The organism is Roseobacter sp. TSBP12 (assembly GCF_009129705.1).
GTDB classification, from domain to species: Bacteria; Pseudomonadota; Alphaproteobacteria; order Rhodobacterales; family Rhodobacteraceae; genus Celeribacter; species Celeribacter baekdonensis_A.
Genome location: NZ_PYIB01000060.1, coordinates 1 through 57,671 on the forward strand (window position 1 = coordinate 1; position 57,671 = coordinate 57,671).

Below are 57,671 nucleotides of genomic sequence, written 5' to 3' on the forward strand. Positions count from 1 at the left end.
TTGGTGCAGCCCCTTGCTGGGGCTGCACACCGGGCAGACGTCTTTCGCGGCTCGATCTGTGGACTTATACGATAGGGGCGACGCTGCCGCTGAGCTTTTCGCGTGATGCCAAAGCAGCTAAATCGTGTTTCTGTTCAGGGTGATATTCGCAATGGCCGCCGCGTTTCGTTCGAGTGCGGTCTTGCTCTGCGCCCAAGCCGTGGGTTCGATGGCAAACGTGCTCCTCAACCAGGCCAGCGTCAACCGGCACGTCGCCTCAAGCGCGTCGGGGACTTCGGCTTCGGTTTCGCGGGCGTCCCACCCTGCGATACCGCCAAGGCCATGGCCAACGCCATTGATCGTCAGCAGAGCATCGGCTCCGGGTGCATCGTGGAAGGGATCGGCGTGCCATTCCGGGCCACGGGGCGTGAAATGCGGGTCGTCTTCCGCTCCGCAGACCACGAGGGTCGGAATGTTGATGCCACTGAAATCCACGTCGAAAAAGGGAAAGCGCTCAGCATTTTCAGGCGTCAGATCGGCACCGCCCCGGCCCGGAGCCGCCAGCAGGATACCGGCACGGATGCGCGGATCGGTAAAATCCTCGCCTTGCAGACGCGCACCAAGCAGAAGGCCGCAGGTGAAGCCGCCAAAGGAATGCCCGGCCACGGCAATCCGGTCATGGTCCAGCCGCCCGGTCACGGAGGGGGCTTGCCGCTCGACCTCGGCCAGTTGGTCGAGGATGACACGTATTTCCTCCACCCTCTCGCGCCAGAAGAATGGCCCATTGGGCAGATCGGGGTCCAGCCCGCCGACACGGGAGCTGGCCTGGGTTGGCTGAATGACGGCCACCCCGCGTTCGGCCCAGAACTGGGCAAGCGGGGCGTAGCCGTCTTTGGATGGTATATAATTCGAGGGGCCGAAGCCATGCGACAGGATCACGATGGGCAGGTTGCCCCCAGTCGCCGGTGCGGTCAGGCGCAGCTCAAGCGGCTGGCGCCCCGGCATAGGCAGCCGGATTGGTGTATAGGCCACGGTGATGTCCGACTCTGGCGCCGGGAGAGCGCGGGACAGGTTGATCAGTCTGTTCATGGGAAAGTTTCCTTTTCTAGAGGATGAGCGCCGCATCTTCGCTGCGGCGCGTGGATCAGGACGGTGCAAGGCCTTCTTCGCGGACCTGCGCAATGTCCGCGATTTCCAATACGTTGAGCATGCCAAGGCCGGCGGTGTTCACCAGCGCGTCAATCTGGTCCAAGTGAGCAAGCGCGAGGGCGATGCTCTCGGGGTCGGTCACGTCCAAGAGCAGCACCTTCGGGCGGTCGGACTCGGGCAGTTCATCGGCAGAGGGGCGGCGCATCGAGGTGATGACCTCCCGCCCCTGATCGAGAAACTGCGCGACGATGGCCTGACCGAAACCGGTGGAACAACCGGCAATGAGGATGCGGGCATATCAGATCTCCCTGTCTTCAGTGACAGAGAGATAGACAACGGAGACCGTTCGTTCTATATACATTTGTCCACAATCATACATCAATCGTCCAAATCCATGCTCGACAGTGTCTCAGATCCCCTTTCCAGTGTCGTTACCTTGCTCAAACCGACGGTCTCCATCTCCAAGATGGTCGAGGCCGGTGGCCCGTGGCTGGTGGAGCGGCGCGACATGGCCAGCCCCTTTTATTGCGCGATGGTCGAAGGACGGAGTCAGTTAAAGGTGACCGGGCGCGATCCGGTCACGCTGACGGCTGGTGATTTCGTGCTGATCCCCCACCTGCAGGGCTTCACCATGTCCAGCGAAGTTCCTCCGCCCCTGCATACGCCGCACCTGCCGCTTGAAACCGGCCCAGGGCGTTTCCGGCTTGGCTCAAGCGACGCTTCGGTCGATGTTCGCGCCCTTGTCGGGCATTGCCGTTTTGACGCGCCGGCAAGTGATCTGCTCGTGTCGCTGCTGCCAGAGATGATTCATGTCTCAGGTCATTCCCGCCTGACCGCCCTGGTGCCCGTGATCCATGAGGAAACCCGCGCTGACCGGCCGGGGCGCGAGATGATCCTGGAGCGATTGCTGGAGGTCCTGCTGATCGAGGCTCTGCGTTCGGGCCCTGCAACGGCCCTGCCACCAGGTCTCTTGCGCGGCCTGTCAGACCCGCAATTGGCGAGTGCTTTGCGGCGTATCCACGCCGAGGCGGGCGGTGCCCTCTCCGTGTCAGACTTGGCCAAAGAGGCGGGTATGTCGCGGTCAACCTTCTTCGAACGGTTTCGAAAAGAGGTTGGCCGCGCGCCGCTGGAATATGTGACCGACTGGCGCATGGCCGTTGCCAAGACTTTGCTGCGGCAGGGCAGGTTGAACAATACCGAGATTGCACTCAGGGTCGGTTACGGGTCCGCCAGTGCATTCGGACTGGCTTTTGTCCGGCATGAGGGCTTGTCACCTGGCGCGTTTGCAAGCAAGCACGGGCGTTAGGGCGAGGGCCGCAAACGGATGCCGATGATCCTGATGTGAGCGTCACCAACCGTTAGACAAAGTCCGCATTTGGGTTTTGAGTCAGTTTGATACTGTCGCAAACTGTCTGGTTTCCCGGCACATGTGACTATGCCAGCGTCGCCATATGGGTGGCGGATGGACGAGACCTACATCAAAGTCAAAGACCGTGGGACCTACTTCTGCCGGACTGCAAGCCACTCCAATTCTACCGTGAAGTTTGCGGCAGAGCGAAGGCCTCTGCATTTATCTGACATCTCATTTGCCGATTACCCTGAAAAATGTAAGACTTGTCATGCATGAAGGCTGTTCTCGCTGTCCACCATGGGTGGTCAGTTTCCTTCATCCTGTACCGGCCTGAGATTGACCGGGGTTCTCGTGCGCAGGCGTTGATGTGCCGATGCGGGGAGATGACAAGCAATAAAGGAGAGACAATGTTTAAGAAAATAGTCGTGCCAATCGACATGTCCCATGTGGACAGATTGCAAAAAGCGCTTCGCGTGGCCGGAAATCTTGCACAAACGCATGATGCCAGCATTTGCTATGTCGGAGTGACAACGCCGATGCCGAGTTCTGTCGCGCACACGCCGAAAGAATTCGAAGCAAAACTTGCAGCATTCGCGGAGCAGGAGGCCGGAAAGTATAACATCAAAACCGAAAGTCATATGATCGTCAGTCAAGATCCGGCGGTTCAAAAGGATCGCGAGCTCGAAAAAGCGATCAGCACGCTTGGGGCCGATCTCGTGGTGATGGCCACACATGTTCCCAACGCAACAGACTATATCTGGTCCGGCCATGGTGCACATCTTGCAGCGCATAGCGACATTTCTGTCATGCTCGTGCGTGAATAAGCACCCATCAAAATAACCACCCATTCCAAAAGGAACGAAAGGAGGCCTCATGGCCGACCAATCACCTCAGGACCTTACACCAGAAGGTATCCCTTCCCCTGAAGGGGACGTTGAAATTATCGAGACAGACTACGAAATCGGACAAGATAACGTGGAAGGCTCTCTTGGACCTTTCGGGTTCGACATCCACAATCCGGTTTTCATGGTGTCCGGCCTCGCAATTGTAGCTTTCGTTTTCTATGCGCTGGCTCTGCCGGAACAGTCCGGGACCTTGTTCAGCTGGTTGTTCTCATCTGTCACCAAAGGCTTTGACTGGTTCTTCATCGGCGCCGCAAATATCTTTGTGCTCTTTTGTCTTCTTCTCATCATAACGCCTTGGGGCAATGTGCGCCTTGGCGGCACCGAAGCCGCCCCGGATTACAGTTACGTTGGATGGTTCGCGATGTTATTCGCCGCCGGTATGGGCATCGGGTTGATGTTCTACGGTGTGTCAGAGCCGATGAGCCATTTCTCATCCTCTTTGGGTGGGACGGTGATGGAAAACGGTGTGCGCACGGACTGGGCGCCGCTTGGTGCAGCGGCTGGAAACGAAGCGGATGCGGTGCGTCTTGGCATGGCTGCGACGATTTTCCACTGGGGTTTGCACCCTTGGGCGATTTATGCCGTCGTGGCTTTGGCTTTGGCCCTGTTCAGCTATAACAAGGGCCTGCCTCTCACCATCCGATCTGCGTTTTACCCGATTTTCGGGGACGCGGTTTGGGGCTGGGTCGGCCATATCATTGACACGCTGGCTGTGTTCGCAACGCTCTTTGGGTTGGCAACATCCCTTGGTTTCGGCGCGACGCAGGCCAATGCGGGTCTGAACGAATTGTTCGGTTTGCCCGTCGGACCAACCACTGAGGTGCTTTTGATTTCCGGCATCACGGCGATTGCACTTGTTTCCGTGCTTCGCGGTCTTGATGGCGGTGTCAAAATCCTGTCGGAAATCAATATGGGTCTGGCTTTCTTGCTGCTCGTTTTTGTTCTGTTGATTGGGCCGACGGCCTATCTCATCAAACTCTTCGGCAGCTCCCTGATGGCCTATATCGAATATCTTCCGGCGCTGTCGAACCCGATTGGCCGCGAAGATGTCAACTTTAGCCAAGGGTGGACGTCGTTCTATTGGGCGTGGTGGATCAGTTGGTCGCCTTTTGTCGGCATGTTCATTGCCCGTGTGAGCCGGGGTCGGACCGTCCGCGAATTCGTTGTCTGTGTGCTGTTGATTCCGTCTCTGGTCTGTGTGCTGTGGATGTCCGTTTTTGGCGGCACGGCTCTCTATCAGGTGATCAACGATGGGTACACGATGGCGCAGGACGCCTCTCTTGAACTCAAACTTTTCAAGATGTTGGATGTCTTGCCTCTCAGCGCGATCACCTCGCTCGTCGGGATCGTTCTGGTGGTGGTGTTCTTTGTGACGTCATCGGACTCGGGGTCGCTGGTCATTGATACGATCACGGCAGGCGGCAAAGTGGACGCACCGGTTCCACAGCGTGCCTTTTGGTGCATCTTTGAAGGGGCTGTTGCCATCGTCTTGTTGCTGAGTGCGGGCGGGCTGCAATCCCTGCAATCCATGGTCATCTCGACAGGTTTGCCGTTTACCGTCGTGTTGTTGCTGATGTGCTTCGCGGTGGCGCGAGGCCTTCAAGCGGAACGGGCTATAAAAGACTAATACAACTGGCTGGGGCTGCGCAGGCGGCCCCAGTGCCTCTTTCCTGACGCGTCAGGACGACGCGGCGATTCCCCACCCAAATGAAAAAGGGGCGCACTTGGCGCCCCTTTGATGTTTAGCCACGGCCCCGCGCCTTAGCTGCGCGGTTTGGTGTTTTCCGGGTCATAGAGCGGTGCGTAGCCGACACCTGCAACTTCAACCGGATAGGTCTCGTCAAGATAGGTGACGTTGAGCTCGCGCCCGACCTGACAATAGTCCCACGGCAGGTAGGCCAGCGCGATGTTCTTGCCCACAGTCGGACCGAACGCGACAGAAGAGGTAAAGGACCGACGCCCCAGCTCGTCGATCAGCACCTCGCCCGTTTCCGGGTCCATCACCGGCAGGGTGGTGTTCGGATAGCGCTTCACGCCGTTTGCGTCGGTGTGCTCTTTCATCACGAGGGTACAAAGCATCGCCGGTTGGTGGTCCCGCGCACGGTATTCGAGGTGTTTCTCTTTGCCGCGAAACTCCGCTTCTTTCACCTTCGGACGCGACAGATCAGCTTCGTAGAGGTTGTACATCGTGTTGAGATCGGCGTTTTGCAGGCGCAGGGATTTCTCCAGACGACGCGAGTTGGCATAGGTTTCAACCCCCACGGCCAGAACACCCTCAGCCCGCAGCGCGTCCCAGACGGCCAGACCGTCCTCGTAGCGCATGTGAAGTTCCCAGCCTTGCTCCCCGACATAGGAAATGCGGAAAGCGGAGACTTTTTTACCCGCAATCTCGATCGTCTTGATCGCAGCGAAGGGGAAGTTTTCCACGTCGAGCATATCGGGATCGGCGACAACCTTTTTGAGGTTCTCACGCGCGTTCGGACCCCAAATGCCAACCGTGGTGTAATCCTCGGTCACGTCCGTGATGGTGACGTCGAGACCGCGATCTTGGGCCATACGTTTCATGCACATCAGATCACGCGGACCGGCGTCAGCCCCGTTCACCAGACGGCAACGGTCTTCCATGCGGAACACCGTAAAGTCGGCGCGCACCATGCCTTCGTCATCAAGCATATGGGTGTAAATCCCCTTGCCGATCATGTTGTCACCGCCGATTTTGGCCGCACAGAGATATTCCATCAGCGCAACGTGATCGGGACCGGAGATGTCGGTCATGTGGAAGTGCGACAGGTTGATGATGCCACAATCCGCGCTCATCTCAAGCTGTTCGGCGTTGGACACGCGCCAGAAGTGACGGTTGTCCCACTCGGCTTCGCGCACCGGCACTTGATCAGCATATTTTTCGAGAAGATGCTCGTTGGCCGCATAGCCATGCGCCCGTTCCCAGCCGCCAAGCTCCATAAAATAGCCCCCCAGCTCGACTTCGCGCTCATAGAAAGGCGAGCGACGGATGCCACGGGCATTCGCGAAGGGTTCGCGCGGGTGGACCGGCGGGTTGTAGATTTTCGCGGCGGTTTCTTCGCACCGGCCCCAAATGTAGTCTTCGGTCAGTTGGTAGTCGTTGAAGCGCGCGTAATCGATGCCGTTGTGGTCGACATCCGTGCGGCCCTTGGTCATCCAGTCGGCAATGAGCTTGCCCATGCCAGGACCGTCTTTGACCCAGATCGCGACGGCGTACCACAGGCCCCGCAGCTTGCGGCTTTCGCCCATCGACGGACCGCCATCGGTGGTGGTTTGCAGAAGACCGTTGAAGGAGTGACCTTCGTTGAAACCAAGTTCGGCGAGGATCGGCGTCAGCTCCATGGCTTTTTCAAGCGGCTCGATCACGTCCTCCAGCACGAGGTCGCGCATGGACGGACCCATGCGGGCCTCTTCTTTTTCAAGAATGTCGCGCGGATGCACCATGCGCACGTCTTTCTCGTAATAGTAGCCCCATTCCATCTGGCCACCCTCGGTGGTCGCAGGGTCGCCGGTGTCACGCATATAGGCGGAGTTGCCCTGATCGCGCAGCAGAGGACGACCGATTTCGAGACCGGTGCCAGCGAATTCATCATAGGGCCCAAAGAAGGTCAGCGGGTGGTCGACCGGCATGACCGGGAGGTCTTCGCCCGCCATCTCAGCAATCAAACGACCCCAGAGGCCGGCACAGACCACAACGTAATCGGCCATGATCGTGCCACGGTGGGTTTTCACGCCGGTGACGCGGCCATTCTCGGTGATCAGTTCCAGCGCAGGGGTGTTGGCGAAGACTTTGAGCTTGCCGCTTTTCTCGGCGGCGTCGATCAATTCGCCTGCGACGGCTTGGGAGCGCGGCACCACGAGACCGGCGTCGGGGTCCCACATGGCGCATTCGATCTGGTCTTCTTCGAGAAGCGGGAATTTCTCTTTGGCCTCTGCGGCGGTGATCATGCGGACGTTGGAGCCAAAGGCACGACCACTGTCACAGCGGCGCTTGAGCTCAGTCAGGCGATCATCGTCTCCCTTGCGGCACACTTCGATCCCACCGATGCGGGAGTAACGGCCCATCTTCTCGTAGAAATCCATCGAGTACATGGTGCTCCACGTGCTCAAAAGATCGTGGCTCGTGGCGAAACAGAAGTCCGACGCGTGTCCGGTCGATCCGATGTCTGTGGGAACGGCGGATTTGTCGATGCCGACAATATCGTCCCAGCCGTTTTCAATGAGATGATGCGCGACGGAGGCGCCGACGATACCGCCGAGACCGACGATGACAACTTTGGCCCTGTTGGGGAACGAAGACATATCTCTCAATCCTTCTTTTCGAGGTGCTTGTCTGTGGATAGCGCGGGGAAACTGCGCCGGGATTCACGGGGGAAAACGTCGGCCCCGAAACCGACAAAAGCCGCGCGACGGGACACACCCGTCGCGCGGCCAGAATCTGTGCCGATCTTCATATCGTCGCAGGGCGTCATGCACCCAACTCCGGAACTGGATAATTCTTGCGCCGGTAAGCGGCGATCAGCGTGTTGTGCATCAGCGTCATGATGGTCATCGGACCAACGCCGCCCGGAACCGGCGTGATGGCGCGGGCTTTTTCAGACGCGGCGGCAAAGTCGACATCCCCCACGAGGTACTTTTGCCCATCGCGGATGACGCGGCTGGTGCCGACGTCGATCACGGTGGCGCCGTCTTTGATCCAGTCGCCTTTGATCATTTCGGCACGACCGACGGCGGCCACGACGATATCAGCCTTGCCGACTTTTTCCGCCAGATCAGCCGTGCGTGAATGCGCCATGGTCACGGTGCAGTTTTCCGCCAACAAAAGCTGAGCCATCGGTTTGCCGACGAGAATCGAGCGCCCGACGACAATCGCATCAAGTCCAGAGAGGGATCCAAGTTGATCTTTGAGCAGCATCAGACAGCCCAGTGGGGTGCAGGACACCAGACCGGGCAGACCGGAGGCGAGATACCCCGCGCTCAGCGGATGCAGCCCGTCGACATCCTTGGCCGGGTCAATCGCTTCGATCACCTGAAGGCTGTCGAGGTGGTCGGGCAGGGGGAGCTGAACAAGAATGCCGTCCACCGCCTCATTGGCGTTCAATTCCGCGATGAGCGCCATCAATGTGTCCTGCGTGGTCTCTGCGGGCAGGGTATGTTCGAAACTCTCCATGCCGAGCTTACGGGCCATCAGGCCCTTGCTGCGGACATAGATTTCACTGGCCGGGTCAGAGCCGACCAGCACAACCGCAAGACCGGGCGCGCGGCCCGTCCTGTCAGCAAACGCAGCAGCACCCTCGGCAATCCGATCCCCAAGACCTGCGGCAAATGCCTTTCCGTCGATGATATGTGCCGTCATGGACGCACCTCCTTGAAAAGTCAAAAAGGGACCGGCGTACCGGCCCCCTCCCGGACAGGGATTACGGAGTGAAAACGACGGTACGGTTGTCATTCAGCATGACACGACCTTCGAGGTGATATTTCACCGCACGGGCCAGAACGCGAGATTCGATGTCGCGACCTGTTGCGACGAAATCCTCGGCGGACATGGTGTGGGTGACGCGCTCGGTTTCCTGTTCGATGATCGGGCCCTCATCAAGATCAGGCGTCACATAATGCGCGGTCGCCCCGATGAGTTTGACACCACGGTCATAGGCCTGGTGATAGGGCTTCGCGCCTTTGAAGGACGGCAAGAAGGAATGGTGGATGTTGATGATCATACCAAAGAGCTGATTGGACAGCTCGTTGGAAATCACCTGCATGTAGCGTGCAAGGATCACCAGCTCGGCCCCGGTTTCCTGAACGAGGGCGGCCAGTTTATCTTCCTGTTCGGTCTTGTTCTCTTTGTTCACCGGCCAGCAATAGAAGGGAATGCCTTCCTGTTCGGCGACTTTGCGGGCGTCTTCGTGGTTGGACACGATGGCCGCCACTTCGGCGTCAAGCCAGCCGGTTTTGATCTGGTACAGAAGGTGCAGCATCGCGTGGTCGAATTTCGACACCATGATGATGATCTTCGGCTTGCGGGTCTCATCCTCGACCTTGAGTTTCAGGCTGAACCGGTCGACGGCAGGTTTCAAGGCCAGTTCGACACTGTCCTTGGTGACAGACTCGGGAAAAAGGCAGGACATACGCAGGAAGAATTTGTTCGTCTTGCGATCCCAGAACTGGTTGGATTCAGCGAGGTTTGCCCCGCGTGAGGACATGGCGGCGCTGATGGTGGCAACGATGCCCGGCTGGTCGTCACAGGCGACGCGCAGAATGTAGGAATTGGAGCTCATATGTCTGGTTCCGTTCATAAATGTCTGAGAGGCGCGCGTCAGAGTTGGCGCGCGAGCTCGGGCAGGATGTCGAAGAGATCGCCAACGATGCCATAATCCGCCACTTGGAAGATTGGGGCGTCTTCATCGGTATTGATCGCCACGATGATTTTCGAATCTTTCATCCCTGCGAGGTGCTGGATTGCACCAGAGATGCCGCAGGCAATGTAGAGATCGGGGGCGACAACCTTGCCGGTTTGACCTACCTGAAGATCGTTCGCCGCATAGCCCGCATCCACTGCGGCGCGGGACGCCCCCACAGCGGCACCGAGTTTGTCGGCCAGAGGCGTGATGACCTCGTTGAACTTGTCTTCAGACCCAAGAGCACGGCCCCCGGAGACGATGATCTTGGCGGAGTTCAGTTCCGGGCGGTCGCTTTCCGTTTGAATGTTCTTGATGAAAGAGGACAGATCGCTGCCGTTTGAGGGGGCATCGATGGGGCTGACCTCTGCGGAGCCGCCGTCCGTTGCGGCGGCAAAGCCCGCGGTGCGCACGGTCAGAACCTTGGTGGCATCCGTGGGTTGCACGACTTCGATGGCGTTGCCGGCATAGATCGGACGTTTGAACGTGTCGGCGGACACCACTTCGGTGACCTCTGACACCTGCATCACATCGAGCAGCGCCGCGACGCGCGGCAGTACGTTTTTGCCACTGGTCGTGGCTGGGGCCAGAATAGTGTCATACTCCGGCGCAAGCGAAACGATGAGCGCTGCGGCGGCTTCGGCCAGACGCTGTTCGAGCGCCTCGCTTTCGGCCAACAACACCTTGCGCACGCCACTTAGTTTTGCGGCGGCTTCGGCGGCGGCAGACGCACTTTTGCCCGCGATCAAAATATCGACGTCGCCACCGATTTGGGACGCGGCCGTCAGAGCCTTTGCGGTTTGCTCCGACAGGCTCGCATTGTCATGTTCTGCGAAAAGAAGAATAGCCATGTTGAAAGTTCCCTCTGGGTCAGATGACGCCGGCTTCGTTTTTGAGCTTGTCGATCAGCTCGGCGGCAGAGGACACTTTGATCCCCGCTTCGCGTTGAGACGGCTCTTCGACGCGCAACACGTTCAGGCGACGCTCGACAGTGACGCCATAATCGCCGGGTTCTTTTGTCTCGAGCGGCTTTTTCTTGGCCTTCATGATGTTCGGCAAAGAGGCGTAGCGCGGCTCATTGAGGCGCAGGTCGGCGGTCACGATGGCCGGGAGTTTGACCTCAATGGCCTGAAGACCGTCGTCGATCTCGCGGGTGACTTTTGCGGTGCCATCGCCCAGCTCGATTTCGGAGGCAAAGGTGGCCTGCGACCAGCCGAGAAGAGCGGAGAGCATCTGACCGGTTTGGTTGGCGTCATCGTCGATCGCCTGTTTGCCGAGGATTACCAGTTCGGGGGCCACGTCTGCGACAACACCTTTCAGGAGTTTCGCAACGGTGAGCGGCTCAACAGTGCCGTCGACGGTGATCAGAATGGCGCGATCTGCGCCCATGGCGAGCGCGGTGCGCAACACGTCTTGCGCTTGTGCCGGACCAACGGATACGGCGATGATCTCATCCGCCTTGCCCGCTTCTTTCAGACGCACGGCCTCTTCGACGGCGATCTCGTCAAAGGGGTTCATGGACATTTTGACATTGGCGAGGTCGACACCGGAATTGTCCGCCTTGACGCGGATTTTCACATTATAATCGACCACCCGTTTTACAGGAACGAGTACTTTCATGTTTCCCTCTTCTGTCGGCCCCGAAACGCAAAGTCTTCGGGGTGGCCCTCACCTATGGCGAGGCCTTTGAATTATTTCCAAGATTGGGGAGCAGGGTGCCGAAGCGATGCTCCCGGTGGCGTTCCCAGTCTGGCCGGGTTTGCCATGCCGATCACCAGGTCTTTGGCTATCTTTGGAGCGCAGGTGCAGCGGTGTTCGCAAACGTTCGGACGGACCGCCAGTGTCAGCGGTTGTTTGCGATCCTGTTGACCTACCCTCCCGACGTCACTTGTCGTTTTTCACCAAGAGAACCGGATTACGGCATCGTGAGGAGCAACCTGACGACTTTTTGCGTCGAAAAATAGAATGTTTGCGTCAAAGCGAGATTATCGCTACGACAAAGATATGGGGTTTCCTGTTTGGAGAGACAAAGATGACGACTCCGTCTTCACAAGAGTCAGTTTCGCAACCGCGCACGACAAACTTGCGTGCGCTGAAAGCGAGAGACGAGGGGCCGCGTCTCTCCGTCGGGTTTATCCTAGCGCGCCGCTTTACGCTCTGTGCCTTTGCGAATTTCGTCGATGTGTTGCGTCTTGCCGCCGACGATGGGGATCGCAGCCGTCCGATTCTCTGTGACTGGACTGTGCTGTCTGACACGATGGATCCTGTGCAGTCGAGCTGTGGCATCACAGTGCAGCCGAAGGAGCGATTGGGCGATCCGCGGCGGTTTGATTACATTGTTGTGGTGGGCGGGTTGATGGATGAAACTCCCAGTCTGGGGCAGGCCTATCACCGCTTTCTGCATCAGGCTGCGGATGCGGGCGTTCCCTTGGTTGGGGTTTGCACCGGTGCCTTTTTCCTGCACCAGGTTGGGTTGCTCAACGGGTATCGTTGTTGCGTGAGCTGGTTTCATCATTCTGATTTTTTAGAGCAATTCGAAGGTCTCAGCCCCGTCGCGGATCAGATTTTTGTGGTCGATCGTGACCGCCTGACTTGTTCGGGTGGGGTGAGTTCGGCGCATTTGGCCGCCTATTTGGTGGACAAACATGTTGGCCGCTCGCAGGCCAGCAAAAGCCTGCATATTATGATCATCGACGATGCGCTTCAGGCGGAAAAACCACAGCCGGGTCTGCCGCTTGATCTCAAGACGCAGGACCCGATTGTCCAGCGTGCGCTGTTATTGATGCAGCAAAACATCGACACGCCGATCTCGGTTCAGGACGTCGCGCTACGGATGGGCAACAGCAAACGTCAGATTGAGCGCCACTTCCGCCTCGCCTTGAACACGTCACCACAGGCGGCTTTTCTCGACATGCGATTGGACCTTGCCAAACACTTGATTGAGAAGACGCAAAAGTCTGTCGCTCAGATCGCCGTGGACTGCGGTTTCTGTGATTCTTCGCATTTGAGTCGCATGTTTCGGCGGCGTTACGGCGATACGCCCCAGTCTTTCCGACAATCATCCGTCGTGGAAAATTAAAAATTAGACGCGTTATTGACCTTGACGGCATTTAAAAGTGACGTATTTGCACAAAAATATGACGCTTTGCAAATTTGTTAGGCGGGATCTTCGTCTGATGTCGTGATAATACTGTTGTTTTGACGTATATTTACTCCCCGCGCACTTTTCATCTCCCAATACTCCTCCCAATCTTTGTCGGCGGGCCTCATTGGCTCCGCACGGCTCAACAATAAAAAAACTCGGGGAGAGTTTGGGTCATGGTTGCATCCAGCGACAATGCGTTCGTGTCTTTCGAACATGTACAGAAAAGCTACGATGGCGAGACCCTCGTGGTGAAAGACCTCAACCTGCAACTGGCCAAGGGTGAGTTCCTGACCATGCTTGGACCGTCAGGCAGTGGCAAAACCACCTGTCTGATGATGTTGGCCGGGTTTGAAACGGCAACCCATGGCGAGATCCGCCTCGATGGTCAACCGATCAACCAGGTGCCGCCGCACAAACGCGGCATCGGTATGGTGTTCCAGAACTACGCACTTTTCCCGCATATGACAGTGGGTGAGAACCTTGCTTTCCCGCTCGAAGTGCGCGGCATGGGCAAATCCGAGCGTGAAACAAAGGTCAAACGCGCCCTTGATATGGTGCAGATGGGGGCCTTTGCCAATCGTCGCCCGGCCCAGCTTTCGGGCGGACAGCAACAGCGGATCGCCTTGGCTCGCGCTTTGGTGTTTGACCCCAAGCTGGTGTTGATGGACGAACCGCTCGGTGCACTCGACAAGCAGCTGCGCGAACATATGCAATTCGAGATCAAACACCTGCACGAGAGCCTTGGCATCACCGTCGTCTATGTGACCCATGACCAAGGCGAGGCGCTAACCATGTCGGATCGCGTCGCCGTGTTCAACGATGGCCGCATTCAACAGCTCGCGCCACCTGCGGAACTTTATGAACGGCCGGACAACAGTTTCGTTGCGGGCTTCATTGGCGAGAATAACAAACTGCCCGGCGTGATCGAAGAGCTGAACGGCGACCGGGCCGTGGTGTGTCTTGAGAATGGCGAACGGATTCATGCGACGGCGGTGAATGTCCGCGCAAAAGGCGAAAAGACCTTGGTGTCCATTCGCCCGGAACGTGTTGAATTCAAACCCGAACTGATCCCTGAAGGGTCGCACACCATCGACGCGGAAGTGCTCGAAGTGATTTACATGGGGGACATTCTGCGCACCCGCATGAAGGTGGCGGGCCATGATGAGTTCGTCTTGAAATGTCGCAACACCATTGACCAGGTTCCCTTGTCCCCCGGCCAACGCATTCGCATTGGTTGGAACCCGCTTGATGCGCGTGCGCTGGACATGATCTGAGTTTTCTTCGCTTCGGTTCAACCGGGGCGAGGCAAGAGACGCGCGGCTTGAACCGCGCGAAAGTCCCGATCCAACATGGAGAGAAATATGAACAAGAAGACTCTTTTCGCCCTCACCACGGCGCTTGGTGGCCTTGCACTTCCGACGCTGGCCGATGACATCACCATCATGAGCTGGGGTGGGTCTTATTCCGCGGCTGAAACCGAAGCGTATTACAAGCCGTTCACCGCAGAAACTGGCATTGGTATCGTTTCTGTCGACGCCGACAACCCCGCCACTCCGGTTAAAGCCCAAGTGGATGCGGGCAACGTCACCACCGACGTCGCTCTGTTCCTGCTCTCCGATGCCGTGCGCCTGTGCGACGAAGGTCAATTGATGCCGATTGATGCCTCGATGCTGCCCGATGGGATCGATGGCACCCCGGCGATGGACGATTTCCTCGAAGGCACGCTGAGCGAATGCATGGTGCCGAACGACATCTATGCCACCGCCGTTGCGTTTGATGCGTCGAAATTCGCCGAAGGTGCGGCACCGTCCTCCGTCGCCGATTTCTTCGACACCGAGAAATTCCCGGGCAAACGCGGGGTTTTGAAGAGCCCGAAAGTGGTTCTGGAAATGGCGTTGATGGCCGATGGCGTTCCCGCAGCCGAGGTTTATGACGTGCTCGACACCGACGAAGGTGTGGATCGCGCTTTCGCGAAACTCGACACCATCAAGAATGACGCGATCTATTGGGAAGCTGGCGCACAGCCGCCGCAGCTTTTGGCCGATGGCGAAGTGGTCATGACCATGTCCTATAACGGTCGGATTTTCAACGCCGCCGTGAACGAAGGCAAACCCTTCGAAGTGCTCTGGGACGGTCAGGTGTTTGAGTGGGAAGGTTACGTGATCCCCGAAGGTGCTCCGAACGCAGAAGCTGCGATGGAGTACATCAAATTCGCGACCTCCAGCGCCTCCTCCGCCCGCTTCTCCGAGCGCATCTCCTACGGCACGCCGCGTAAATCCGCTGCACCGCTGGTGGGCAATGTCAACGGCACCGACATTCCGATGGCGCCGAACCTGCCGACCTATCCGGCGAATATGACCAACGCGTTGGCCTCTTCTGCGGATTTCTGGGTCGACCGTGAGACCGAGCTTGGCGAGCGTTTCAACGCGTGGCTCCTGTCCAACTGATCCGACATCGGATCGAAAGCTTGCCGGAGGACGTCCTTCCCCTCGTTCTCCGGCAAACTGGCGAAAGCGCGTTCTGAGCTCTTTCGCCGAACCGTGTTCTGACTCGGACGTCAACAAGTGGCCGCAGCATGGCGCGCCGCTTTGGCGCATAAAGCAAGATAGGAAAAAGGATGTCTGACGTCGCTTCTCAGTTGACCACCGCGGACGGGCGCCCACTCAAGGCCGCTTTGGCCACGGCACAGGCTCGTGCAAAACGCCGTGCCTTCTTTCTGGTCCTACCGTTGCTCGCATTCATTGTGATTACATTCGCCGTGCCCATCGGCCAGATGTTGCAGCGTTCGGTGTACAATGACGGCTTTTCCCAAACCGTTCCGGCACTGACGCAATGGTTCGAGGCGAACCCAAAGGGCACCGTGCCCGATGAGGCCGCCTATGCGGCGCTGGCCTCCGATCTCAACCTGATGAAAGAAACGCGTATGGCGGGGGATGCCGGCACCCGGATCAACTATGTTGTGTCTGGCACGCGCTCGCTCTTTACCAAGTCCGCGCGCAAGGCTGCGGATCTTGAGCCGCCTTATATGGCCGCGCTGCTCGATATTGATGAGGATTGGCAGGACCCGCGTGTCTGGAATGCGATGCGGACGGCCTCCAGCCCTTGGACGTTGGATTTTTATACCATCGCCTTTGACCGTGAACGGGATGCGGACGGCAAACTCGTCAAGGTGGATGAGAACCAGCGCATCTATTTCAAACTTTATATCAAAACCTTTGTTGTTGCTGCAGTCATCACGGCGATTTGCTTGCTTTTGGCTTTCCCGGTCGCGCATTTGCTTGCGACCCTGCCGATGGCCAAGGCCAACCTGTTGATGATCCTTGTGCTGTTGCCGTTCTGGACCTCGCTTCTGGTGCGAACGACAAGTTGGATTGTGCTGTTGCAAGGCCAAGGCGTCATCAACAGCATTCTCGTGGCGCTTGGCATCATCGGTGACGATGGCCGTATTCAGATGATCTACAACCAGACCGGCACGATTATTGCCATGGTGCATATCCTGTTGCCCTTCATGGTGTTGCCGCTCTATTCCGTAATGCGTGTGATCCCGCCGAGTTACACCCGCGCGGCCCGTAGCCTTGGCGCGACGAGCTGGACGACCTTCCGCCGTATTTACCTGCCGCAGACGATCCCCGGCATTGGGGCTGGCGTGCTCTTGGTCTTTATCCTTGCGGTTGGTTACTACATCACCCCGGCGTTGGTCGGCGGTGCGGATGGTCAGCTTTTCTCGAACATGGTGCAGTTCCACATGACCAAGGCGAATTGGTCCATGGCGGCGGCTCTGGCAACCATGCTTCTGGTCGGGGTTCTGGTGCTGTACTGGCTCTATGATCGCCTGATCGGCATCGACAAATTGAAACTCGGTTAAGGAGAGAGACTGATGGCCCTTCCGACCTATGCCTCCCCACTCGAACGTGCTTGGCATGCCACCTATCTGGTGATCTGCGTTCTGGTGTTCGTCTTCCTGATTTCGCCGATCCTTGTCATCGTCCCGTTGTCCTTCAATGCGGAGCCGTATTTCACCTACACGGAGAAAATGCTGAGCTTTGATGCCGAGGGCTATAGCATGCGCTGGTATGACTCGCTTTTGACCTCGGGGATGCAGGCCTCCGAAGCGGTGCGTGATGGGGCGTGGTGGTCCGATCTGTGGCACAATGCGGATTGGGTGAAAGCGGCGAAGAACTCCGTGATCATCGGCTTTTGGGCGACGATCCTGTCAACGGTTCTGGGGACATTGGCCGCACTTGGCCTGTCACGCCCGGAAATGCCATGGCGGCGGACGATCATGGCGATCCTGATCAGCCCGATGATCGTGCCGATCATCATCGTCGCCACAGGGATGTTCTTTTTCTATTCGAACCCCTGCGCCATTTTCGGCTTTGAATGCGGTCGGTTGACCTCGACCTACACCGGCGTCGTTTTGGCCCATGCCGCTCTTGGCATTCCGTTTGTGATCATCACTGTAACGGCGACGCTTTCGGGTTTTGACCAGTCCCTGATCCGGGCTGCGGCAAGCCTTGGTGCCAATCCGCGCCGCACCTTTTTCAAAGTGGTGATGCCGTTGATCCTGCCGGGTGTGATTTCGGGCGGTCTCTTTGCCTTCGTCACCTCCTTTGACGAAGTGGTCGCGGTGCTGTTCATCGCGGGGCCCGATCAGCAAACCATCCCGCGTGAAATGTGGAGCGGCATTCGCGAACAGATCAGCCCTGCGATCCTTGCTGTGGCGACGATCCTTGTGGTGATCTCGATTGCGCTTTTGACCGTCGTGGAAATTTTGCGCCGCCGGTCTGAACGGCTCCGGGGGGTTGCAGCGCATTAAGGCGCATGTAGCAGCGGTTTCCTGCCAAAGACATCTGTCCTGATTGCGCGCCTTTCCGCTGGGAAGGGCGCGTTTTTACATCTGGCGCAAATGTCCTGCGCGTTTGCCTCATCTCTCCGCGCCTCGACCCGGCCTGACACTGTCTGCTGAACGGACGCGCGTGCGGCCAGTCCGCAACGTGCAAGGGGTTGGCCCGCTCCGGGAGGACGGAGCGTTCGATCCCTGAACATGTGCAAGTAAGAGGGCGGCCTAGCGCGCCCGTAATGGGAGGATATATCATGAGTTCCAACAGAGGTGTCGTCTACATGGGCCCCGGCAAGGTCGAGGTTCAGGACATTGCAGACCCGACCATGGCCGCGCCGGATGGGCGCAAGCTCGGTCACGCCGTGATCCTGAAAGTGGTGTCCACCAACATCTGTGGCTCCGACCAGCACATGGTGCGTGGCCGCACCACCGCGCCCGAGGGCCTTGTCCTCGGTCACGAGATCACCGGCGAAGTGATCGAAAAAGGCTCTGACGTCGAGATGCTTGAGATCGGCGACATCGTCTCCGTGCCGTTTAACGTCGCTTGTGGCCGGTGCCGGTGCTGTAAAGAACAGGACACGGGCGTCTGTCTCACCGTGAACCCCGAACGTGCAGGCGGGGCCTATGGCTATGTCGATATGGGCGGCTGGGTCGGCGGTCAGGCGCGCTATGTCATGGTGCCTTACGCCGACTTCAACCTTCTGAAGTTCCCGGATCGTGATCAAGCCCTCGACAAGATCACCGATCTGACCATGCTGTCCGACATTCTTCCGACCGGGTTTCACGGTGCGGTTCAGGCGGGTGTGGGCGTCGGCTCCATCGTCTATGTCGCAGGCGCGGGTCCTGTTGGTCTGGCTGCGGCGGCTTCCGCTCAGGTTCTCGGGGCGGCTGTGGTTCTGATCGGTGATTTCAACAAAGAGCGCCTCGATCACGCCGCCAAGATGGGGTTTGTCCCGGTCGATTTGAACAAGGGCGATCGCCTTGGCGAGATGATCGCCGAAATCACTGGTAGCCCCGAAGTGGATGCCGCCATTGACGCTGTGGGCTTTGAAGCCCGCGGTCACACCGGCGGCGAACAGCCCGCCATCGTGCTCAACCAGATGATGGAAATCACCCGTGTTGCAGGTTCCATCGGCATCCCCGGCCTCTACGTGACCGAAGATCCGGGCGCTGTGGACGAAGCCGCCAAAGTTGGTAGCCTATCGCTGCGCTTCGGTCAGGGTTGGGCGAAAGCTCAGAGCTTTCACACCGGTCAGACGCCGGTGCTGAAATACAACCGTCAGCTCATGCAGGCGATCCTGCATGGTCGTTTGCCGATTGCGAAAATCGTGAATGCCCAGATCATCTCTCTCGAAGACGCCGCGGCGGGCTACGATGCCTTCGATCACGGGGCCGCGAAGAAATTCGTCCTCGACCCGCATGGGATGCTGAAAGCAAGCTGACCCGTTTGCGAGATGACACGGACAGGGCGGCCCCATGGGTCGCCCTTTTTCGTGCGCGTTGGGCGAAGAACCAACACAGAAAAACGCGCGAAGCCAAAGCTGCGCGCGTTTTGAGGCCTGTCACACGGGGAAGATCAGCACTCCGGCAAATTGACCGCGATGCCACCCGTGGACGTCTCTTTGTATTTGAGGTTCATGTCGCGCCCGGTTTCCAACATCACTTGAATACAGTTGTCGAGCGGCATGAAATGCGTGCCGTCGCCGCGCAGGGACAGAGATGCCGCCGACACCGCCTTGATCGCGCCAAGCGCGTTGCGTTCGATGCATGGCACCTGAACAAGCCCGGCCGCGGGATCACAGGTCATGCCGAGGTGATGTTCCAGAGCGATTTCAGCGGCGTTCTCCACCTGCGCATTGGTGCCGCCCAGCACGGCGCACAGCGCGCCCGCCGCCATTGCCGCCGCAGATCCCACTTCGCCTTGGCACCCGACTTCCGCACCAGAGATTGAGGCGTTGTGTTTGATCAGCCCGCCAATGGCCGCTGCGACCAACAAAAAGTCGCGCAGTTTCGCGTCGCTCGCGCCGACACAATGATGGCGATAATAGCGCATCACCGCCGGGACAACACCTGCCGCCCCGTTGGTGGGGGAGGTCACGACCCGGCCCCCGGCGGCGTTTTCCTCGTTCACCGCCATGGCGTAGACGCTCATCCAGTCGTTGGCGACATGCGGTGCGGTGATGTTGAGACCTTGTTCGGCCTTCAGAGATTCATGGATGCCCTTGGCCCGGCGTTTGACGTTCAGCCCACCGGGGAGGATGCCGTCTTGTGCAAGTCCACGGTCGATACACTCGTTCATGGTCTCGATGATCCGGTCAAGTTTCGGTTCCAGATCGGCACCATAGACTTTGCGCTCATTGGCACGTTTCATCTCGGCAATGGTTTTGCCGGACGTGATGCCCATATCGAGCATCTCCTTGGCAGAGCCAAAGGGGTAGGGAAAAGCCCGTGCCGCTTTTTCGTTGTGCAGGCTCTGGGTGTCGTTTTTCTGCGCGGCCAACTCTTCGGCGGTGACAACAAAGCCGCCACCAATGGAATAGAAGGTGCGCGTTTGATAGGCGTTACCGGCTTTGTCGAAGGCTTTCAGGATCAGCCCGTTGGCATGGCCTTCAAGCGGTGGGCCCCAGTCGAAAACGAGATCCACGTCAGGATCGAAAGCAAGCGCGCCCAGACCCTCCAGGTGCACAACCTTTTCGCGCCGGACCCGGTCTTCGATCTCGTCGATTGCGTTGGGATCAAGGGTCTCCGGCGTATAGCCGCAAAACCCAAGAAGGACAGCACGATCGGTGGCGTGGCCCTTGCCGGTAAAGGCCAGGGAACCGTGAAGGCTGGCGCCGAGACGATGAAGTTTGCCGGCGCCGGGAATATTGAAGTTCCGGTCGTGGAGTTCTTCGATGAACCGCGCGGCGGCGACCATCGGCCCCATCGTGTGTGATGAAGAGGGCCCGATGCCGATTTTAAAAACGTCGAAGACAGACAGGAACATGGGAAGCCTTCCGCAAATGGGGGCCTGCGTGATCTACGACAGGCCCCGGAGGTATATCGAGCGATCAATCAGGCGATCAATCCAAGATCAACATGTGTTCGGGCCGCGCGGCACCCCCCGGCGGGATGCCGCGTCTGGATTATGCGCCGTAGATCGGGAAATCGGCGCAAAGTTTGCGCACGTCTGCGAGAACCTCGGCTTCGACCGCGGCGTCCCCCTCGGGATTGTCCGACAAGGCGTTGAGCACGCGCAGGATCAGCGAGCCAATCTGTTCGAACTCGGCCTCTTTGAACCCACGTGTGGTGCCCGCAGAGGTGCCCAGACGCACGCCGGAGGTCACGAAAGGCTTCTCCGGGTCGTTCGGGATCGAGTTCTTGTTACAGGTCAGACCAGCCCGTTCCAAAGCGATCTCGGCCACTTTGCCGGTCACGCCTTTTGGGCGCAGATCGACGAGAACCATGTGACAATCGGAGCCGCCAGAAACGATGCCCAGACCGCCGACTTTGAGAACGTCCGCCAGAGCTTTCGCGTTCTCGATCACCTGACCGGCGTAGTCCGCGAAGGACGGCTGAAGCGCCTCGCCAAACGCCACGGCTTTCGCTGCGATGACGTGCATCAGCGGGCCGCCCTGATTGCCCGGGAAGACGGCGGAGTTCAGTTTTTTCGCAATCGCTTCGTCGTTCGACAAGATCACGCCACCACGCGGACCGCGCAGGGTCTTGTGGGTGGTGGAGGTGGTCACATGCGCGTGCGGCACCGGGTTCGGGTATTTGCCGCCCGCGATCAGACCGGCATAGTGCGCCATGTCGACCATCAGGTAGGCGCCCACTTCGTCGGCGATCTTGCGGAAGCCTTCGAAGTCGATGACGCGCGGGTAGGCAGAGGCGCCGGCCACGATCAGCTTCGGCTTGGTTTCGAGCGCTTTCTCACGCACCTTTTCCATGTCGATCAGGTGGGTTTCAGGGTCGACCTCATAGGAGACGACATCGAACCATTTACCGGACATGGTCACAGGAGACCCGTGGGTCAGGTGACCGCCGTGGGCCAGCGAAAGACCCATGATACGGTCGCCCGGTTGCAGAAGGGCGAGGAACACAGCCTGATTGGCCTGTGCGCCGGAGTGCGGCTGCACGTTGGCGTATTCGGCACCGAACAATTTCTTCAGGCGCTCAATGGCCAAAACTTCAACCTTGTCGACAAACTCACAGCCACCGTAGTAGCGCTTGCCAGCATAGCCTTCGGCGTATTTGTTGGTCAGCACAGAACCTTGCGCGGCCATCACGTCCGGGGACACGATGTTCTCGGAAGCGATCAGTTCGATCTGGGTTTGTTGACGGTCGAGTTCCTCACCAATCGCGGAAGCAACATCGGCATCGGCGATCTCGGGTCTTTGCAGGCGGTCAAACATGCGGAAAATCCTTCGGGGTCAAGCGAGTTCGGCGGCGAGTTCTTTCGCACCGGTCTCAAGGGTTGAGGCAAGGAAAGGGGCGAAGCTGTTCCAGACATCCATGCGGAAACTGGTCTCGGCATCGCGCCAGAGAACGACGGTGGCACCGTCAAAAAGCGTGCGGCGCGCCTGACCCACCTTGATGGTGGAAATGTCGCGCGGACAGCCAATGCTCATCAGGTCAGCGGCGTGCGGGCCTTCGATCTGAAAGGTGATCTCGCGTCCGGTGATTTCGGTCATCGAGTGCGGCAACGACGGGGCGAGGGTCGCCAAAGCGCCTTGCACCTTTTCGATCTGATCGAGCGGCACAAGCAGGGTCCACTCATCAGGGCCGAGGCACACAACCTCAATCCCGTCAGTTTTGGCGCAGATGCCAATTTGGGTCGGCAAGCTGACGCCAATGGCCTTGCCGATCGCCGCCAGATCGCCGCGCGCGCGCAGCGAAATCCGTCCGGTCATTGGCGTGACGGCCACATGGGCAGCCGCGGTATCCACCACGACCGATGGAGCCAGAGAAGAGATATGCTTGGACATGTCTGACCTCCAATCAGATTTTCAAACGAGCGTTTTCAGGATCGACAAAGACGGTCCCGGTGACTTTCGCGGCAATGGTCCGGTCGGGCATCGGGATATAAACCGTCTCGCCCATTTTCGAATGGCCACCTTCGACCAACGCCAATGCGATCGGGTGATCCGTTGTGCCCTGATGATAAGACGAGGTCACGTGACCGACCATTTTCATCGGGATGGGCTGGTTCGGATCCAAGACGATCTGGGCCCCTTCTTCGAGACAGGACTGGTCCTCGGTCACCAGACCGACAAGCTGTTTGCGGTTCTTCGCGACGAGATCGGGCCGCTTCAGCCCGCGCATCCCAACAAAGTCGGCTTTCTTGGTGCCAACCGCCCAACCCATGCCCGCGTCATAGGGGGTCACCGTACCGTCAGTGTCCTGACCGACGATGATGTAGCCCTTTTCAGCGCGCAGCACGTGCATGGTTTCTGTCCCGTAGGCGGTGATGTCATATGCCTGACCCGCGTCCCACAGGGTTTCCCAAAGTGCGCGACCGTAAGGGGCGGGCACGTTGATCTCGAAGCCGATCTCGCCGGTGAAGCTTACGCGCCACAGACGCGCGGGATAGCCCGCAACCTCAACTTCGACGCAGGACATGTGCGGGAAATTGTCTTCGGTCAGGGCGAAATCCTTGACGAAGGGCTGAAGCAGTTTCGCGGCATTCGGTCCGTTCACCGCAACGGTGGACCATTGCTCTGTGGTCGAGGTGAGCCAGACATTCAGGTCGGGCCACTCGGTTTGGAGGTAGTCTTCCATCATCGTCAGCACCCGCGCAGCCCCACCGGTGGTGGTGGTCACGTGGAACCGTTCGTCGGAAATGCGTGCGATCACACCGTCGTCGCGAATATATCCGTCATCGCCCAAAAGAAGACCGTAACGGCACTTGCCCGGTGCAAGTTTCATGAACGGGTTGGTGTACATGCGGTTGACGAATTCGGCCGCATCCGGCCCGACCACTTCGATCTTGCCCAGAGTGGAGGCATCAAAGATGCCCACGGAAGCCCGCGTCGCTGCACATTCGCGCGCCACGGCTTGATCCATGGTCTCACCCGCTTTCGGGAAGTACCGCGCCCGGCGCCACTGGCCCACGGGTTCAAACACGGCTGCGTTTTCTTCGGCCCAACCGTCGATCTGGGTCTTGCGGACCACTTCGAAATGATCGCCGCGGTGATAGCCCGCGAAGGCCCCAAAGGTGGTCGGCGTGTAGGGCGGGCGGAAGGTCGTGAGACCCACCTGCGGTTGCTTTTTGCCCAGAGCGTCGGCGGCGATGTTCAGGCCGTTGATGTTGGACATCTTGCCTGATCGGTTGCCATGCCGTTGGTGGTGTAGCGTTTCACATGCTCGATGGAGCGCATGCCCTCGCGCACGGCGAGACGCAGGTCTTTTGCGGTCACATCGTTTTGGAAGTCGACAAAAGCTTTCGCTTTGCCCGCGCTGCGATCGGTCGGCAATTCGCGCATGGTGACGCCTGTGCCGACGCGGTCGTCCGCGACGGTGTAGTCAGAGACCGTGGCCTCGACACCCAGTTTGCTCAGCGCTTCAACAACACGTACAGACCCGTCTTTGAGCGCGGCTTCGACGCCCCAAAGTCCGCGCGACGCGCCAGTGATGATGCAGTCTTCTGGTGTATCCTTGGGCAGGAACGTGGTCAGATCGTCGTCCCAGATCAGGCTGCCCTTGGTGTGCGAGAACAGGTGCAGCGACGGGGTCCAGCCGCCAGACATCAAAAGCGCATCGCATTTGATCCACTGGCCATTGCCGACATGGGTGCCGTTGAGCGGGTTCACTCGCACCGTGTTGATGCGCAGACGACCGCCGGTCGCCGTGACCGTGTGGCCAAGTTTGACCGGGATGCCGCGGGTGCGGGCCTCGGCCTGAAGATCCTGACGCACTTGCGGCCGGGTATCGACAATGGCCTGCACATAGGCACCAGCCGCCTGAAGATCAAAAGCTGCGTACCACGCGCTGTCATGCGAGGTGACGACGACGGGGCTTTCCCCGACTTTGACGCCATAGCGATGCAGGTAGGTCTGCGCGGAGCCAGCGAGCATCACGCCCGGACGGTCGTTGCCATGGAACACCAGCGGTTTTTCAAGCGCGCCCTGCGCCAGAACGACCTGTTTCGCACGCACGCGCCACATTCGCTCGCGCGGTGTGTCTGCGGGCAGGGTCGGCAGGTGGTCGGTCAGTTTCTCGACCATGCCGATCATGTTTTCGTGGTAGTAGCCAATCGCCGTGGTCCGGGTCATCAGCTTGACACCGGCCTCTTTCAGGGCGGCCAACTCGTCTTCTAGCCAGGTCCACGCCGATTTGCCGTCGATCTTGGACTGTGGTTCGGACAAAAGTGTCCCGCCCATTTCCGAATTCTCATCCACCAACACGACCGACAGGCCTTTGCCCGCAGCTTCGCGTGCGGCGGCAATCCCGGCGGGACCCGCACCCACGATCAGCAAATCGCAGTAAAGATAGCGCGAGGCATAGGTGTCCGGGTCTTCTTCAGACGGCGAGACACCGAGACCGGCCGCGGCGCGGATGAACGGCTCATAAACCTTGTCCCAAAAGGACCGCGGCCACATGAAGGTTTTGTAGTAAAAGCCCGCCGAAAACAGCATGTAAGCGGCGTCATTGACGGCGCCCACGTCCCATTTCAGGCTGGGGAATTTGTTCTGCGAGTTGGTCTCCAGGCCGTCCCAGATTTCCTGCACCGTGGCGCGGGTGTTCGGTTCGAACCGGCCCGGCCCGCGGCGCGTACCGATCAGCGCGTTCGGCTCTTCGGACCCGGCGGCGATGGCACCGCGCGGACGGTGGTATTTGAACGACCGGCCCATCAGGTGCACGCCATGGGCGAGCAAGGCAGAGGCGACGGTGTCGCCTTTCAGGCCTGTGTACGGTTTGCCGTCAAACGTGAAAACGACGGGTTGGGAGGCGTCGACGCGACCGCGTCCACGAAGGCGATGTTTGCTCATTTGCTTTCCTCCAGAAGCTTGGCCAAATCCGGACGCGGTTCGCCAGCTTTGTAGGTGATGTAGAAACGGTCGGTGATCGTATTGCGCACCGCGTTGAAGAACCGGCCACAGCCATGGGCATGGCGCCAGCGTTCGAAATGCGGGCCTTTCACGTTGTCACGAAGGAAAAGGAACGCTGCCCATTCTTCGTCTGTCTGCTCCGAGGGGGACTCCGGACGGACAATATGGGCTTCACCGGCATAGGCGAATTCCAGTTCGGGCAGGGTTTCGCCGCAATAGGGACAATGAATCTGAATCATTTTATGTCTCTCCTTAGTGGGCCACGGCGGCGGCGGCGGCTTCGTCGATCAGCCGGCCGGTGCGGAAACGATCCAGCGTGAAAGGCGCATTGATCGGGTGCGGTTCGTCTTTGGCCACGGTCCACGCAAGCGTGTGGGCTGCGCCGGGTGTGGCTTTGAACCCGCCGGTGCCCCAGCCACAGTTGACGTAGAGGTTTTGCACCGGGGTTTTGCCGATGATCGCGGAACGATCCGGTGTGTTGTCAACGATGCCGCCCCATTTGCGCAACATGCGCATCCGGTTGAAGATGGGGAAAACCTCGGAAATCGCGGCAACCGTGTGCTCGATCAGAGGCAAACCACCCCGCTGCGAATAAGACACGTATTGGTCGGTGCCGGAGCCGATCACCAATTCACCTTTGTCAGACTGGCTGCAATAGGCGTGCACAGCGTTCGACATCACCACACAGGGGAAGATCGGTTTGACCGGCTCGGAGACCAGCGCCTGAAGCGGCGTGCTTTCAAGCGGCAGACGTACACCAGCGGTTTCCATCACCATGGAGTTGTGACCGGAGGCAGAGACGGCAACCTTTTTGGCTTTGATAAAGCCCTTCTCGGTTTCGACCCCGGCGACGGACCCGTCAGGGTGGCGGCGGATCGCGGTGACGGCACAGTTTTGGATGATATCCACGCCACGCTCGGCGGCACCACGGGCATAACCCCAAGCCACGGCGTCGTGACGGGCGGTCCCGGCGCGTTCTTGCAACGCACCACCCATCACCGGGTAGCGGGCATCGGGCGCGATATTGATGGGCGGACAATATTCCTTGCACTCTTGCGGGGTCAGCCAGCGGTTGTCCACACCGTTCAAACGGTTGGAATGCACGTGACGCTTAAAGCTCTGCACGTCATGCACTGTGTGGGCCAGCATCAGACAGCCGCGGTTGGAATACATGACGTTGTAGTTCAGTTCCTGGCTCAGGTCCTGCCACAGGTCCAGCGCGTGGTCGAACAGACGCGCGCTTTCGTCGTAGAGGTAGTTCGAGCGAATGATCGTGGTGTTCCGGCCCGTGTTGCCGCCCCCGAGCCAGCCTTTGTCGATCACGGCGACATTGGTGATGCCGTGCTGTTTGGCCAAATAGTAGGCGGCGCCAAGCCCGTGACCACCAGCCCCGACGATGACGACGTCATATTCGGTTTTCGGCTGGGAGTCCGGCCATTGCTCGGTCCAGTTTTTGTGCCCGGTCAGGGCGTTCTTAACAAGGTTCAGTGCATTGAAGCGAGTCATCGTGCAACTTTCTCTGCGAGAGAAGGGATTGGACGATGATTGCGTCTTCAACGGGCGAATAATCGGATATTTGCGCCACAGATGGTGAAGGTATGCGTCATCGTCACGTTTTTGTCGTCTTAGTCGAAAATCCTAACGGGTCGGGCCTGTTCTAATCTGGATACTGCATAGAATTTTGGCATAATCTCCCTTAGTTTTATTGGTTTTTGGCCACAATTGAGATCGACTCGAGGCCAGTGTCCAAGGCGCGACCCATTCCGCGAGAAACATCTGTAGAGGGGCGTAACTCTGCGACGCAGCGGGGAGGGGCGGTCCTGTTTGCACGTGCCGCATTTGTCCTATGGTGGGGGCGTTATGGTTTTAGCGGCGGCGCAAGATTTCAATACCAACATGATCTAGGCTGGCCTGAATCGGGGCCGAGGGTTTACGCACAGTGACGCGCACCGAGTTCACCGAGCTGAATTGGCTCAGAACCGCCTGTGCAATGCGTTCCCCCAGCGTTTCGATCAGGTTGAACGGGCCGCTGTCTGAGGTGGTTTGCGCCAGTCGGCACAGGGCATCGTAACAGGTGGTGAGGTTGTAATCATCCGCCTCACCCGCAGGGGCAAGATCAAGTTCACAAGCCAGATCAATGTAAAACCTTTGCCCGATGCGTTGTTCCTCGGGCATTACACCGTGAAAGCCGTAGAGGCATAGATTGCTGATAAAAATCCGGTCAGACATGGGGGCCTCGACGAAAGAGCAGGGGGGAAGGAATGAAAACGCCGCCGGCATATACATCCGGCGGCGAGAGTGGGGCGGGGGAAAAGCCCTTTAGATCAGCGCGGTTCTGAGGCCAGACCACGCCAGATGGCGACACACATGACCAAAAGCACCACTGTAAAGGGCAGGCCAGTCGAGATCACCATGGACTGCAAAGTCCCAAGACCACCGGCTGAGAGCAGCAGGACGATGGCGACGATTCCTTCGAAAAGGCACCAGAACACACGCTGCGGCACGGGCGCATCCACCTTACCACCGGCGGCGATGGTGTCGATCACCAGAGACCCGGAGTCTGAGGAGGTCACAAAGAAGACGATGACCAGAATGATCCCGATGAAGGAGGTGATAGAGGTCCAAGGCATGGCGTCGAGCATGGTGAAGAGCTGTAATGGCAGAGCGGCTTCGGCCACGGCGGTGTAGCCGTCACGGACAACCTGGCTGATTGCGGATCCACCAAAGACGGACATCCAGGCCACACAAACGAGAGACGGCACGAGCAGCACGGAGATGATGAATTCGCGCACGGTGCGACCACGAGAGACGCGGGCGATGAACATCCCCACGAACGGTGACCAGGAAATCCACCAAGCCCAGTAGAAGGAGGTCCAGCCTTGAGCAAAGTTGACGTCTTCACGACCGATCGGGTTCGACAGCGCTGGCAGGTATTTAAGGTAGGCGCCAAGGAAGTCGAGCATGTCAGTGGCCAAGAGCAGCGTCGGCCCGGCGATGAGAACGAAAGCCCAGAGCAAGAAGGCGACGCCCATGTTGATCTCGGAGAGCAGTTTGACCCCGGCTTCGAGGCCACGGATCACGGAGAACAAGGCGACCGCAGTGATGCCACAGATCAAGATCACCTGAGACGTGTCGTTGATCGGCATTCCGAAGAGTTTGTTGAAGCCAGAGTTTGCCTGAGCAGCCCCAAGCCCGAGAGAGGTGGCGAGACCGAACAGGGTCGCAAACACGGCCAAAATGTCGATGATGTGACCCGGCCAGCCCCAGACGCGTTCCCCGAAGATCGGGTAAAAGGCGGAACGGATCGTCAGCGGCAGACCCTTGTTATAGGAGAACAGCGCAAGGCTCAGGGCCACGATGGCGTAGATCGCCCAAGGATGCAGGGCCCAGTGGAAAATAGACGCAGCCATGCCGAGACGGATCGCTTCGGCTTCGTTGCCAGCTGCGGCACCCAATGGGGCCCAGTCGGTGCGAATACCGTTTTCGCCGACGACGACGCCGCCCAGAGACGAGGAGAAGTGGCTCAGCGGCTCCGACACACCGTAGAACATCAAGCCGATGCCCATGCCAGCCGCGAAGAGCATCGCGAACCAGCTTGTATAGGTGAAATCGGGTTTGGCATCTGGGCCACCCAAACGGATTTTGCCGTAGGGGCTGATGACGATCACGAGGCAAAGGATCACGAAAATATCCGCTGCGCCGATAAAGAACCAGTCGAAACCTTTGGTTACGAAAGAAAACACCGCGCTGAACGTCGTGCCAGCCAGTTCGGGAAACAGCAGTGTGAAGACAACAAATGCGATGACAGTCAGAGCCGAAATCGGGAAAACCGGATTGTGCAGGTCAAAGCCGAATGGCCCGAGAGTGCCTTCGATGTTGTCCTGACCAATGTCGTAATCGGTGTCGATGGCGCTCTCTGGTGGCGCCTCGTGGGGCGTTTGTTCGGAATCATTTGGGGCAGTCATGGATATCCCTCCATTGTCGGTTATGCGGGTAGGTCCCGCCGTTAGGTCTCTTGATGGACCTTTGTTCAAAATTTACGGGCGCGCGTGCCATGTGGCGAAGCTCAGCAAAGCACTGACACGCGCGACGAAACGTGAAGTGTTAGAGTTCGACCTCGACATCGGACAACGGCGTCGAACAGCAAATCAGAATTTTGCCTTGATCAATTTCGCGTTTGCGAATGCCGCCACCGTGCTGCATGTCGACCTCTCCTGAGAGCAATTTCGACTTACAGGTGCCGCAGATGCCGCGCTGACAAGAGGACATCGGCAAAAGCCCCGCCTCTTTTGCCGCCGACAGGATGGTCATGCCGGGGCTGACCACGACAACATGTCCGGTTTTAGGGAAGCTGACGCGATAGGTGTCGCCGCTGATCTCTGGCGCAGAGCTCGGTTCCTCAATGGTCCCAGCCGTTTCGGCACCGAAATCAAAACTTTCCTCGAAATACTGGTCCATGTTGAACCCGACGTCTTGGAGCATGGCGCGCACGCCTTCCATGAACCGTGCAGGACCACAGCAGAAGATTTTCCGCTCTTTGTAGTCTGAGGACATCATGGCCAACATCTGAATGTTGAGCCGCCCGATATAGCCGCTCCAGCTGTGATGCGCCGAGGTGGTGTCACAGGTGAATGCAAGACGCAAAGTCGGGTTCTGGCTGGCCAGAAGCTCGAGTTCCTTGTGAAAAATGATATCTGACGGGCTGCGCGCGGCATGAATGAAATGCAGATCATACGGCTCTGACAAATCACAGGCGGTGCGTGTCATCGACATCATTGGGGTGATGCCGCTGCCTGCAGAAATGAACAGGAGCTTTTCTTCTGCGTTGGCGTCGGTGGTGAAATCCCCCGACGGGCCGATGACGTTGATCTCCTTGCCCGGCAGCATGTTGTCATGCAGCCAGTTGGACCCCGGCCCGCCCGGAACACGTTTGACCGTGATCTCGATCCGGTAGGGGCGCGCCGCAGAGGCGGAAATCGTGTAGCTGCGCGTGACCATGCCGTCGACCGGCAGTTCAAAGGTCATGTGCTGACCTGGGTAGAACCGGAAATCGCGCGGTTCACGGGCAGAGAACACGAAAGTCTTCACGTCATGCGTTTCCTGCCGGACCTGGCGGCAAACGAGAACATCGTCCACCTCCGGGTCCCACATCGGTACGCCTGTCGCTTCGGTCAGGTTTTCGTTGCTCGGCGCGCTCATTCTGCCGCTGCCGTGGTTTGGGTCTGATCGAAATACGCTTTCAAACGCCCGATGTACCATGCGGCGAAAGATTCAACATGCGGTTCGGTGAAACGCGAATACGGCCCCGGCTGATACCCCAACTGTGCGCTGCCCAACTGCGCAAGGCGCACGAGATCGGCATCTTGTTGGTTGGTGTAGGTCCAGACCTGTGTGAGATTGTCGAGGTTGTAATCCTGACCTTCGATTGCATCTTTATGCACAAGCCAAGTGGTCCGCACCAAGGTGCGATCCGCGGACAAGGGGATCACAGAGAAGGTGACGATGTGATCCGACATGAAGTGATGCCAGGAATTCGGATGGGTCCAGAAGCTCAGGCCGCCAAGTTTGGCATTGTCAAACTTGCCCAGAAGTTTCTTGGAGGCGACCTTGGTGTCGACGGTATGGCTTTCGCCTTCCCACATCAACGGCAAACGCATGGTGCGGAACCCCGTGACATCGGACAGGTGTTCTTCCTCAGAGGAAGGCAGGCCGCATGCTTCCCACTTGGCATGGCTGTCCCGAACATCCTGCGCGTATTTTTCAACATCGGCGGAGCGGCGTTCGTCCAACTCGTCAGGGGAGAAACCAAAGCCGAATTCGGACAGCGGTACAGTCAACTGCGGGTGGTTGCCTTCGCAGTGGTAGCACTCGCGGTTGTTTTCCAGCGTCAGCTTCCAGTTGCCTTCCTCAATCAATTCAGATTGGAAGGCCACTTTGGTGTTCTTGATGTCATGCGGTGCGATGTATTTTTCCATCGTTTCCGCCATGCGGTCCATATCCGTCGGGGCGTCTTTGGCCAGACAGATAAAGATCAGGCCCGCAATGGAGCGCACATGGACTGTCCTCAGGCCATGGCAGGATTTGTCGAATTCCTTGCCCATGTGCTCCGCCAGGATCAGTTCACCATCCTCATTGTAGGTCCAGCCATGATAGCGGCAGACGATGTTGCCGATGGTGGTGGATTTCTCATCCACAAGCTTGGCTCCCCGGTGGCGACAAACGTTGTGGAACCCACGGATCTCTTCGTCATCGCCACGCAGCAGTAACACGGAGACTTTGCCAATCTCGACCGTGATGCAATCGCCCGGCTCGGGCAGTTCCGGTTCGGTGCCCACAAAAATCCAGTGGTTGCCGAAGATCACCTCAATATCGAGGTCCAGAATTTCGGGGGAGTTGTAAAACGGCGCTTCGAGGCTTTTGTAAGCCGCGCGACGTTCGACCAGAGCGGGGATATTAATGGGATCACGCATAATCATGGACCTCGGCTACAGTAGATGGCTGGGAGAAGGGGGATCGGTGGAGCGGCTGTGCCATGCGATCCGAATGAGAATTCAAAAGAGCGTTTGTGCCACCTGTTCTCTGGAAAACGTCGAGGCATAAGCTGGACAAAAGAGAGGCGATTTGTCTCATCTCGAAGGAGAACGAAGGCGTGTATGTGTTTCTACAGCTGCGTTGAACATGGCTCTCGCCAAGCTCTCGCGCTGCCGGGAGTGCAAGGCGATCTGCTCCCCCCGCGGTATGCAGGGGTGCCATCCGTATGAACGCATAGGATCTGCGCACCGCGCAGGCTCCGTCAAGGGTTGTCATCTGCACCCCGTGTCTCCCTGTTTATGATGGCAGGTAACCTGCTCTTACGTTTCACCCCCGTTATCTTTGGGTGATCTCGGTATCATTTGAAAATTGCAAAAACGCGGGGAGAAGAGGTAAGTCAAATTGCCGGTACTTTTGCGACAGGGGTGTCCGCGCCCTGCATTTCTTCGAAAACTACGTTCTTTTTATGGCTCCAAAATAAGCAAGTTTGGGGGCAGCAGCACTCTCCTTTCGTGTTTATGTGTTGTTCATCATATGCGCATATGAAGTGCGAATCACGCAAAGGAAAACCTAAGGCGTTCTCTCTCATTGCGCCTATTTGGATGTCATGCGCTCGTGTTGGCCCTTTGCGCTTTCGTATTGTCCCAGACGCTAGGGCAAGTGCACCTTGCACTTGAGGGCGATGGGCTGTTCTCACCCACAAGCGGTGGCGCGGTTGTTGTTGTACTTCTCGGCGACCTCCCCGATCTGACGCACAAGATCGCTTGTAAAGTGGTCATTTGCGAGGAGGGCACGGGTTTTCTTGGTTTGGTGTCAGTTCGAGCGTGTCCGTCACATCCTCAGCCCGCATATTTGTACTGAGTTTCCAAGCGCTGATAGAGTGGCCGTCATCGTCCAAGATGGTGGACAGATACTACCAGCCTCCGCCAATGATTCAGATATAAAAGACCACGCCTCATCAGTGCGTTTTGACGGCGAGTGCGCCTATGAACAAGGTGGGATCAGTGATGACACGATGCACACCCCTCTGAGACGTTCAGAAAGACCGAATATGGCATGTATCTCGCGGGGCTGATCAAAGCAAAGGCGGCGCACAGTCCGCGATAAACCCGCAGGTCGCACCGCTGGGGCGGTGCCAGGTTAGAGGCACATCACCACGCCCAGCACGAAAAGCGCGAGGAAAACGGTTTGCGCCTGCCGAGGTGGCCGTTGTGATTGAAGCCGGGGAACAACGCGAGTCGACGCTGGCCGCGCGAGCGCAAGCGAGGTTTGTTCAGCGCGCCGAAGGCAACTGGTATCTAGGGGATGGCGAGACGTCCGAACAGGAATGCAAGGTGCAATTCGAGCCGCGTCGAATGGAGCCAATTATCCGAGCTATTGCAGCCTTGGCGAACAACAGGGGCGGCGTCGTATTCATTGGCGTTGGCGATCCCGAATGCTGCGTGGTGGGAATGCCAGATACGGTTTTCCAAGATACAGACATCGTCAGGGTCACGGACAAGGCCAAGAGGCTCCTGACGCCGACCCCGAGGCACCTTCAAAACATTCCCGGCGCGCATTGTAGGCAGATGAGACCCTCGCTGCGCCAGAAGTCGACGACCGTGGCGCGATCGTCGAACACGATCCAGGGCTCGAAACCATCGCTGCGCATCCGGGTCAGGAGGGCATGTTTCACCTCAGGGTCACTCATTTCATCCGCGCCGTCAGGGCGCAGGTAGATGCCGTCAAAGGGCAGGTCATTGGCGTGGAGCCACTCGACCGTGCGGTTGACCCAGCCCTCGGGGCGGCCGGAGCACAGGACGATGGCCTCTCCCCCCACCTTCAGGTGACGCAGGACGCGGGCGACCGGGGCGATTTCCGGCGTGGTCGCCATGGCGTCGTGAAAGGCGTCCCAGTGTTTTTCCACCCCATGCACCAATGGGCCGAGGGTGTCGGCGTCGAATTCCGCCAGCGTGCCGTCGATGTCGAAGACTGCGCAGGGGCGGGTGAGTTTGGGGCTGTCAAAGCTCATTTAGAGTTTCCTCAAAGGTGTTGCCCGTCGGACCATGTGCCGGACGGTAGTGAAGGGGGCGGGCGTTGGGCGCACGGGAGCCGACGCTGGGCTGGCCGGTCAACAGCCGCGTGGCGCGAATCACACCGGAATGACAGATCACAACGGGGAGGTTGGATCTGGCCTCGATCAGGCAGGCGGTGAGGGCGGCGTGCACGCGTTGGATCATCTCCCGCCAACCCTCGCCGCCCTCTGGCGTGGCGTTGCGCGGGGGCAGCTCAGGCAGGGGACGGCCCTCATAGATGCCCCAGTCGCGTTCCTTTAGGCCAGGGTGGCTCGTGGCGGGCTGCGCAGGAAAGGCGAGCGTGGCGGTTTCACGCGCGCGGCGCATCGGGCTGGTAAAGAGCGCGAGCGGTTGCGGCCAAACGAGTTGGGCCAGTGCGCGCGCCTGATCCCGCCCCGCCTCGGTCAGTTCGACCTCCAGACGTCCGGCAATGATCTGATCGCGGTTCGCCGTGGTCTCGCCGTGGCGGATCAGCACGAAGGGACGCGCGGGCAGGCGGGGCAGGTCAGAAAAGAGGGGGCTCACAGTGTCACCGTGTCGTGCAGGAAGACCTGTGCCCCAAAGGCGTTTTCGACCAGATAGTCTTCTGGCAGGGTGCAGAAGGTCGGCGCAAAGCGCAGTGCGCCCAAGCGGCGGATCATCGCGATCTGGTCGGAGAGCGGCGGATGCACATTCCAGCGGCGGAAATAGCCGCCCTCGACGGTCTCGATGCCACGGGCGTGAGCGGTCATATGGCCCGTAAAGACCACATGGGCGTCGCGTCCGAGCCGTCCGCTCTCGCGCCAGGCGCGCACATAGGCCCAAGCGGCCCCGCCATCGGCGTTCGGCGTGTCGCAGATCAGGAAACGCGCGGCGTCCAGCGGGCCGCGCTCCAAGAGCGGTGCGATCTCCTGCGCGGATGCGGCGATGGAGTCGGAGGCGAGCGCCGCACGCAAGGCATGGCAGCATTCGGGGTCCAGCAGCACCGCCTCAGGTCCAAACCGACGCATCAGATGCAAGGCCAGCTCGCCCGCGCGCCCAGAAGGCGGCACCGGAAAGAGCACTTGACCAGACAGGGTGTCAATGAGCGCATCGAGATCGGCAAGGCGCTGGGATTGTGGCACGTCGCTCAGGTGATAGGAGCAGTCGATGATTGCGGTGGCGGCCTTTGGCGGCGTATCAAAAGCGAACCAATCGCTCTCCTCCGACCAATCGCCGGAATAGAAAAGCCCCTCGCCAAGATCGAAATGGAACCAGACGCCGCCAAGCGCATGGCCATTGCGCCCGGTGGTCAGGCGGATGCCGTCAATGAGGGTCTCGCCCCGTTCCGGCAGCGCGATCACCTGCGCCGAGGGCGGCAGCGCCTGCGCGGTGCGGCGGGTGGCGTGGATCGGCAGACCCGCCTCCACGGCATAGGCGGCACCGCCGATATGGTCGATATGGTCGTGGGTCACAAAGACCGCGTCGACGCCCTCCAACCACTTGGGGTCGAAATTGGCATTGGCCTCAGGGCCGAATCCACAGTCCAGCAGCCAGCGGTGACACGCGGTGTCGAGTCGCATGGCGGCTGGGCCCTTGTCTCCGATGCCGGAGAGAACGGTGATGGTGCTCATGATCAGGGTCCTGTCAGGCGGCGGCAAAGGCCCATGGCGCAGAGAGCGCGAGGCCGATTTGATCGCCGGGGGTTAGCCGGGTGGCGGATTGCGTGACCAAAGCCTCGCCACTCGCCGCGGTGAGGTTGAGGCGATAGCGCCCGCCGAGGTAGGTGACACGCTCCACACGCGCGCGGATGTCGCCGGTTTCCGCAATGGTGAGATTCTCCGGGCGCAGGCAGGCGAAGGCGGGCAAGGCGGTGTCGGTTTCCACCTTGAGGCGGGCGCCGAGCAGGGTGGCCTCTGCGCCTGTGTCACTCTGGGTCGCGCCGGTGAGGGGGACCACAGCACCCTCACCGATGAACTCGGCAACAAAGCGGCTGCGGGGGCGGGCGTAGAGCGCCTCCGGCGTGTCGAGTTGGACAATCACGCCATTGTTCATCACCGCGATGCGGTCGGCCATGGCCATAGCCTCGGCCTGATCGTGGGTGACATAGACCATGGTGGCCGTGGTGCGGCGGTGGAAGTCGGAGAACACCGCCTGCATTGAGGCACGCAGAGCCACGTCGAGATTCGCCAGCGGCTCATCCAGCAGTACGGCAGTGGGGTCGGAGACCAGACAACGCGCCAAGGCCACCCTTTGCCTTTGCCCGCCAGAGAGGTCGGAAGGCATACGATCACCGTAAGGCTCCAGCGCAGTGGCGGCGAGAGCGGCGTCGATGCGCGCCTCGCGCTCCGCTTTGGACAGGCGGCGGATTTCCAGGGGATAGCCGACGTTGCGGCGCACACTCATATGCGGCCAAAGGGCATAGGACTGGAAGACAAAGCCGATGTTACGGTCCTCAGGCGGCACGTTCAGGCGGCTTGCGGCATTGGCAACCTCGCGGTCTCCGATGCGGATGCTGCCTTTGGTGGGGTGTTCAAACCCGGCCAGCAGGCGCAGCAGGGTGGACTTGCCGCAGCCGGAGGGACCGAGGAGGGCCAGAAACTCGCCATCGCGCATGGTGGTGGTGACGGATTTCAGCGCCGCCGCGTCTCCAAAATGTTTGGCAATATCGGTCAGGGTCAGTTCTGCCATGGCACAACTCCTTTGGGCAGGCGGCGGGAGGTCGCTTGGATCACCGCCATCAGGAACATGACGACAAAGACGATGGTCATGGCGACGGCGGAGGCCATCACCGTCTCGCCGCTGTCGTCGAGGTTGAAGATCACCACGCCGAGCGTTTCCGTGCCCGAGGACCACAGGAGGGCCGAGACGGTCAGCTCGTTGAAGGCGGTGAGGAAGACGAGGATCGCACCTGCCGCCGCCGAAGGGGCGGAGAGCGGCAGGATAATATCGCGCAGACGGCGCGACAGGGGGGCGCCGACCGATTGCGCCGCCTCGTCCATCGAGGGGTCGAGTTGACGCAAAGAAGATTGCACGGGCCGGAACATCACCGCGAAGAACCGCGCCAGGTAGGCGAGGAAAATGATCCAGATGGTGCCGTAGAGGGTGGCCTCGGTGAAGGGCAGGTTGATCAGCAGCAGGATCATCGCGATCGCCAGCACCACGCCGGGCAGGGCATAGGGTAGGTCCAACAGGCTGTCGAAAGCGCGGCCGAGCGGCGTCTTGTGGCGGTCCATCAGCCAGGCGAGCGGCAGGCAGAGCGCCATCAGAAGGGTTGCGGCGCTGATGGAGAGCGCAAAGGAATTCACGAACGCGCGTTGGGTCACTGGCTGTCGGAACAGCACCTCGTGCCAACCAGACAGCGAGATTGTGTCGAGCCTGAGTGGCACGCCATAGGCGGGCACCAAAGAGGTCGCCAGAAGCCCCAACATAGGTAGCACCAGAATGGCGCAGATCACGGCCCAAAGGGCGATTTCTACCGGCAGGCGGGCCTTGCTCAGGGGGATCGCCAGTGGTTGGCCAGTGCTGCCCACCAGATGCACCCGTTGGCGGCGCTGGAAGAAGCGCTGCAACAGGATGCCAAGAGTGGCGACGAGGCCGATCAGGATGGCGAGCACCGCGACCTCGGCCAAGACGGTGGAGCCCATGCTCGCAAGGCGTTGATAAATCAGCGTTGGCAGGGTCGAATAACCGGCGGGAATACCGAGCATCGCAGGGATGCCGAAATTGCCAAGCGCGGTCACGAAGGTGATGGCGATGCCAGCAAGAAGGCTCGACAGGCTCAGGGGCAGCACGATCTGACCCCAGATGCGAAAACCCTTTGCGCCGGAAATGCGGGCGGCCTCGACAACCTCTTGCGGGATGGCGCGCAGGCCGGCGCGTAAAGTCAGAAAGATGATCGAGGTGTGCTGAATCCCCAAGAGGAAAATGATGCCGCCGGAGGAATAGAGAGGCTGCGGTGCGCCGATCGGGGGGGCAAGGCCGAGGGTCTTTAAGAATACCGACGAGGGCCCCAAGACTTGCGTCCAGGATAGGGCGGTGATTTGCGGCGGGATCATCATCGGGATCATCAGGCAAAAGACCAGCGCGCCCTTGCGGCGCAGGTCGGTCAGCGCCACGAGAAAGGCGAAAGTTCCACCGATCAGTACAGAAATCACCGTGCCAAGGCCCGCCGTCACCAACGAATGGCGCAGGGCGGAGAGCGTCGCAGGTTTCGCCACCACCTCGGTGAAAAACCCGGGATTGAGGCTGCCACCTGCGGTGATGCCCTCAAGAAACAGCCGCGCCACAGGGGCCAGCGTGATCAGCACTGCCAGCGCGAGGGCGAGCGACAGCAGCCGGCCCTCGGACCGGCTGCTGCTGGAGTTTGTAGCGACGAGGCTCATTCTGCGCCGAAAAGCTCGGTGAACTTGGCCTTGTTGGCTTCGGCATCCGCCAGCGCCTTGGCGGCGTCAAAGGACATCAGCTTGATCTCTTCGCGCGCCGGAAAACCAGAGGGGACGCCCATGTCGTTGCGCGCCGGGATGTAACCCATGTCGAGGACCAGATCCTGACCTTTCTGGGACAACACGAAGTCGACAAATTTCTGCGCGGCGTCGACGTTTTTGGCGCTCTCAAGGATGGCGACCGGCTCGGTCACGTAGGAAACGCCCTCTTTCGGGAAGACGAACTCGACCGGCGAGCCATCGGCTTTGCTGCGGATCGCGAGGAAGTCGACGACGACGCCATAGGGCTTCTCGCCCGAGGCAACCGCCTTGAACACGCCACCGTTGCCGCCTTGGGCGCGGGCGTCATGCGCAGCGAGGGTGCTGTAATAGTCCCAACCGAGGTCCTTGTCGCCGGTCAGGGTCGCAAGGTGGATGAGGGCCGCGCCGGAATAGAGCGGCGAGGGCATTACGACCTGACCCTTGAGGGACGGGTCGGCAAGATCAGCCCAGGAGGAGGGCTGCATCGCCGCGCCGGAGTTATAGATGATGCCCGTGGTGATCAGCTTGGTCGAGTAATAGTAGCCATCCGCCGAATAGAGCGCCGGGTCATAGGCGGTTGCTTCAGGCGACTGATAGGCCTTGAGCTGACCGGCCTGCGCCATACCCTCAAGGGTCACGGTATCGGCGATGAGCAGGACGTCGGGCTGCGGGCTGCCCGCTTCGATCTCGGCCATCAAACGGGCCATCAGCTGAGTGGTGCCATCGCGGACCCACTCGACTTCGATGCCGGGGTTGGCGGCCATAAAGGCGTCGACGGTCATCTGCGCGTCGGTGTTGGGCTGCGAGGTGTAAAGGGTCAGCGTCTCGGCAAAGGAGGCCGAAGCGGCGAGGGTCAGGGCGGCGGCGGTCAACAGGGATTTCATCCGAGGTCTCCGGTGTTGGTTTTCGTACGAAAGTAATGGCGGCCCTTATTCCCGGAGTCTGAAAACTTTTTATGACATTTTTCCAAATTTATTATTATCTTGCCCGTGGATCCTGAGTGCTGCTAGGAGGCAGAAAGGATTATTCACTTTCAAAGGAAAGCGAATGCGTAAAGAGGAGATGACCCGCCGGCGGGATGAAATCATCGGGCTGTTGTGTGACGTGGGCGAAATATCGGCGGCGGATCTGGCGGCACGGCTCGCAGTTTCGGTGCAGACCATCCGCACCGATCTGCGCGAACTCGATGAGGCGGCGCTGGTGCAGCGACGCAATGGCGTCGTGCGCCTCAGGCAGCCGTCCGAGAATATCGGCTATGCCCCGAGGATCAGTCAGGCGCGCGGTGAGAAGCAACAGATCGCCATGGCGGTGCGGAATCTGGTCAGTGATGGCGCGCGGGTGGCGCTGGGGACGGGCACCACGGTCGAGGCCTGCGCGCGGATTCTGGCGGCTCATCGCGAGGGGCTGTTCGTGGCGACCAACTCGATCCATGCGGTGATCGCGCTACAAGGGGCGCCGGGTGCGGTGGTAACGCTGGCGGGGGGCACGGTGCGGCTGCGCGATCTCGACATGATCGGCACGGCCTCGACCGCTTTTTTTGCCGATTATCTTGTTGATATCGCGGTGTTCAGCTGTGGCGGGCTTTCGGAGGCGGGCGAGGTGCTGGACTACAACACCGAAGAGGTCACCGCGCGAACTGCAATCGCTGGATGTGCCCGCAGGCGGGTCTTGGTGATGGACCGCGCCAAACTGGGCCGCGAGTTGCCCTGCCGCAAGCAGATGGTTTGGGACTACGACGTGGTGGTCACCGGGGCGGCGCTGGCGCCAGAGGTCCTGGCACGCTGCGCCGAGGCCAGTTGCCGGGTCATTCAGGTTTCGGGCGAGGAGTGAGGCCCCGGTGAGGGGGCACCGCCAAGGGTCTGCGCAGGTCCTCGGACAGATGATTTTCCGGCTGATTCTGATAACAGACCGGGCACAGGAATCGGCGGCTCGACAGGGTGCCTACCGAGGTCACGCCGAAGTTGGCCGAAGCCGGATAGGGGCCGCCTGCCAGATACCCGTAGCATGCCAGTTTGTGCGCGTATCAGTCGGCAATGACTTGGCCGCGCATGCTTTGACCGGATTACACGCCTCTTGAACAGAGATGGGGTTATCAAAATGAGACAGTTAATGATGGCGCAGCAGCGGCACGGATCGTGCTAGCGTCTCAAGTCGTGGCCACAGAGCGTGTGATCTGCACGATGGCGTGGGAGATCGGGTCACAGGCCATCTGGTTGCGGAAGGGCTGTGCGACAAGCGGATTTCACCTGCGTCCACGTTCAAAATCGCTATCAGTCTTATGGGATTCGACAGTGGCATCCTGACGGGCTCCGAGAGACCGGAATGGCCGTTCAAGGTCGGTTATCTGGATTGGCGCCCCATATGAACATCGATCAGACGAGAGGTTTTCAGTGTTCCAAGCGGCGGACATTGCATCGGATCGCTTCGTCATGGTCAGATCTCCACAGGCTGACACCAAGGAGACCGTGTCGCTACATGTGTCGCATGAACTGACCTATATCGGGCAGCTCGGGACGGCGAACGAAGTTCAACCCGGTATGGCCGCCGACATTCGGGCGCATCGTCGTGCCAAGCAGATTTATGCACTTTGTGCGACGGAATGCGCGTTTGAATGATTGCTTGGTTTCGCACAGCGATTGGTCTTTGAAGTAGGCGAATATGTGTTTTTCCACCCTTTGGCAGGCGAATGACGAGTGGGTTGCGCCGCGCGAAACCAAATTATCTAGGGCTTGTTGACGCTCATTTGAAGTGAACAAGGGTGGTCGCAGAGGGGTGAAGGCGCGGACGATTTGGTCGGTTTTTCAGGATCTTATCGCGATGCCGCTGTTTTCCCTTAACTTTCCGAAGGCGTTTTGGATCAAATGGCGCAACCTGACCGACAGCGCGGCGCGCAGCCGGTTTGTGTCAAAGGCCCGGTTTGCCAACAGGTGATCGGCGGCAGGCCCGTCGATCAACTCTGGCACGCCGCGTGGGCGCCCCATAGCTTCGCCCTGAGACCCCCTTAGTGTCCTGACCTGAGCGGTGGCCCTTGATGATGGAGCTGTCGATCATGGCGTATTTCAAGTCAGACTGACCGGACAACGCTTTGAACATCCTGAAAAAGCATCGGCCTTGACCCATCGCCGGAAGCGCTTGAACACCGAATCCCAATTGCCGGATTCCTCGGGCAACGTGCGCCATTGTGCCCCGGTTCTGACAATCCACAAAACAGCCTCAACGCACAATCGTGGATCGCGCCCTGTCTGCTTTCCCCTGTTTGCAACCTTGAAGCAAACGTTATGCAATGAGGGGAAGCCTAAACGTCAATAAGCCCTAGGCAAGAGGGCCCAACATGATAGTTTCGCCCGATCACATCCAAAGATTGGTCGGCAGATGATGCCTCATTGCGTTTTAATTATAGAAGACAGGCCAGACATTGCGGCGCGGTTGAAAAATGCTGTGGCGGTGCATGCCAATTTGGTCGTGGGCGATGTCTGTTGGACTTTGGATCATGGGCTGCAACGGCTTTTTGATCTCAAACCGCGGGTTGTTCTCGTTGATCTTGGCCTGCCGGACGGGTCGGGGATCGAAGCGATCAAAGCGGTTGCCGCTGCCGATTGGGAGGTCGATGCGCTGGTCATTTCGATCTTTGGCGACGAGGCCCGTGTGGTCGAAGCGATTCAAGCGGGGGCGCGGGGTTACATCTTAAAGGGGGGCGATCTCGGGCAAGTTGGCGATGATATCCAAACGTTGATTGATGGCGGCAGTCCGATCAGCCCGGCGATTGCGCGCCATGTTTTGAACCTTTTGAGCGATCATGCAGGCATAGCGACGAGCCAAATGGAGATGCTCACCGGGCGTGAAACGGAAATTCTTCGCGCCATCGCACGCGGCTACAAACGTCGCGAAATTGGTGATCAGCTTGGTATTTCTGGCGGTACAGTCGGCAATCACATCACGCAGATTTACCGCAAGCTCAAGGTCAGTTCCAACACTGAGGCCGTCGCACAGGCGGCAAAGAATGGCATGATCTGATGGGAGCGGGCGCGCGGGTTTATGGCGGTGTCGTGGTCTGGATTCTTGCCATGCTCACGGTGCTCTCCGTTGTAGACATCGGAGACATTCGACCGATTGAACACACGATGTTTTTTGATCGTGTTGCCTCTTGCGCGCAACCTGACTGTGACGACCCGGTGCCATTGGACCTGCCATTTTCGACGCCCGCGCGCTACACGCCGGGGATCGAGCATCAGGTTTTGCAGTTTACGGTCCCCTTGGATGAGGTGCCGACACAGATGCAGGCGTTTTTCATTCCCAAGTATAACCATCACCTACAGATCACGGTGAATGGGGCCTTGGTCCACGCGCTGCCGCATCAAAGGCATCCTTGGATGGCGCCTTTGCTGGTCGAAGTGTCGCCTAGCCTTTTGAAGCTGGGCGAAAATAGAGTGATGTTCGATCTGTCAGGTCCGGTACCGGGGCAACTTGATTTGCAGCCTTTTCATTTTGGCGACTTGGAGATGCTGAGCACGCCCTATGACACCCGATTTATGCTCACGCAGGGACTGACACAGTTGGCCTTGGGTTTGATGATCCTGCTCACCTTAGGGTATTTTGTCGTCTGGCTTGCACGGACCAAGGAGCGGATGTTTCTTTGGATTGCTCTGTCCTGTGTGTCGGCCTGTGGCTTTTTGGCTTTACTTGGGACGCATGTCACCGTTGGCGACTACCAAATCTCTCAAAGCCTGCATGCCCTTTTTGTCGCAAGCTACGTCTTGTTCATGTTGAAATTTGTGCGCAGCTTCCTTGGCATCGCGCCTTTGCGCAGCGAGCGGGTGCTGCCGTGGTTGATCTGTTTCGGTATTTTGGTCGCGTTTCTGTTGCCCATGCAATACGTCTATCCGGCCACCATGGCGGTCAATTTATGCGCCGCAATCGCCGGTCTCGTTACCGTTGCGGTTATGTGGCAGCATCGCCATTCGGTGCCAAAAATCGACTTTCTGATCTTTTTCCCGGCGCTGTCCCTTGCCCTTGCGCTTGCCTTTGACGGGTTGTTTTTAGTGTTGACCCACTCGCAGGCCCGCAGCATGAATTTGCTGCATCTGATGCCGCTTTTGACCGCGCTGGTCTGTCTCTGGCTGATCCTGTCGCAATTGATCCGAAGCCTGTCGGCGCATGCAGAGTTGGCCGCGACATTGCACAGTACGATCGCCGAAAAATCAGCGCAGCTTGAAACAAGTTTCAACGAATTGGCCACGGTGAGAAAGACCCAAACAATCAGTCAGGAACGCAGCCGCATTTTGTTGGAACTGCATGACGGGGTAGGGGGCCAATTGGTCAACACGCTGGCCTATATGGAAAGCCAATCCATCGACGACCCGACCCTGCGCACCGCTTTGGAGGACGCCCTGCGCGATCTGGCCTTGATGATGGACAGCATCGAAAGCCAGGACAGTCTGGCCACGCTCCTGGGCATGATGCGCACACGGCTTGAGGGGCTTTTGGCCAAACACGGTGTCAGCTTTGAGTGGCAAATCCAGGACGAGCCACTCTGGCCGACTGAAAACCCGTCTGACAATTTGCACATCGCGCGGATCGTGCAAGAGGCGATCACCAATGTGATCAAACACGCGCGTGCCAGCACGATTACGGTCTATGCCGACCACCGGCGGGTCGCGGTTTCGGATGATGGTCTTGGGTTTGACGTTGGTGCCGCCCAAAGTGCCGACAGGCCCCGTTATGGTCTGACGGGGATGCGGCGGCGGGCATCAAAAATTGACGCAAATCTGTCCATTCAAACCGGAGAAACCGGAACAACCGTTTCCATTTTACGCGTTGAAACATAAGGGCTTGGGTTAAATTTAGTGGCGCTCACGCACCTGTGCTTTCTGCGCCACATGTGTGAATCCACATATAGATCGACAGGCGAGATGGCGTATGTCGGCAAGAGGACTTTACGTTTAGGGGTGGTGATCATGACAAACAAAACAAATGGCATTTGCCACCGTCTCTGCGCGGGCTGGCGCGTGACGGTGATCCGCTGCGCAGTGATTGCGCTTTTAGGTCTAGTCATGGGGTCTCAAGCCGCCTTTGCCTTTGTCGGCGGCGGCGACATCAAGTTTCGCTCAACATCTACGATCGGTGCCTGCAATGTCATGGCAAGCACAACCGAAGACGGGGGGATATCGGCCGGTGTGGTCCTTAATGGCCTTGGGTCCTATGGCTATGCGGGGGGCAACTACGTCACAGCCGGCGATTCCACATACGGGATCACACCCGGGATCTATTCTGGTCTCTCAATCACCACGACCTTGATTGCAAACTGCCTTGGAACGACAGAGGCCAATATCGCGGATTTCGTGCAAGACGGCGCACAGCTCCCCTATGCCGATGAGACCTTTATGGGCTTTTCGTTTCGGCTTGTGTCGGATGCGGGTGGGATGAGCGCCGGGTTTTACACCTATTACATCAGCGAAGGCGCCAACACCGCCCCAAGCCTGTCCTTCACCGATGATGTCTCAGCCAGTGTCACAACCAGCGACCAAATCACCATCACCACCACCGACCCGGACAGTGGTCAGCTTGCCATCGCAAAATATGGCTTCAGCGCCGATGCCACCTGTAACGCCAGCGACGCACCCTCAATTGCCTTCACATCCGGCGTGTCGTTTTCGGTCACATCAGAAGCCAACAATGGCGACTATATCTGTGCCTCTGTCTTTGATGGGATCACGACCACATATCAATCCAGCGCAAATGCGCTGAATATTGATGTCACGTCGCCGGTCATCACCGCGCCCTCTAACCAAACGGTCGACTCCGATGCGGGCCTGTCCACCGCTGCGCTGGATGTGACGGGTTTGGGGTCTGTGACGGATAATTCGGGCGAGGTGCCAGCGATCACCTACAAGATTGGGGCAACTGTACTGACGGGCAGCTATGCCTTCCCCATCGGAAACACCACGGTGACGATGGACGCCACCGACAGCGTCGGCAATACGGCGACGCAGGCGAGTTTTACGGTGACGGTGAGCGATTCAGCGGTACCCATCGCGAATTTCACCGCGTCGGGTGTTTTTGGCTGTAGCCCGGTGACCACGCGTTTCACCGACACCTCAACGGCCGGAACCACGGGCGAGATCATTGGGTGGCTGTGGGATTTTGGCGATGGCACAACCTCGACAGAGCAAAGCCCAACCCATAGTTTCTCCCAGGGGTTGGCCACAGTTAAGCTGACCGTCACCACAGCGATGGGTTTGACAGATACCAAAACCGTCTCAAACTTGGTGCAAGCGATCGGCCCGGACGTGGATTTTACGGCGGATGTCACCTCTGGCGATGCACCTTTGGCTGTGACCTTTACAAACGAAACCGTCGCGACGTCCCCCCTCACCGGCATGGCGTGGGCGTTTGGTGATGGTGCGACCTCTTCAAGTTTCGCCTCCGTGACGCATACCTTCACCGCACCCGGCTCGTATACCGTCTCCCTCACGGCAAAAGATCTCGATGGCTGCAGCGGAACGGAAACGAAATCGACCTTTATCACGGTGCTCGACACCGAAGCGCCGGTCCTGAGCGCGCCGGTGGATCAAGTGGCAAACAGCGATGCGGGGTTGAACACCGCCGCCTTGGATGTCACCACCTTGGGGTCTGTGACCGACAATTCCGGCGAAGTTCCGGCGATCACTTATAAGGTGGGTTCGACCGTTTTGAGCGGGTCTTATGATTTCCCCACCGGTGTCACCACAGTGACAATGGATGCGACTGACAGCGCCGGCAATGTCGCGACGCAGGTGAGCTTTACCGTGACGGTGAGCGACGTCGAAGCCCCGGTGATCACAGCACCTTCGGACATTGCGCAGGCGGCGGATGCTGGGCTTTCGACCGCTTCGGTGAGTTTTGTGGCCACGGTTTCGGACAACAGTGACACAGCCCTCGTGCCGGTGTTCAAAATCGGCAGTACAGAGATCACCAGCCCCCATGATTTCCCATCGGGTGTGACCACGATCACCATCGACGCGACCGACAGCGCCGGCAATGCGGCGGCGCAAGTCAGTTTTACCGTAACAGTGAGTGACGCTGAGGCGCCTGTGATCACCGCACCTGCGACCCAGAATCTGGACACGGATGCGGGGTTGAACACCGCCGCCTTGGATGTCACCACCTTGGGGACTGTGACCGACAATTCCGGCGAGGTCCCGGCGATCACCTATGCAATTGGCGCGACTGTTTTGACTGGGTCCTATGATTTCCCCATCGGCGACACCACGGTGACGATGAATGCCACCGACAGCGTCGGCAATGCGGCGGCGCAGGTCAGTTTCACCGTAACCGTGACCGATGTGACCGCACCAGAGATGCCGATCATCGAGGCGACCGTGGTCAACTTCGGCGCGTCGATTTCTGTCTCTGGCTCCGGTGAGATAGGGACCACGGCCACGATTACCTTCCCGGATGGATCATACCAAACCGTCCTGTTGAGCGGCGGGATCTTTGATGTGACCTCACCCCTTGGACAGCCCAGTGGCACGGTTCGGGTCACGGTCATGGATGCGGCGGGCAATGTGTCCCCTGCGGCCACGGTTGAGGTTGAGACCGATTTGATCGCGCCAAGTCTTGTGATCAGTGGCACGACAGAGACGGCGGGGTTCGGGGATACAACTCTGCTGACCTTCACCTTCTCTGAGGATGTGACCGGGTTTGCGGCTTCTGACATCAGCCTCGCAAACGCCACGGTGGCCGGGATCACGGGTGGTCCGGCGGTTTATACGGCCTTGGTGACCCTGACCGGGACGGGAGATGCGTTTGCGTCGGTGCCGGAGGGAGCCGCGCAAGACACGGCGGGCAATCTCAGCACCGCCTCCAACAGGGTGACCATTTCCGACACAACTGTGACGGACACCCAAGAACAGATCGCCGCGTTTCTTCAGTCTCGGGCCACGCAATTGCTGGCCAACCAACCGGATTTGATCCCCTTCCTGACGGGCCAAACCCGAAGCACGTTCAATGCGCAGGTGAGCCGCGGGACGGGCCGTTTTGACATCGCAAGCCAAGCCGAACAGTCGGTTTGGATGGCTTTGACGGGGTCGTGGTCGGACGAGGAGGGGGCCGAGACGCGCTATGTCTTTGGCGCTTTGGGCAGCCATGCAACCCTGTCCCCGGACATGATGGTTGGGGCCATGCTGCAATTCGATTACATAGATCAAACAGACGGGCCGGCGAGCGTCACGGGGCAGGGGTGGTTGGCCGGGCCCTATGTCATCGCGCGCAGTCCCAATCATCCGCTCTATTTTGAAGGGCGCGCGCTCTATGGACGGACCTCAAACGACATTTCCCCCTATGGCACCTACGCCGATCAGTTTGATACAAAGCGGTGGCTGCTTCAGGCGAAATTGGCCGGGGAAATGGATTACGGACCAACCACTCTGCGTCCGAATTTTGACCTGTCTTATACCTCAGACACACAACTGACCTATCAAGATGGGCTGGGCAACATCATCCCCGAGCAAAGGGTTGGCCTCGCTCAGGCGGCGCTTGGGCTGGACTTTGAGCATGACGTGCCGCTGGCAAACGCGGATTTGCGGATCAATGGCGGTGTCTCAGCCATCTGGGCCCATGGCGAGGGCACCGGCGCTGCAAGCACCCTTGAGCTAAGCTCTGAGGGATGGCGCGGCCGCGTGGATTTGGGTCTGAGCTATGCCTTTGACGGCGGATCAAACCTAGCACTGACCGGGTTTTATGACGGGATCGGGGCATCGGATTTTGAAAGCTTTGGCGTGGGCTTGGCCTATTCCATCGCGTTCTAAAGCGGTCTGCCGTCACCACCTGTTTGCAAAACGCCGGCATGTCACTGAGATCGGCCAGGATGTGACGGTTCCGTCAGGAGGGGCTCTCTGGTTGGGCCGCCACAGACAACCAATTCCGGAATGAGACCAAAGGCGCGTGGTCGTCCTTTTGTGCCGGCCAAACCAGCCAATATGCCCCCCGAACAGGCACGGCTTGGCGCAGCACGGGCACAAGCCGGCCTTCGGAGATTTCGATCCGGGCAAGATAATCTGGTAGAAGCGCGATCCCAAGCCCGGAAATCGCCGCCTGAATCATCATTGAGAACTGATCCATCATCATCCCGTTCGTTCCTGCCGCGGAGCCTCCTTGCCCTTCGAACCAATCCGCCCAAACGCTTGGTCGGCTTTCAAGATGCAGCGTTGGCACGCCCGTTAGGTCCTCAAGATTTTGCAACCGATGGGAGGCCGCGAAACCGGGTGAGACACAAGCCGTTACAGTTTCATCAAACAGCTTCATAGAACGCGCCTCGGGCCAATTCTGTTGACCATAATAGATGGCGGCGTCGAACACTTCGCCGCCAAAATCAAACCGACCGATCCGCGTGGACATGTTCACGGCCACACCCGGATGGGCGTTGAGAAACCCGCTCAGACGCGGCCCAAGCCACCGCGTCGCGAAGGTGGGCAGGATCGCAAGCGACAGGGTGCCGCCATCGGGGTTGGTGACCACCGACATCGACGCCCGCTGAATCATGTCGAGGGCGCGCGCCACATCGCGTTGATAACTGATCGCGGCGGCATTGGGGATCAACCGCCGACGTTCGCGGGTGAAAAGATCTTTTCCCAGCTGCTCTTCCAGCGTCAGGATCAAACGGCTCACCGTACTCTGAGTCAGACTCAGTTCTTCGGCCGCCGCCGTGATCGAGCGGTGTCGCACCACCGCGTCGAGTGCCATGAGAAGTTTGACGGAGGGGAGGAAGCGTCTTTGCCTCATATCATTCTCTTTATGCATGAAGTAATGTGTAAATATCGCTTTATAACGGCGATTTCCATGCATATTTTCACTGAAATCCATAGAATCCATCCGGTCGAAATGAGGAGATCCAACATGTCTGCACCATCCCACAAAGGGAGTTCGTTTCATTGGGCTGATCCGTTCTTGCTCGACGAGCAACTGAGCGACGAAGAGCGCATGATCTCGGAGACAGCGCATAGTTTTGCGCAGGATCGCCTGCAACCGCGCGTCGCAGAGGCCTATCTTGAAGAAAGGACAGACCCGGAGATTTTCCGCGAAATGGGTGAGTTGGGGTTGCTTGGCGTGACCGTGCCCGAGGAATATGGCGGGGTCGGGGCCTCCTATGTGTCCTACGGTCTGGTCGCGCGGGCCATTGAACGTGTGGACAGTGGCTATCGCTCGATGATGTCGGTGCAAAGTTCGCTCGTGATGTTCCCGATCTATGCCTATGGCTCTGAGGCCCAAAAGCAAAAATACCTGCCCAAACTGGCTAGCGGCGCATATATCGGCTGTTTTGGCCTGACCGAACCCGATGCGGGGTCAGACCCGGCGGGCATGAAAACCCGCGCCATCAAGACCGACGGCGGCTATCGCCTGATTGGCTCGAAAATGTGGATTTCCAACAGCCCGATCGCCGATGTGTTCGTGGTTTGGGCCAAATCGGAGGCGCATGGCGGCAAGGTGCGTGGCTTTATCCTTGAGAAAGGTATGAAGGGCCTGTCTGCACCGAAAATCGGTGGCAAGCTTTCCCTGCGGGCCTCAATCACCGGCGAGATTGTCATGGACAATGTGGAGGTGGGTGAAGAAGCGATTTTGCCGAATATTGAGGGGATGGGTGGTCCGTTCGGTTGTCTCAACCGCGCGCGCTATGGCATTGCCTGGGGTGTGATGGGCGCGGCTGAAGACTGTTTTCATCGGGCGCGCCAATATGGGCTGGACCGCCATCAGTTCAATCGCCCTCTGGCCGCGACCCAGCTCTACCAAAAGAAACTCGCGGATATGGAGACCGAGATTGCGCTCGGACTGCAAGCGGCACTGCGCGTGGGTCGGTTGTTCGATGAGAGCCGGTTCGCGCCCGAGATGATCTCGCTGATCAAACGCAACAACTGTGGCAAGGCGTTGGATATTGCACGCAACGCCCGTGACATGCACGGCGGCAACGGCATCCAGATCGAATATCATGTGATGCGCCATGCGCAGAATCTGGAAACGGTGAACACCTATGAGGGCACACATGACGTGCACGCGCTGATCCTCGGGCGCGCGATCACTGGCCTGCAAGCGTTCGGCTGATCCATGATCAGCGACGCACCTCTCAAGGGTCTCAAGGTCGTAGAGCTTGCCCGCATTCTGGCCGGTCCCTGGATCGGCCAGACTTTGGCGGATCTGGGGGCTGAGGTCATTAAAGTCGAGTCCCCGGACGGCGACGATACGCGCCGTTGGGGGCCGCCTTTTATCGAACGTCCGCTGCCTGATGGCGGCACGGAAAAGGTCGCGGCCTATTTTCATGCTGCCAATCGCGGTAAGCGATCTGTCACCTGCGACTTTTCCAACCCCGAGGATTTGTCCCGGCTCAAGGCGCTGATTGCCGATGCGGATGTTTTGATTGAGAACTTCAAGGTCGGCGGGCTGGTGAAATTTGGGCTTGATTTTGACAGCGTGTCGAAACTCAACCCCCGCTTGGTCTATGCCTCCGTGACCGGGTTCGGTCAGGACGGTCCGCGCGCCAAACAGCCCGGCTATGATTTCCTCATACAGGGCATGTGCGGCATCATGGATTTGACCGGCGAACCCGGTGGCGAACCACAAAAGGTCGGCGTCGCATGGATCGACGTGTTCACCGGCCTTTATGGGGTGATCGGTATTCAGGCCGCCCTGGCGGAGCGGGCGCGCTCGGGTTTGGGCCAGCATGTAGACCTGTCCCTGTTGGAGTGCGGCGTGGGCGTGCTTGCCAATCAGGCCACCAATTTCCTCCTTGGCGGTGTTGCCCCCACACGGTTGGGCAACGCCCATCCCAATATCGTGCCTTATCAGGTGTTCCCCTCCGCCGACGGCCATCTGATCATCGCATGCGGCAACGACAGGCAATTCGCGGCACTGACCCGTGTGCTTGGCTTGAGGGGCTGGAAACCAACCCGGACTACGCCACCAACCCAGCGCGGGTCGCACATCGCGAGAGGCTTTGCGCGACGCTGGTCCATGCCACGACCGCGTGGTCAAGGGATGATCTGATCGCCGCACTTGAACAGGCGGGGGTGCCGGTCGGGCCGATCAACACGGTGGCCCAAGCCCTGTCCGAGCCACAGATCGAAGCGCGCAACCTGCGGATTGCGCCAGAGGGGATTGAGGGACTGCGTACGCCGATCCGGTTCTCACGCAGTGAAATGACCCTTGATCGCGCGGCCCCGCTGCTTGGCCCGCTGCTGGGGACGGACAAATCGGCCTTTTCTGATGCGGCGGGCGACACCGAATAAGCCCACATAAGCCCAAGGCCATTTTGCAATCTGTGGTCAGACAGGGGCGTGAGGCCCCTGTCATTGGACAAGCTGCGCCACGGCGCTGGCCGTTGATGACGATCAGATTTTTTGAACATCCTTCACATTCGCTGTTCAAAAACTGAACATTCTCGTTGATTTCCTGCATTTCAGGGTAAAACTGTTGGGATCAAGGGGAGGATCGTGCGCTTCATGAGTATGAAAACAGCATTTATGACAGCGCGCGCGGCGTTGGACGCCGGTGAACAATTTGCGCATGGCGCGATGCCTGAGGAGATTGCAAGCAGTTGGCAGCGGTGTCTGCGCGTGGGGCTGGACCCCGGTGGCGCGCCCGTGGAGGCAGTGATCTCGTATCAGGAGCTGCAAATCGCACGCCAGCAGAACGAACGGCTGATGGAAATTGTGCGACCCGAACTTGAGCTTTTGAGTTCGCAGATTGCCGGTACGAATTATATGACGGCTTTCGCGGATGCGAACGGCACCGTTTTGGACGCCATCATGGATGCTGAATTCCACGCCGCCGAATGTTCGCGCAGCGTGCGCCCCGGCTCGATCTGGCGCGAAGATTTGCGCGGCACGAATGCGCTTGGGCTGGCGCTGTTCACCGGACAGACCAGTATGGTGACCGGGCCTGAGCATTTTTTTACGCGTCACGGCGGGGTGTCCTGCGTCTGCGCCCCGATTTTTGCGTCGGACGGCAAGATTGTCGGATTGCTCGATGCGTCCTCGGAAGTGTCTGCCCGCCAGTATCACACCAAAGCTCTGGTCGGTCTGGCAGCGACGAACATTGAAAACCGATTGTTCATCGAAAGCCATCGCCGGGATTACATCATACAATTCCATCCCAGAGTCGAATATTTGCCGACGCAGAGTGTGGGCATGGTAGCGGTGAACGAAGAGGGTTATGTCACCGGCGCCAACAGAAGTTCGGCCAGATTGCTGTCGGGTCTGAACTGTGTGGCCACAAGCCGGTTCAGCGAAATTTTTAACGGGACCTTTCGCTCGATCCTGCGCAAACTGATCCGGGGGGACACGGTCGAGCTTTCGGATGGGTTGAATGCGAGCTATTTCGCCCGGCTGCGCCCAATGTCACGGCCGCGCTCAGGTGGTACGCCCGCGCAGGAAGTGACGCTACGTGCCCCGCGGCTTTACCGGCTAGAACCTCAGGACCAGGAGCTTGTCTTTGATGACGAGCTGGTGCGCGAATGCTTGCGTGTGGCGCGCCGGGCGGCGGATGTGGGCCAGCCAGTGTGCATTCACGGCGCAACGGGAAGCGGCAAAACCGCCATGGCCGAGGTCATACATCGACATGTGCATCCGGCAAAACCGTTGATCGCCGTAGACTGCCGCAGGCTGATCCAAGACGCGGATATGCGCGGGGTGATCGGGGAGTTGATGCAGGCCACCGCCCCGTCGGGGCTCTCCCTGGCACAGGGCGGCACATTGGTGCTGGAGCATGTTTCTGCGCTGAAGGGTCTGGCCGCAGACGATTTGAACGTGCTCCTGGACAGTGTGCGCAGAGATGTGGCGGCGGGGCATTGGTATGTGGTGGCGACGGATCAGCCACAGCAGGATGAAACCCATATACGGACCAGAACGATTGCGGGTGTCAACATGCTGACTGTTGATTTGCCGGGGCTCAGGGCGCGCACGGATTTCGACAAATTGGCGCGTATCATGCTGGCGGATTTATCGCCGCAGCATCAACTGTCGGCCAAGGCCCTGCGCAAGCTGGCATCAATGGAACGGTCTGGTAATTTGAACGATTTGCGGCATCATTTGCAGGTCTTGGTGGCAAGCTGTCCCGCCGGGATCGTACGCGAGACGCAGGTGGACCATTTCTTTCCGGCGCAACAGAGCGAGACCAGGGCCTGTGGTCGCTGTTTGGGGGTTCCGATGCGAGAAAAGCGATGCCTCGAGGTGCGGCGTGTCTTTCAAATCTGTCAGTGCAATGTGGCACTGACCGCCCGCCGTTTGGGCATCTCACGCAACACGGTTTATTCGCATCTGAAAGACTGAACAGCGCTGATACCTTGCGCCAATGCGGTGCTGACGTGATCATGGTGGCGGGCTGTGTCTTCTTCTGACAGAAAGCGCAAAGCGGGCGTGTTTTCTGTCAAAAGCGCCATGCCTAAGCTGCGGCGATGCGCGTCGAGTATGACGAAAAGGCCCCTTGGCGGGCCGCGAAAGCGGTGCGTTTCGATAAAGTCGCGGATCGTTTCCGGCGTTGGCCAGATCGGTGATCCGGTATGGGGCAACATATGCACCAAGGTCGCGGCGTCCTTTTGCTCCGCCGGACGCAGGCTGACGTCATTCACGGCAATGAGCGGCGGGTGCAACAGATGCCATTGTTCGGGCGTCATCACAAAATCACGGCAAAGCTGCGCCGACTGTGCGCTTTGGAAAAACATTTTGCGCAGGGTTGGGGCAGGTGAAAAACCCAGCCGTGTCAGCAGCGCCTGCGACGCCGCATTATCCATGTGGCACGTGGCGATCAGCGGTGGGGCGAGCGTGGCGAAATGGGTGGCAACGGCGACCTGTAGCGCGTGATGCATCAGCCCGCGACCCCAAAACGCTGGATCGAGCCAATACCAAAGGGAGGCCCCGATGCACAGGCATCCCGCCACTGCGCCGCCTTGTTCGACAATGAAGAGATGTTCGCCGGGATGCTGGCCATGGGCCAGCAGCGCATCGACCTCGGACGGGCCAAAGGGCTGTGGCACGGCGGCAAGCCAAGAGGCAATCCGGGGATCGTTTAACTGTTGGATCAGGGTCGGCAGATCCTCTTGCCGGACCTCCCGAAGGGCGAAATCTTGCGGTGCCGGATCGGTGGAAAAGCGGGTCATGGGGCTCTCTTGATTGGCCTGAGATGACCCAGAACAGCGCGAATCATCGGACGAAATCAAGAGGGTGATTCGGAAATAATCGTGATCTGGAAAATATACTGCACTGCAGAAAAACCTCTTTTGGAACAATATGTTCCAACCGTGAAATTAAAACGTAAAGCTATTTTACACCTTTTCCAACGCGCCACGAATTTGGGCAAAAAACCACCTGTTTAAAGCGGATTTCATTGCGTCATCCTGTCGCTTCGATAGCCTGACCCATACGAAAGACCGGATGTTCAGGGGAGGGGATAGCCGTGCACGAGACATTGCAAACAGGGCCGTGTGGTTTGTACGATACGGGCTCAGTTCGGGCGCTCTTTGGTTTGCCCCGAGGCGTAGGACATCACATCCCATATCGCAGAAATATCGGTGGCCATCCGCCGATGCACCTGCTGCAAAATCTGATCTTTGAGCACATCGTCCAGCGCATCAACGGCGTGGCGTGCCGCGCGCATGTCTTGCGGATCACGGGTGTCAAGCGCCTGCTGGATGGCGTTTTGACAGTGCGTGTCCACGCCATCGGTTTGGTGACACACCAACGCCAGCGTTTGGAAAAATCGAATGTCGGTGGGATCAATCATCGTGTCGGCCCTTCAATGCGTCAAACAGCACTCATTTAAAGGGGGTCTCAATGACAGGTCAATCACGCAGCATTCAAGATATTCTCATGGATCGCCTGAAGGTCACACAGGACATCGCGGCGGCGAATGTCGAGCATATGCGGCTGAACCAAAAGGCCAGTGGGATGATGGTGTTGGACATGAAGGACGAAGAGGACGGCGTGGTTGACGAGGCCCGCGAGGTCGCGCGCCGCCAAAATGAGGCCGCGTTGGAGCGCAGCGCCGACAGGATCAATGCATTGGAAGGGCGTCTTTCTGCACTGGATGCGGAAATCGACACCGTTATGAAAAAGGAAAACTGAATGACACAGCATATGCCGCCTCAGGCGCTCTCGCTTTTTGATTTGTTGGCCCGGACATGGGATTTGGACCAAAACATCCGGCAGGTTCTGTTCAACATGGACGGAACGGCGCTTGCGGTGGTTCAGGCCGACGGGCGCATGACCTTTGTCGGCGTGAAGGATGCCGAAGGCCCGGAAAAACGGATACGGCAGGAACTCGACACCGGCCGGATGACCATTCGGGCGCGGGAAAAACCACTGCCGATGCCGCTGACCAGCCGGGATGCCACGGCGCTGCCAGACAGTAAAATGTGCCCGCTTGGGCCACAGGGATTTGCCTTTGTCCATAGCGAGGGAGAAGAGCTTTGGCGCGCAACGCCCCGCGGCCAGCTTCTGCGGTTGCTGCCCAGTGAGGGCGTTGACATCACGGCACTGACTGCGATGCCGGGCGCGGCACAGATCGTGGTCGGGCGTGGCGATCAGATATCGGTCGTGAGTGCTGAGGGCGGGGAACCGCTGAGCAGCACAGAGCTGACGCATGATGTGCGTGACATCGCGGTGTCAGACGATGGGCGCCTGTTGGCGTGTTGGGGGGCGGGGCATATCAGTGTCGTCAAAGCCGAAGGTCTTGAGCTTCTGACGACACTGCCCTGTCAGGGTCAGGTTTTGGCGATGCGCTGGTCGCCCTGCGTGCGTTGGTTGGTTGCGGGGTGTCGCGACAAATCTGTTCTGGTGGTGGATGCCGTTGCCGGGCAAGCGGATCGGATCGTTGATTTTCCGCAGGCGGTGCAGTCGGTGGATTTCAGTGCAACGTCACGGGCCCTGGTCGCGTCCGGGGCCTTCCGCGTGGTGGGTTGGGCGCTGCCTGAACTGCCATTTGGCGATCACGAAGGGGACCCGATCACGACGGGAAAACCGGGGTTGACGATTGTGGATCGGCTGTCGGTTCACGGGAAACGTGACCTCTGCGCCGTGGTTTATAGCAATGGTTTGGTCACGATTTGCCGGGTGGGCCAACCCGAGGAAATGATGCTGCGCGAAGGCACCGGCGTTGCCGTCACGTCGGTCGCGTGGTCTGGGACCGGCACACATCTGGCACTGGGAAGTGAGGATGGCACGGTGTCCATCGTCACGTTCCCGGACGACATGTTCAAATAACAAAACCAAGGGAGGAGGATCAATGACACAAGCATTGACCACAGAAGAACAAAGCAAGGATCGTTTTTTCCAGGCACTGGCGAAAGTGGCCGAAGAGATGGTCGAAGAGCACGGCAAAGATTTCGCGGCAGGGGCGCTTGTTCTGGCCGCGCGCTGGGTGGCCGAAAACCGCCTTGGCCAAGCCGAAGACCTCAAGCACTAATGGAGCTTTGACGCCTGCCGCACTCCGGTGGGCGTCGTTCCGGGGGCCGCCAGCCTTTGAATCTGGCTCACGAGTATACTGTTCAACGGTCCGGCCAGCTGCGCAAGCGGGTCGGTTGCAGAGGGTGTATTGGCGGCTGTTGCGCCCGCCAGATCCAATATTTTCGTCAAATCCGGCTCCACCAGTTGAGCGAAGGCACAGAGTTCATGAATCCGAAACGTGGCAAAATGCAAGCTGTCGTCATTCACCAGCACGTTGTCGTGTTGGCGGGTCGGAACATGGGTGTTGAGCGCGTTGCTGTGCACCGCCGCGCCCAGCGTGGTCAGCACCGTCTTGCGCCATTTCGCATAGTCGGTGTCGGCGGAGTGATCAATGCCAACGGTATAGAGCTTTTCGGAAATGGTCCGAAAAACCCGCCCGCCCG

46 protein-coding genes and 5 pseudogenes (1 of these 51 running past the window's edge) are annotated in these 57,671 nt (G+C 59.0%); 22 read left to right on the top strand and 29 right to left on the bottom strand.

What is annotated here, in order from left to right:
• Positions 1–117: 117 nt before the first annotated feature.
• Complete coding sequence (locus C8029_RS17480; RefSeq protein WP_009572638.1) at positions 118–1,068, bottom strand: alpha/beta hydrolase family protein; 951 nt, start codon at positions 1,066–1,068, stop codon at positions 118–120.
• Between C8029_RS17480 and C8029_RS17490 the strand changes: the two genes are divergently transcribed.
• The 3 genes from C8029_RS17490 to C8029_RS17500 all read left to right on the top strand — a co-directional run bounded on the left by C8029_RS17490 (position 1,052) and on the right by C8029_RS17500 (position 5,011).
• Positions 1,052–2,434, top strand: a complete 1,383-nt coding sequence (locus C8029_RS17490; RefSeq protein ID WP_286190003.1) for an AraC family transcriptional regulator — start codon at positions 1,052–1,054, stop codon at positions 2,432–2,434. The genes C8029_RS17480 and C8029_RS17490 overlap by 17 nt on opposite strands.
• Positions 2,435–2,751: 317 nt before the next feature.
• On the top strand, positions 2,752–3,303 hold the full coding sequence (locus C8029_RS17495) for a universal stress protein (RefSeq protein ID WP_226946385.1): 552 nt from the start codon (positions 2,752–2,754) through the stop codon (positions 3,301–3,303).
• Between the two features lie 49 nt (positions 3,304–3,352).
• Positions 3,353–5,011 carry a BCCT family transporter gene (locus C8029_RS17500; protein ID WP_009572634.1) on the top strand — a complete coding sequence of 553 codons (1,659 nt, stop codon included), beginning with the start codon at positions 3,353–3,355 and terminating at the stop codon, positions 5,009–5,011.
• 134 nt (positions 5,012–5,145) lie between these two features.
• Here C8029_RS17500 and C8029_RS17505 read toward each other — a convergent pair whose 3' ends face one another.
• From C8029_RS17505 to C8029_RS17525, 5 genes are all read right to left on the bottom strand, one after another.
• On the bottom strand, positions 5,146–7,707 hold the full coding sequence (locus tag C8029_RS17505) for a GcvT family protein (RefSeq protein WP_009572633.1): 2,562 nt from the start codon (positions 7,705–7,707) through the stop codon (positions 5,146–5,148).
• Between the two features lie 166 nt (positions 7,708–7,873).
• Complete coding sequence (folD, locus tag C8029_RS17510; RefSeq protein WP_009572632.1) at positions 7,874–8,761, bottom strand: bifunctional methylenetetrahydrofolate dehydrogenase/methenyltetrahydrofolate cyclohydrolase FolD; 888 nt, start codon at positions 8,759–8,761, stop codon at positions 7,874–7,876.
• Positions 8,762–8,822: 61 nt separating this feature from the next.
• Positions 8,823–9,680, bottom strand: coding sequence for a formyltetrahydrofolate deformylase (purU, locus tag C8029_RS17515; protein ID WP_009572631.1), 858 nt, complete (start codon positions 9,678–9,680; stop codon positions 8,823–8,825).
• A gap of 38 nt (positions 9,681–9,718) precedes the next feature.
• Entirely contained in the window at positions 9,719–10,651 is a 933-nt protein-coding gene (locus C8029_RS17520; RefSeq protein WP_009572630.1) for an electron transfer flavoprotein subunit alpha/FixB family protein, read from the bottom strand.
• 19 nt (positions 10,652–10,670) lie between these two features.
• Positions 10,671–11,420, bottom strand: a complete 750-nt coding sequence (locus tag C8029_RS17525) for an electron transfer flavoprotein subunit beta/FixA family protein (RefSeq protein ID WP_152003392.1) — start codon at positions 11,418–11,420, stop codon at positions 10,671–10,673.
• Positions 11,421–11,832: 412 nt separating this feature from the next.
• Between C8029_RS17525 and C8029_RS17530 the strand changes: the two genes are divergently transcribed.
• The 6 genes from C8029_RS17530 (at position 11,833) to fdhA (ending at position 19,227) form a co-directional block, all read left to right on the top strand.
• Entirely contained in the window at positions 11,833–12,879 is a 1,047-nt protein-coding gene (locus C8029_RS17530) for a GlxA family transcriptional regulator (RefSeq protein WP_152003393.1), read from the top strand.
• A 239-nt stretch (positions 12,880–13,118) separates the two neighbouring features.
• The gene (locus C8029_RS17535; protein WP_009572627.1) at positions 13,119–14,219 is read left to right on the top strand and encodes an ABC transporter ATP-binding protein; all 1,101 of its coding nucleotides are present in this window, start codon (positions 13,119–13,121) and stop codon (positions 14,217–14,219) included.
• 87 nt (positions 14,220–14,306) lie between these two features.
• Positions 14,307–15,392 carry an ABC transporter substrate-binding protein gene (locus C8029_RS17540; RefSeq protein ID WP_152003394.1) on the top strand — a complete coding sequence of 362 codons (1,086 nt, stop codon included), beginning with the start codon at positions 14,307–14,309 and terminating at the stop codon, positions 15,390–15,392.
• A 170-nt stretch (positions 15,393–15,562) separates the two neighbouring features.
• Complete coding sequence (locus C8029_RS17545) at positions 15,563–16,810, top strand: ABC transporter permease (RefSeq protein WP_152003395.1); 1,248 nt, start codon at positions 15,563–15,565, stop codon at positions 16,808–16,810.
• Positions 16,811–16,822: 12 nt separating this feature from the next.
• Complete coding sequence (locus tag C8029_RS17550) at positions 16,823–17,761, top strand: ABC transporter permease (RefSeq protein ID WP_152003396.1); 939 nt, start codon at positions 16,823–16,825, stop codon at positions 17,759–17,761.
• 278 nt (positions 17,762–18,039) lie between these two features.
• Complete coding sequence (gene fdhA, locus C8029_RS17555) at positions 18,040–19,227, top strand: formaldehyde dehydrogenase, glutathione-independent (protein ID WP_009572623.1); 1,188 nt, start codon at positions 18,040–18,042, stop codon at positions 19,225–19,227.
• A 134-nt stretch (positions 19,228–19,361) separates the two neighbouring features.
• Here the strand turns inward: fdhA and C8029_RS17560 are convergent, their stop codons facing one another.
• The 10 genes and pseudogenes from C8029_RS17560 to C8029_RS17605 all read right to left on the bottom strand — a co-directional run bounded on the left by C8029_RS17560 (position 19,362) and on the right by C8029_RS17605 (position 32,285).
• Complete coding sequence (locus C8029_RS17560; protein WP_152003397.1) at positions 19,362–20,771, bottom strand: L-serine ammonia-lyase; 1,410 nt, start codon at positions 20,769–20,771, stop codon at positions 19,362–19,364.
• Positions 20,772–20,910: 139 nt separating this feature from the next.
• Positions 20,911–22,179, bottom strand: a complete 1,269-nt coding sequence (gene glyA / locus C8029_RS17565) for a serine hydroxymethyltransferase (RefSeq protein WP_152003398.1) — start codon at positions 22,177–22,179, stop codon at positions 20,911–20,913.
• A gap of 18 nt (positions 22,180–22,197) precedes the next feature.
• Positions 22,198–22,752, bottom strand: coding sequence for a sarcosine oxidase subunit gamma (locus C8029_RS17570; protein WP_009572620.1), 555 nt, complete (start codon positions 22,750–22,752; stop codon positions 22,198–22,200).
• Between the two features lie 13 nt (positions 22,753–22,765).
• Positions 22,766–25,755 (bottom strand): annotated as a pseudogene (locus C8029_RS17575) (sarcosine oxidase subunit alpha).
• Positions 25,752–26,054, bottom strand: a complete 303-nt coding sequence (locus C8029_RS17580) for a sarcosine oxidase subunit delta (RefSeq protein ID WP_009572618.1) — start codon at positions 26,052–26,054, stop codon at positions 25,752–25,754. Before C8029_RS17580 ends, C8029_RS17575 begins: the two are co-directional and overlap by 4 nt.
• A gap of 13 nt (positions 26,055–26,067) precedes the next feature.
• Positions 26,068–27,321 (bottom strand): sarcosine oxidase subunit beta family protein, encoded by a 1,254-nt coding sequence (locus tag C8029_RS17585; RefSeq protein WP_009572617.1) that lies wholly within the window; start codon positions 27,319–27,321, stop codon positions 26,068–26,070.
• Positions 27,322–27,681: 360 nt separating this feature from the next.
• Positions 27,682–28,044, bottom strand: a complete 363-nt coding sequence (gene folB / locus C8029_RS17590; protein WP_009572616.1) for a dihydroneopterin aldolase — start codon at positions 28,042–28,044, stop codon at positions 27,682–27,684.
• Between the two features lie 95 nt (positions 28,045–28,139).
• Positions 28,140–29,780 carry a BCCT family transporter gene (locus C8029_RS17595; RefSeq protein ID WP_009572615.1) on the bottom strand — a complete coding sequence of 547 codons (1,641 nt, stop codon included), beginning with the start codon at positions 29,778–29,780 and terminating at the stop codon, positions 28,140–28,142.
• Between the two features lie 139 nt (positions 29,781–29,919).
• Positions 29,920–31,014 carry an FAD-binding oxidoreductase gene (locus tag C8029_RS17600; RefSeq protein WP_009572614.1) on the bottom strand — a complete coding sequence of 365 codons (1,095 nt, stop codon included), beginning with the start codon at positions 31,012–31,014 and terminating at the stop codon, positions 29,920–29,922.
• Positions 31,011–32,285 (bottom strand): aromatic ring-hydroxylating oxygenase subunit alpha, encoded by a 1,275-nt coding sequence (locus C8029_RS17605; RefSeq protein ID WP_009572613.1) that lies wholly within the window; start codon positions 32,283–32,285, stop codon positions 31,011–31,013. Before C8029_RS17605 ends, C8029_RS17600 begins: the two co-directional genes overlap by 4 nt.
• 1,272 nt (positions 32,286–33,557) lie before the next feature.
• Here C8029_RS17605 and C8029_RS23025 point away from each other — a divergent pair.
• Positions 33,558–33,860, top strand: a pseudogene (locus C8029_RS23025) (ATP-binding protein); the annotation flags it as partial.
• A gap of 23 nt (positions 33,861–33,883) precedes the next feature.
• Here the strand turns inward: C8029_RS23025 and C8029_RS17615 are convergent.
• The 6 genes from C8029_RS17615 to C8029_RS17640 are packed head-to-tail and all read right to left on the bottom strand — an operon-like array spanning position 33,884 to position 39,708.
• A complete protein-coding gene (locus tag C8029_RS17615; protein ID WP_009572612.1) occupies positions 33,884–34,357 on the bottom strand; it encodes a phosphatase domain-containing protein in 474 nt (157 codons plus the stop codon).
• Complete coding sequence (locus tag C8029_RS17620; RefSeq protein ID WP_009572611.1) at positions 34,347–34,925, bottom strand: histidine phosphatase family protein; 579 nt, start codon at positions 34,923–34,925, stop codon at positions 34,347–34,349. The genes C8029_RS17615 and C8029_RS17620 overlap by 11 nt, the downstream gene beginning before the upstream one ends.
• Entirely contained in the window at positions 34,922–35,992 is a 1,071-nt protein-coding gene (locus tag C8029_RS17625; protein WP_009572610.1) for an MBL fold metallo-hydrolase, read from the bottom strand. The genes C8029_RS17620 and C8029_RS17625 overlap by 4 nt, the downstream gene beginning before the upstream one ends.
• 13 nt (positions 35,993–36,005) lie before the next feature.
• Entirely contained in the window at positions 36,006–37,049 is a 1,044-nt protein-coding gene (locus tag C8029_RS17630) for an ABC transporter ATP-binding protein (protein WP_152003400.1), read from the bottom strand.
• Positions 37,037–38,743, bottom strand: a complete 1,707-nt coding sequence (locus C8029_RS17635) for an ABC transporter permease (RefSeq protein WP_009572608.1) — start codon at positions 38,741–38,743, stop codon at positions 37,037–37,039. Before C8029_RS17635 ends, C8029_RS17630 begins: the two co-directional genes overlap by 13 nt.
• Entirely contained in the window at positions 38,740–39,708 is a 969-nt protein-coding gene (locus tag C8029_RS17640; RefSeq protein ID WP_009572607.1) for an ABC transporter substrate-binding protein, read from the bottom strand. Before C8029_RS17640 ends, C8029_RS17635 begins: the two co-directional genes overlap by 4 nt.
• Positions 39,709–39,871: 163 nt before the next feature.
• Here C8029_RS17640 and C8029_RS17645 point away from each other — a divergent pair, with 163 nt between their 5' ends.
• The gene (locus C8029_RS17645) at positions 39,872–40,654 is read left to right on the top strand and encodes a DeoR/GlpR family DNA-binding transcription regulator (protein ID WP_009572606.1); all 783 of its coding nucleotides are present in this window, start codon (positions 39,872–39,874) and stop codon (positions 40,652–40,654) included.
• Here C8029_RS17645 and C8029_RS22535 read toward each other — a convergent pair.
• Positions 40,629–40,811 (bottom strand): annotated as a pseudogene (locus C8029_RS22535) (hypothetical protein); the annotation flags it as partial. The gene C8029_RS17645 and the pseudogene C8029_RS22535 sit on opposite strands and share 26 nt — an antisense overlap.
• A 186-nt stretch (positions 40,812–40,997) precedes the next feature.
• Here C8029_RS22535 and C8029_RS23030 point away from each other — a divergent pair.
• Both C8029_RS23030 and C8029_RS17660 read left to right on the top strand, forming a co-directional pair.
• Positions 40,998–41,168: pseudogene (locus C8029_RS23030) on the top strand (penicillin-binding transpeptidase domain-containing protein); the annotation flags it as partial.
• An 85-nt stretch (positions 41,169–41,253) separates the two neighbouring features.
• On the top strand, positions 41,254–41,439 hold the full coding sequence (locus C8029_RS17660) for a hypothetical protein (RefSeq protein WP_152003401.1): 186 nt from the start codon (positions 41,254–41,256) through the stop codon (positions 41,437–41,439).
• Between the two features lie 186 nt (positions 41,440–41,625).
• On the opposite strand, the gene C8029_RS23150 is transcribed toward C8029_RS17660, so the two are convergent.
• Together C8029_RS23150 and C8029_RS23155 are read right to left on the bottom strand one after the other, a co-directional pair.
• On the bottom strand, positions 41,626–41,805 hold the full coding sequence (locus tag C8029_RS23150) for a hypothetical protein (protein ID WP_152003402.1): 180 nt from the start codon (positions 41,803–41,805) through the stop codon (positions 41,626–41,628).
• A 78-nt stretch (positions 41,806–41,883) separates the two neighbouring features.
• Positions 41,884–42,108, bottom strand: coding sequence for a transposase (locus C8029_RS23155; RefSeq protein WP_009572604.1), 225 nt, complete (start codon positions 42,106–42,108; stop codon positions 41,884–41,886).
• Positions 42,109–42,196: 88 nt separating this feature from the next.
• Here C8029_RS23155 and C8029_RS17675 point away from each other — a divergent pair, with 88 nt between their 5' ends.
• From C8029_RS17675 to C8029_RS17685, 3 genes are all read left to right on the top strand, one after another.
• The gene (locus tag C8029_RS17675; protein WP_009572603.1) at positions 42,197–42,838 is read left to right on the top strand and encodes a LuxR C-terminal-related transcriptional regulator; all 642 of its coding nucleotides are present in this window, start codon (positions 42,197–42,199) and stop codon (positions 42,836–42,838) included.
• Positions 42,838–44,649, top strand: coding sequence for a sensor histidine kinase (locus C8029_RS17680; RefSeq protein WP_009572602.1), 1,812 nt, complete (start codon positions 42,838–42,840; stop codon positions 44,647–44,649). Before C8029_RS17675 ends, C8029_RS17680 begins: the two co-directional genes overlap by 1 nt.
• A 129-nt stretch (positions 44,650–44,778) precedes the next feature.
• Positions 44,779–48,609, top strand: a complete 3,831-nt coding sequence (locus C8029_RS17685) for an HYR domain-containing protein (RefSeq protein WP_193217682.1) — start codon at positions 44,779–44,781, stop codon at positions 48,607–48,609.
• Between the two features lie 73 nt (positions 48,610–48,682).
• Here C8029_RS17685 and C8029_RS17690 read toward each other — a convergent pair whose 3' ends face one another.
• Positions 48,683–49,582, bottom strand: coding sequence for a LysR family transcriptional regulator (locus C8029_RS17690; protein WP_009572600.1), 900 nt, complete (start codon positions 49,580–49,582; stop codon positions 48,683–48,685).
• Between the two features lie 114 nt (positions 49,583–49,696).
• Between C8029_RS17690 and C8029_RS17695 the strand changes: the two genes are divergently transcribed.
• The 3 genes and pseudogenes from C8029_RS17695 (at position 49,697) to C8029_RS17705 (ending at position 54,117) form a co-directional block, all read left to right on the top strand.
• Positions 49,697–50,896, top strand: coding sequence for an acyl-CoA dehydrogenase (locus tag C8029_RS17695; RefSeq protein WP_009572599.1), 1,200 nt, complete (start codon positions 49,697–49,699; stop codon positions 50,894–50,896).
• Positions 50,897–50,899: 3 nt separating this feature from the next.
• Positions 50,900–52,077, top strand: a pseudogene (locus C8029_RS17700) (CaiB/BaiF CoA transferase family protein).
• Between the two features lie 213 nt (positions 52,078–52,290).
• A complete protein-coding gene (locus tag C8029_RS17705; RefSeq protein ID WP_152003404.1) occupies positions 52,291–54,117 on the top strand; it encodes a sigma-54-dependent Fis family transcriptional regulator in 1,827 nt (608 codons plus the stop codon).
• On the opposite strand, the gene C8029_RS17710 is transcribed toward C8029_RS17705, so the two are convergent.
• A complete protein-coding gene (locus C8029_RS17710; protein ID WP_152003405.1) occupies positions 54,096–54,944 on the bottom strand; it encodes a GNAT family N-acetyltransferase in 849 nt (282 codons plus the stop codon). The genes C8029_RS17705 and C8029_RS17710 overlap by 22 nt on opposite strands.
• Before the next feature lie 344 nt (positions 54,945–55,288).
• The gene (locus C8029_RS17715) at positions 55,289–55,567 is read right to left on the bottom strand and encodes a hypothetical protein (RefSeq protein WP_009572595.1); all 279 of its coding nucleotides are present in this window, start codon (positions 55,565–55,567) and stop codon (positions 55,289–55,291) included.
• A gap of 50 nt (positions 55,568–55,617) precedes the next feature.
• On the opposite strand from C8029_RS17715, the gene C8029_RS17720 reads away from it, so the two are divergent.
• From C8029_RS17720 to C8029_RS17730, 3 genes are read left to right on the top strand one after another with little or no spacing between them, the layout of a single operon-like run.
• Positions 55,618–55,908, top strand: coding sequence for a hypothetical protein (locus tag C8029_RS17720; protein ID WP_009572594.1), 291 nt, complete (start codon positions 55,618–55,620; stop codon positions 55,906–55,908).
• Positions 55,909–57,045: a WD40 repeat domain-containing protein gene (locus C8029_RS17725; RefSeq protein WP_152003406.1), complete on the top strand. Its 1,137-nt coding sequence runs from the start codon at positions 55,909–55,911 to the stop codon at positions 57,043–57,045.
• Between the two features lie 22 nt (positions 57,046–57,067).
• Positions 57,068–57,247: a hypothetical protein gene (locus C8029_RS17730; protein ID WP_009572592.1), complete on the top strand. Its 180-nt coding sequence runs from the start codon at positions 57,068–57,070 to the stop codon at positions 57,245–57,247.
• Here C8029_RS17730 and C8029_RS17735 read toward each other — a convergent pair.
• On the bottom strand, positions 57,244–57,671 hold the 3' portion of the coding sequence (locus tag C8029_RS17735) for a hypothetical protein (protein ID WP_152003407.1). It continues 547 nt past the right edge of the window; the window shows 428 of its 975 coding nt (coding positions 548–975); its start codon lies off the right edge, out of view; it ends in the stop codon at positions 57,244–57,246. The two genes, C8029_RS17730 and C8029_RS17735, sit on opposite strands and share 4 nt — an antisense overlap.

Coding starts and splice junctions, on each gene's coding strand:
- C8029_RS17680 (WP_009572602.1), top strand. CDS start 42,838: ATGGGAGCGGGCGCGCGGGTTTATGGCGGTGTCGTGGTCTGGATTCTT.
- C8029_RS17500 (WP_009572634.1), top strand. CDS start 3,353: ATGGCCGACCAATCACCTCAGGACCTTACACCAGAAGGTATCCCTTCC.
- C8029_RS17545 (WP_152003395.1), top strand. CDS start 15,563: ATGTCTGACGTCGCTTCTCAGTTGACCACCGCGGACGGGCGCCCACTC.
- C8029_RS17535 (WP_009572627.1), top strand. CDS start 13,119: ATGGTTGCATCCAGCGACAATGCGTTCGTGTCTTTCGAACATGTACAG.
- C8029_RS17640 (WP_009572607.1), bottom strand. CDS start 39,708: ATGAAATCCCTGTTGACCGCCGCCGCCCTGACCCTCGCCGCTTCGGCC.
- folB (WP_009572616.1), bottom strand. CDS start 28,044: ATGTCTGACCGGATTTTTATCAGCAATCTATGCCTCTACGGCTTTCAC.
- C8029_RS17480 (WP_009572638.1), bottom strand. CDS start 1,068: ATGAACAGACTGATCAACCTGTCCCGCGCTCTCCCGGCGCCAGAGTCG.
- C8029_RS17645 (WP_009572606.1), top strand. CDS start 39,872: ATGCGTAAAGAGGAGATGACCCGCCGGCGGGATGAAATCATCGGGCTG.
- C8029_RS17635 (WP_009572608.1), bottom strand. CDS start 38,743: ATGAGCCTCGTCGCTACAAACTCCAGCAGCAGCCGGTCCGAGGGCCGG.
- C8029_RS17560 (WP_152003397.1), bottom strand. CDS start 20,771: ATGTTCCTGTCTGTCTTCGACGTTTTTAAAATCGGCATCGGGCCCTCT.
- C8029_RS17730 (WP_009572592.1), top strand. CDS start 57,068: ATGACACAAGCATTGACCACAGAAGAACAAAGCAAGGATCGTTTTTTC.
- C8029_RS17505 (WP_009572633.1), bottom strand. CDS start 7,707: ATGTCTTCGTTCCCCAACAGGGCCAAAGTTGTCATCGTCGGTCTCGGC.
- glyA (WP_152003398.1), bottom strand. CDS start 22,179: ATGTTTGACCGCCTGCAAAGACCCGAGATCGCCGATGCCGATGTTGCT.
- C8029_RS23150 (WP_152003402.1), bottom strand. CDS start 41,805: ATGGGGCGCCCACGCGGCGTGCCAGAGTTGATCGACGGGCCTGCCGCC.
- C8029_RS17495 (WP_226946385.1), top strand. CDS start 2,752: ATGAAGGCTGTTCTCGCTGTCCACCATGGGTGGTCAGTTTCCTTCATC.
- C8029_RS17525 (WP_152003392.1), bottom strand. CDS start 11,420: ATGAAAGTACTCGTTCCTGTAAAACGGGTGGTCGATTATAATGTGAAA.
- C8029_RS17715 (WP_009572595.1), bottom strand. CDS start 55,567: ATGATTGATCCCACCGACATTCGATTTTTCCAAACGCTGGCGTTGGTG.
- C8029_RS17570 (WP_009572620.1), bottom strand. CDS start 22,752: ATGTCCAAGCATATCTCTTCTCTGGCTCCATCGGTCGTGGTGGATACC.
- C8029_RS17720 (WP_009572594.1), top strand. CDS start 55,618: ATGACAGGTCAATCACGCAGCATTCAAGATATTCTCATGGATCGCCTG.
- C8029_RS17625 (WP_009572610.1), bottom strand. CDS start 35,992: ATGAGCACCATCACCGTTCTCTCCGGCATCGGAGACAAGGGCCCAGCC.
- C8029_RS17595 (WP_009572615.1), bottom strand. CDS start 29,780: ATGACTGCCCCAAATGATTCCGAACAAACGCCCCACGAGGCGCCACCA.
- C8029_RS17630 (WP_152003400.1), bottom strand. CDS start 37,049: ATGGCAGAACTGACCCTGACCGATATTGCCAAACATTTTGGAGACGCG.
- C8029_RS17690 (WP_009572600.1), bottom strand. CDS start 49,582: ATGAGGCAAAGACGCTTCCTCCCCTCCGTCAAACTTCTCATGGCACTC.
- C8029_RS17585 (WP_009572617.1), bottom strand. CDS start 27,321: ATGACTCGCTTCAATGCACTGAACCTTGTTAAGAACGCCCTGACCGGG.
- folD (WP_009572632.1), bottom strand. CDS start 8,761: ATGACGGCACATATCATCGACGGAAAGGCATTTGCCGCAGGTCTTGGG.
- C8029_RS17600 (WP_009572614.1), bottom strand. CDS start 31,014: ATGAGCGCGCCGAGCAACGAAAACCTGACCGAAGCGACAGGCGTACCG.
- C8029_RS17710 (WP_152003405.1), bottom strand. CDS start 54,944: ATGACCCGCTTTTCCACCGATCCGGCACCGCAAGATTTCGCCCTTCGG.
- C8029_RS17615 (WP_009572612.1), bottom strand. CDS start 34,357: ATGAGCTTTGACAGCCCCAAACTCACCCGCCCCTGCGCAGTCTTCGAC.
- fdhA (WP_009572623.1), top strand. CDS start 18,040: ATGAGTTCCAACAGAGGTGTCGTCTACATGGGCCCCGGCAAGGTCGAG.
- C8029_RS17695 (WP_009572599.1), top strand. CDS start 49,697: ATGTCTGCACCATCCCACAAAGGGAGTTCGTTTCATTGGGCTGATCCG.
- C8029_RS17605 (WP_009572613.1), bottom strand. CDS start 32,285: ATGCGTGATCCCATTAATATCCCCGCTCTGGTCGAACGTCGCGCGGCT.
- C8029_RS17685 (WP_193217682.1), top strand. CDS start 44,779: ATGACAAACAAAACAAATGGCATTTGCCACCGTCTCTGCGCGGGCTGG.
- C8029_RS17675 (WP_009572603.1), top strand. CDS start 42,197: ATGATGCCTCATTGCGTTTTAATTATAGAAGACAGGCCAGACATTGCG.
- C8029_RS17520 (WP_009572630.1), bottom strand. CDS start 10,651: ATGGCTATTCTTCTTTTCGCAGAACATGACAATGCGAGCCTGTCGGAG.
- C8029_RS17580 (WP_009572618.1), bottom strand. CDS start 26,054: ATGATTCAGATTCATTGTCCCTATTGCGGCGAAACCCTGCCCGAACTG.
- C8029_RS17530 (WP_152003393.1), top strand. CDS start 11,833: ATGACGACTCCGTCTTCACAAGAGTCAGTTTCGCAACCGCGCACGACA.
- C8029_RS17705 (WP_152003404.1), top strand. CDS start 52,291: ATGAGTATGAAAACAGCATTTATGACAGCGCGCGCGGCGTTGGACGCC.
- purU (WP_009572631.1), bottom strand. CDS start 9,680: ATGAGCTCCAATTCCTACATTCTGCGCGTCGCCTGTGACGACCAGCCG.
- C8029_RS17660 (WP_152003401.1), top strand. CDS start 41,254: ATGGTCAGATCTCCACAGGCTGACACCAAGGAGACCGTGTCGCTACAT.
- C8029_RS17550 (WP_152003396.1), top strand. CDS start 16,823: ATGGCCCTTCCGACCTATGCCTCCCCACTCGAACGTGCTTGGCATGCC.
- C8029_RS17540 (WP_152003394.1), top strand. CDS start 14,307: ATGAACAAGAAGACTCTTTTCGCCCTCACCACGGCGCTTGGTGGCCTT.
- C8029_RS17725 (WP_152003406.1), top strand. CDS start 55,909: ATGACACAGCATATGCCGCCTCAGGCGCTCTCGCTTTTTGATTTGTTG.